The 55,338-nt window shown below is 72.6% G+C and carries 60 protein-coding genes and 3 tRNA genes (1 of these 63 only partly in view); 40 read left to right on the forward strand and 23 right to left on the reverse strand.

What is annotated here, in order from left to right; translation table 11 throughout:
* The first annotated feature begins 176 nt into the window (after positions 1–176).
* Together KPF47_RS32370 and KPF47_RS32375 are read left to right on the forward strand one after the other, a co-directional pair.
* Positions 177–1,217 (forward strand): sigma-70 family RNA polymerase sigma factor, encoded by a 1,041-nt coding sequence (locus tag KPF47_RS32370; protein WP_224392552.1) that lies wholly within the window; start codon positions 177–179, stop codon positions 1,215–1,217.
* 35 nt (positions 1,218–1,252) lie between these two features.
* Positions 1,253–1,927, forward strand: a complete 675-nt coding sequence (locus KPF47_RS32375; RefSeq protein WP_224392625.1) for a phosphotransferase enzyme family protein — start codon at positions 1,253–1,255, stop codon at positions 1,925–1,927.
* An 8-nt stretch (positions 1,928–1,935) separates the two neighbouring features.
* On the opposite strand, the gene KPF47_RS32380 is transcribed toward KPF47_RS32375, so the two are convergent.
* Positions 1,936–2,586, reverse strand: a complete 651-nt coding sequence (locus tag KPF47_RS32380) for an FMN-dependent NADH-azoreductase (RefSeq protein ID WP_224392553.1) — start codon at positions 2,584–2,586, stop codon at positions 1,936–1,938.
* 91 nt (positions 2,587–2,677) lie between these two features.
* Between KPF47_RS32380 and KPF47_RS32385 the strand changes: the two genes are divergently transcribed.
* The 3 genes from KPF47_RS32385 (at position 2,678) to KPF47_RS32395 (ending at position 4,415) form a co-directional block, all read left to right on the forward strand.
* Positions 2,678–3,160 (forward strand): MarR family winged helix-turn-helix transcriptional regulator, encoded by a 483-nt coding sequence (locus KPF47_RS32385; protein WP_224392554.1) that lies wholly within the window; start codon positions 2,678–2,680, stop codon positions 3,158–3,160.
* Between the two features lie 63 nt (positions 3,161–3,223).
* Complete coding sequence (locus tag KPF47_RS32390) at positions 3,224–3,778, forward strand: ATP-dependent Clp protease proteolytic subunit (RefSeq protein ID WP_224392555.1); 555 nt, start codon at positions 3,224–3,226, stop codon at positions 3,776–3,778.
* Positions 3,779–3,788: 10 nt separating this feature from the next.
* Positions 3,789–4,415, forward strand: coding sequence for a MerR family transcriptional regulator (locus KPF47_RS32395; protein WP_224392556.1), 627 nt, complete (start codon positions 3,789–3,791; stop codon positions 4,413–4,415).
* On the opposite strand, the gene KPF47_RS32400 is transcribed toward KPF47_RS32395, so the two are convergent.
* Positions 4,397–5,350, reverse strand: coding sequence for an endonuclease/exonuclease/phosphatase family protein (locus KPF47_RS32400; RefSeq protein ID WP_224392557.1), 954 nt, complete (start codon positions 5,348–5,350; stop codon positions 4,397–4,399). The two genes, KPF47_RS32395 and KPF47_RS32400, sit on opposite strands and share 19 nt — an antisense overlap.
* A gap of 83 nt (positions 5,351–5,433) precedes the next feature.
* Here KPF47_RS32400 and KPF47_RS32405 point away from each other — a divergent pair, with 83 nt between their 5' ends.
* Positions 5,434–6,372 carry a hypothetical protein gene (locus KPF47_RS32405; RefSeq protein ID WP_224392558.1) on the forward strand — a complete coding sequence of 313 codons (939 nt, stop codon included), beginning with the start codon at positions 5,434–5,436 and terminating at the stop codon, positions 6,370–6,372.
* On the opposite strand, the gene KPF47_RS32410 is transcribed toward KPF47_RS32405, so the two are convergent.
* Both KPF47_RS32410 and KPF47_RS32415 read right to left on the reverse strand, forming a co-directional pair.
* A complete protein-coding gene (locus tag KPF47_RS32410; protein WP_224392559.1) occupies positions 6,356–7,300 on the reverse strand; it encodes an MBL fold metallo-hydrolase in 945 nt (314 codons plus the stop codon). The two genes, KPF47_RS32405 and KPF47_RS32410, sit on opposite strands and share 17 nt — an antisense overlap.
* 29 nt (positions 7,301–7,329) lie before the next feature.
* Positions 7,330–8,091, reverse strand: coding sequence for an NAD(P)H-dependent oxidoreductase (locus KPF47_RS32415; RefSeq protein ID WP_224392560.1), 762 nt, complete (start codon positions 8,089–8,091; stop codon positions 7,330–7,332).
* Positions 8,092–8,158: 67 nt separating this feature from the next.
* Between KPF47_RS32415 and KPF47_RS32420 the strand changes: the two genes are divergently transcribed.
* From KPF47_RS32420 to KPF47_RS32440, 5 genes are all read left to right on the forward strand, one after another.
* Positions 8,159–8,515, forward strand: coding sequence for a helix-turn-helix domain-containing protein (locus tag KPF47_RS32420; protein WP_224392561.1), 357 nt, complete (start codon positions 8,159–8,161; stop codon positions 8,513–8,515).
* A 527-nt stretch (positions 8,516–9,042) separates the two neighbouring features.
* Positions 9,043–10,275: an IS110 family transposase gene (locus tag KPF47_RS32425; RefSeq protein ID WP_224386690.1), complete on the forward strand. Its 1,233-nt coding sequence runs from the start codon at positions 9,043–9,045 to the stop codon at positions 10,273–10,275.
* Positions 10,276–10,685: 410 nt separating this feature from the next.
* Positions 10,686–11,774 (forward strand): hypothetical protein, encoded by a 1,089-nt coding sequence (locus KPF47_RS32430; RefSeq protein ID WP_224392562.1) that lies wholly within the window; start codon positions 10,686–10,688, stop codon positions 11,772–11,774.
* Positions 11,775–11,830: 56 nt separating this feature from the next.
* The gene (locus tag KPF47_RS32435) at positions 11,831–13,318 is read left to right on the forward strand and encodes an RNA-directed DNA polymerase (protein ID WP_224392563.1); all 1,488 of its coding nucleotides are present in this window, start codon (positions 11,831–11,833) and stop codon (positions 13,316–13,318) included.
* A 161-nt stretch (positions 13,319–13,479) separates the two neighbouring features.
* Positions 13,480–14,553 carry an IS630 family transposase gene (locus KPF47_RS32440; protein ID WP_255660778.1) on the forward strand — a complete coding sequence of 358 codons (1,074 nt, stop codon included), beginning with the start codon at positions 13,480–13,482 and terminating at the stop codon, positions 14,551–14,553.
* Here KPF47_RS32440 and KPF47_RS41170 read toward each other — a convergent pair.
* Positions 14,503–15,258: a hypothetical protein gene (locus KPF47_RS41170; RefSeq protein WP_374108930.1), complete on the reverse strand. Its 756-nt coding sequence runs from the start codon at positions 15,256–15,258 to the stop codon at positions 14,503–14,505. The two genes, KPF47_RS32440 and KPF47_RS41170, sit on opposite strands and share 51 nt — an antisense overlap.
* A 2-nt stretch (positions 15,259–15,260) precedes the next feature.
* A complete protein-coding gene (locus tag KPF47_RS32450; protein ID WP_224392564.1) occupies positions 15,261–15,701 on the reverse strand; it encodes an NUDIX hydrolase in 441 nt (146 codons plus the stop codon).
* A 65-nt stretch (positions 15,702–15,766) separates the two neighbouring features.
* Between KPF47_RS32450 and KPF47_RS32455 the strand changes: the two genes are divergently transcribed.
* From KPF47_RS32455 to xerC, 7 genes are all read left to right on the forward strand, one after another.
* The gene (locus KPF47_RS32455; RefSeq protein WP_224392565.1) at positions 15,767–16,543 is read left to right on the forward strand and encodes a GntR family transcriptional regulator; all 777 of its coding nucleotides are present in this window, start codon (positions 15,767–15,769) and stop codon (positions 16,541–16,543) included.
* Positions 16,544–16,655: 112 nt separating this feature from the next.
* Positions 16,656–17,042: a hypothetical protein gene (locus KPF47_RS32460; RefSeq protein WP_224392566.1), complete on the forward strand. Its 387-nt coding sequence runs from the start codon at positions 16,656–16,658 to the stop codon at positions 17,040–17,042.
* A complete protein-coding gene (locus KPF47_RS32465) occupies positions 17,042–17,197 on the forward strand; it encodes a hypothetical protein (protein WP_158092328.1) in 156 nt (51 codons plus the stop codon). Before KPF47_RS32460 ends, KPF47_RS32465 begins: the two co-directional genes overlap by 1 nt.
* A gap of 363 nt (positions 17,198–17,560) precedes the next feature.
* Positions 17,561–18,424: an FtsK/SpoIIIE domain-containing protein gene (locus KPF47_RS32470; protein ID WP_224392567.1), complete on the forward strand. Its 864-nt coding sequence runs from the start codon at positions 17,561–17,563 to the stop codon at positions 18,422–18,424.
* 1 nt (position 18,425) lies between these two features.
* Positions 18,426–18,605, forward strand: coding sequence for a helix-turn-helix domain-containing protein (locus tag KPF47_RS32475; RefSeq protein WP_085916174.1), 180 nt, complete (start codon positions 18,426–18,428; stop codon positions 18,603–18,605).
* A complete protein-coding gene (locus KPF47_RS32480; RefSeq protein ID WP_224392568.1) occupies positions 18,602–18,967 on the forward strand; it encodes a hypothetical protein in 366 nt (121 codons plus the stop codon). The genes KPF47_RS32475 and KPF47_RS32480 overlap by 4 nt, the downstream gene beginning before the upstream one ends.
* Before the next feature lie 225 nt (positions 18,968–19,192).
* Positions 19,193–20,221 carry a tyrosine recombinase XerC gene (gene xerC, locus KPF47_RS32485; protein ID WP_224392569.1) on the forward strand — a complete coding sequence of 343 codons (1,029 nt, stop codon included), beginning with the start codon at positions 19,193–19,195 and terminating at the stop codon, positions 20,219–20,221.
* Positions 20,222–20,298: 77 nt separating this feature from the next.
* Here xerC and KPF47_RS32490 read toward each other — a convergent pair.
* The 5 genes from KPF47_RS32490 to KPF47_RS40575 form a co-directional block, all read right to left on the reverse strand.
* A tRNA-Phe gene (locus KPF47_RS32490) sits at positions 20,299–20,372 on the reverse strand.
* 36 nt (positions 20,373–20,408) lie between these two features.
* Positions 20,409–20,482 (reverse strand) — tRNA-Asp (locus KPF47_RS32495).
* Positions 20,483–20,522: 40 nt separating this feature from the next.
* Positions 20,523–20,595, reverse strand: a tRNA-Glu gene (locus tag KPF47_RS32500).
* Between the two features lie 120 nt (positions 20,596–20,715).
* A complete protein-coding gene (locus tag KPF47_RS32505; protein WP_062399816.1) occupies positions 20,716–20,934 on the reverse strand; it encodes a hypothetical protein in 219 nt (72 codons plus the stop codon).
* A gap of 187 nt (positions 20,935–21,121) precedes the next feature.
* Complete coding sequence (locus KPF47_RS40575; RefSeq protein WP_224392570.1) at positions 21,122–22,357, reverse strand: GDSL-type esterase/lipase family protein; 1,236 nt, start codon at positions 22,355–22,357, stop codon at positions 21,122–21,124.
* A gap of 308 nt (positions 22,358–22,665) precedes the next feature.
* Here KPF47_RS40575 and KPF47_RS32515 point away from each other — a divergent pair, with 308 nt between their 5' ends.
* The 7 genes from KPF47_RS32515 to KPF47_RS32545 all read left to right on the forward strand — a co-directional run bounded on the left by KPF47_RS32515 (position 22,666) and on the right by KPF47_RS32545 (position 30,083).
* On the forward strand, positions 22,666–24,555 hold the full coding sequence (locus KPF47_RS32515) for a propionyl-CoA synthetase (protein ID WP_224392571.1): 1,890 nt from the start codon (positions 22,666–22,668) through the stop codon (positions 24,553–24,555).
* A 145-nt stretch (positions 24,556–24,700) separates the two neighbouring features.
* Positions 24,701–24,958, forward strand: a complete 258-nt coding sequence (locus KPF47_RS32520; RefSeq protein WP_224392572.1) for a hypothetical protein — start codon at positions 24,701–24,703, stop codon at positions 24,956–24,958.
* A 95-nt stretch (positions 24,959–25,053) separates the two neighbouring features.
* Positions 25,054–25,245: a ferredoxin gene (locus KPF47_RS32525; RefSeq protein WP_224392573.1), complete on the forward strand. Its 192-nt coding sequence runs from the start codon at positions 25,054–25,056 to the stop codon at positions 25,243–25,245.
* A gap of 161 nt (positions 25,246–25,406) precedes the next feature.
* Positions 25,407–27,023: a long-chain-fatty-acid--CoA ligase gene (locus KPF47_RS32530; RefSeq protein WP_224392574.1), complete on the forward strand. Its 1,617-nt coding sequence runs from the start codon at positions 25,407–25,409 to the stop codon at positions 27,021–27,023.
* Between the two features lie 25 nt (positions 27,024–27,048).
* Positions 27,049–28,233: an MFS transporter gene (locus KPF47_RS32535; RefSeq protein WP_224392575.1), complete on the forward strand. Its 1,185-nt coding sequence runs from the start codon at positions 27,049–27,051 to the stop codon at positions 28,231–28,233.
* Between the two features lie 75 nt (positions 28,234–28,308).
* Positions 28,309–29,268, forward strand: a complete 960-nt coding sequence (locus KPF47_RS32540; RefSeq protein WP_224392576.1) for an ATP-binding cassette domain-containing protein — start codon at positions 28,309–28,311, stop codon at positions 29,266–29,268.
* The gene (locus tag KPF47_RS32545; RefSeq protein ID WP_224392577.1) at positions 29,265–30,083 is read left to right on the forward strand and encodes an ABC transporter permease; all 819 of its coding nucleotides are present in this window, start codon (positions 29,265–29,267) and stop codon (positions 30,081–30,083) included. Before KPF47_RS32540 ends, KPF47_RS32545 begins: the two co-directional genes overlap by 4 nt.
* Positions 30,084–30,090: 7 nt before the next feature.
* On the opposite strand, the gene KPF47_RS32550 is transcribed toward KPF47_RS32545, so the two are convergent.
* The gene (locus KPF47_RS32550; protein ID WP_224392578.1) at positions 30,091–30,759 is read right to left on the reverse strand and encodes an IclR family transcriptional regulator; all 669 of its coding nucleotides are present in this window, start codon (positions 30,757–30,759) and stop codon (positions 30,091–30,093) included.
* A gap of 225 nt (positions 30,760–30,984) precedes the next feature.
* On the opposite strand from KPF47_RS32550, the gene KPF47_RS32555 reads away from it, so the two are divergent.
* Genes KPF47_RS32555 through KPF47_RS32580 form a run of 6 tightly spaced genes read left to right on the forward strand, consistent with a single transcriptional unit; the run spans position 30,985 to position 36,270 of the window.
* Complete coding sequence (locus KPF47_RS32555) at positions 30,985–31,905, forward strand: hydroxymethylglutaryl-CoA lyase (RefSeq protein WP_224392579.1); 921 nt, start codon at positions 30,985–30,987, stop codon at positions 31,903–31,905.
* The gene (locus tag KPF47_RS32560) at positions 31,902–33,113 is read left to right on the forward strand and encodes a CaiB/BaiF CoA-transferase family protein (RefSeq protein WP_224392580.1); all 1,212 of its coding nucleotides are present in this window, start codon (positions 31,902–31,904) and stop codon (positions 33,111–33,113) included. Before KPF47_RS32555 ends, KPF47_RS32560 begins: the two co-directional genes overlap by 4 nt.
* Positions 33,114–33,144: 31 nt before the next feature.
* Positions 33,145–33,441, forward strand: coding sequence for a hypothetical protein (locus tag KPF47_RS32565; protein ID WP_224392581.1), 297 nt, complete (start codon positions 33,145–33,147; stop codon positions 33,439–33,441).
* 2 nt (positions 33,442–33,443) lie between these two features.
* Positions 33,444–34,130 carry a tripartite tricarboxylate transporter substrate binding protein gene (locus KPF47_RS32570; RefSeq protein ID WP_224392582.1) on the forward strand — a complete coding sequence of 229 codons (687 nt, stop codon included), beginning with the start codon at positions 33,444–33,446 and terminating at the stop codon, positions 34,128–34,130.
* On the forward strand, positions 34,127–34,744 hold the full coding sequence (locus tag KPF47_RS32575) for a tripartite tricarboxylate transporter TctB family protein (protein ID WP_224392583.1): 618 nt from the start codon (positions 34,127–34,129) through the stop codon (positions 34,742–34,744). Before KPF47_RS32570 ends, KPF47_RS32575 begins: the two co-directional genes overlap by 4 nt.
* Entirely contained in the window at positions 34,741–36,270 is a 1,530-nt protein-coding gene (locus KPF47_RS32580) for a tripartite tricarboxylate transporter permease (protein ID WP_224392584.1), read from the forward strand. The genes KPF47_RS32575 and KPF47_RS32580 overlap by 4 nt, the downstream gene beginning before the upstream one ends.
* Positions 36,271–36,424: 154 nt before the next feature.
* Here the strand turns inward: KPF47_RS32580 and KPF47_RS40580 are convergent, their stop codons facing one another.
* Complete coding sequence (locus KPF47_RS40580) at positions 36,425–37,462, reverse strand: MmpS family transport accessory protein (protein WP_224392585.1); 1,038 nt, start codon at positions 37,460–37,462, stop codon at positions 36,425–36,427.
* Between the two features lie 119 nt (positions 37,463–37,581).
* On the opposite strand from KPF47_RS40580, the gene KPF47_RS32590 reads away from it, so the two are divergent.
* Positions 37,582–38,427, forward strand: coding sequence for an IS5 family transposase (locus KPF47_RS32590; RefSeq protein WP_224386179.1), 846 nt, complete (start codon positions 37,582–37,584; stop codon positions 38,425–38,427).
* A gap of 31 nt (positions 38,428–38,458) precedes the next feature.
* On the opposite strand, the gene KPF47_RS32595 is transcribed toward KPF47_RS32590, so the two are convergent.
* The 3 genes from KPF47_RS32595 to KPF47_RS32605 all read right to left on the reverse strand — a co-directional run bounded on the left by KPF47_RS32595 (position 38,459) and on the right by KPF47_RS32605 (position 40,915).
* On the reverse strand, positions 38,459–39,052 hold the full coding sequence (locus KPF47_RS32595) for a plasmid pRiA4b ORF-3 family protein (protein WP_224386178.1): 594 nt from the start codon (positions 39,050–39,052) through the stop codon (positions 38,459–38,461).
* 277 nt (positions 39,053–39,329) lie between these two features.
* Positions 39,330–40,148, reverse strand: coding sequence for a DUF72 domain-containing protein (locus tag KPF47_RS32600; RefSeq protein ID WP_224392623.1), 819 nt, complete (start codon positions 40,146–40,148; stop codon positions 39,330–39,332).
* A gap of 5 nt (positions 40,149–40,153) precedes the next feature.
* Positions 40,154–40,915, reverse strand: a complete 762-nt coding sequence (locus tag KPF47_RS32605) for an alpha/beta fold hydrolase (protein ID WP_224392586.1) — start codon at positions 40,913–40,915, stop codon at positions 40,154–40,156.
* Positions 40,916–41,052: 137 nt separating this feature from the next.
* Here KPF47_RS32605 and KPF47_RS32610 point away from each other — a divergent pair, with 137 nt between their 5' ends.
* On the forward strand, positions 41,053–41,883 hold the full coding sequence (locus KPF47_RS32610; RefSeq protein ID WP_224392587.1) for a serine hydrolase: 831 nt from the start codon (positions 41,053–41,055) through the stop codon (positions 41,881–41,883).
* Positions 41,884–41,890: 7 nt separating this feature from the next.
* Here the strand turns inward: KPF47_RS32610 and KPF47_RS32615 are convergent, their stop codons facing one another.
* Genes KPF47_RS32615 through KPF47_RS32630 form a run of 4 tightly spaced genes read right to left on the reverse strand, consistent with a single transcriptional unit; the run spans position 41,891 to position 44,374 of the window.
* On the reverse strand, positions 41,891–42,139 hold the full coding sequence (locus KPF47_RS32615; RefSeq protein ID WP_224392588.1) for a hypothetical protein: 249 nt from the start codon (positions 42,137–42,139) through the stop codon (positions 41,891–41,893).
* Positions 42,136–42,360 carry a non-oxidative hydroxyarylic acid decarboxylases subunit D gene (locus KPF47_RS32620; protein ID WP_224392589.1) on the reverse strand — a complete coding sequence of 75 codons (225 nt, stop codon included), beginning with the start codon at positions 42,358–42,360 and terminating at the stop codon, positions 42,136–42,138. The genes KPF47_RS32615 and KPF47_RS32620 overlap by 4 nt, the downstream gene beginning before the upstream one ends.
* Entirely contained in the window at positions 42,360–43,793 is a 1,434-nt protein-coding gene (locus KPF47_RS32625) for a non-oxidative hydroxyarylic acid decarboxylases subunit C (RefSeq protein ID WP_224392590.1), read from the reverse strand. Before KPF47_RS32625 ends, KPF47_RS32620 begins: the two co-directional genes overlap by 1 nt.
* On the reverse strand, positions 43,793–44,374 hold the full coding sequence (locus tag KPF47_RS32630) for a UbiX family flavin prenyltransferase (RefSeq protein WP_224392591.1): 582 nt from the start codon (positions 44,372–44,374) through the stop codon (positions 43,793–43,795). The genes KPF47_RS32625 and KPF47_RS32630 overlap by 1 nt, the downstream gene beginning before the upstream one ends.
* A 59-nt stretch (positions 44,375–44,433) precedes the next feature.
* Between KPF47_RS32630 and KPF47_RS32635 the strand changes: the two genes are divergently transcribed.
* The 3 genes from KPF47_RS32635 to KPF47_RS32645 all read left to right on the forward strand — a co-directional run bounded on the left by KPF47_RS32635 (position 44,434) and on the right by KPF47_RS32645 (position 49,916).
* A complete protein-coding gene (locus tag KPF47_RS32635) occupies positions 44,434–44,907 on the forward strand; it encodes a MarR family winged helix-turn-helix transcriptional regulator (protein WP_224392592.1) in 474 nt (157 codons plus the stop codon).
* Positions 44,908–45,567: 660 nt separating this feature from the next.
* Positions 45,568–49,497: an ATP-dependent RNA helicase HrpA gene (hrpA, locus tag KPF47_RS32640; RefSeq protein ID WP_374108933.1), complete on the forward strand. Its 3,930-nt coding sequence runs from the start codon at positions 45,568–45,570 to the stop codon at positions 49,495–49,497.
* Between the two features lie 29 nt (positions 49,498–49,526).
* On the forward strand, positions 49,527–49,916 hold the full coding sequence (locus KPF47_RS32645) for a VOC family protein (RefSeq protein WP_224392594.1): 390 nt from the start codon (positions 49,527–49,529) through the stop codon (positions 49,914–49,916).
* Here the strand turns inward: KPF47_RS32645 and KPF47_RS32650 are convergent.
* Positions 49,906–50,850, reverse strand: coding sequence for a LysR family transcriptional regulator (locus KPF47_RS32650; protein ID WP_224392595.1), 945 nt, complete (start codon positions 50,848–50,850; stop codon positions 49,906–49,908). The two genes, KPF47_RS32645 and KPF47_RS32650, sit on opposite strands and share 11 nt — an antisense overlap.
* A gap of 57 nt (positions 50,851–50,907) precedes the next feature.
* Here KPF47_RS32650 and KPF47_RS40585 point away from each other — a divergent pair, with 57 nt between their 5' ends.
* The 3 genes from KPF47_RS40585 (at position 50,908) to KPF47_RS32660 (ending at position 53,038) form a co-directional block, all read left to right on the forward strand.
* The gene (locus tag KPF47_RS40585; protein WP_308015550.1) at positions 50,908–51,147 is read left to right on the forward strand and encodes an SDR family NAD(P)-dependent oxidoreductase; all 240 of its coding nucleotides are present in this window, start codon (positions 50,908–50,910) and stop codon (positions 51,145–51,147) included.
* Positions 51,144–51,716 (forward strand): SDR family NAD(P)-dependent oxidoreductase, encoded by a 573-nt coding sequence (locus tag KPF47_RS32655; RefSeq protein ID WP_308015551.1) that lies wholly within the window; start codon positions 51,144–51,146, stop codon positions 51,714–51,716. Before KPF47_RS40585 ends, KPF47_RS32655 begins: the two co-directional genes overlap by 4 nt.
* Positions 51,717–51,835: 119 nt before the next feature.
* Complete coding sequence (locus KPF47_RS32660; protein WP_224392596.1) at positions 51,836–53,038, forward strand: acyl-CoA dehydrogenase family protein; 1,203 nt, start codon at positions 51,836–51,838, stop codon at positions 53,036–53,038.
* 48 nt (positions 53,039–53,086) lie between these two features.
* Here KPF47_RS32660 and KPF47_RS32665 read toward each other — a convergent pair whose 3' ends face one another.
* Positions 53,087–54,307, reverse strand: a complete 1,221-nt coding sequence (locus KPF47_RS32665) for an oxygenase MpaB family protein (protein WP_224392597.1) — start codon at positions 54,305–54,307, stop codon at positions 53,087–53,089.
* Between the two features lie 56 nt (positions 54,308–54,363).
* On the opposite strand from KPF47_RS32665, the gene KPF47_RS32670 reads away from it, so the two are divergent.
* Entirely contained in the window at positions 54,364–55,023 is a 660-nt protein-coding gene (locus KPF47_RS32670) for a TetR/AcrR family transcriptional regulator (protein ID WP_224392598.1), read from the forward strand.
* Here KPF47_RS32670 and KPF47_RS32675 read toward each other — a convergent pair.
* Positions 54,969–55,338 carry the 3' portion of a rhodanese-like domain-containing protein gene (locus KPF47_RS32675; protein ID WP_224392599.1) on the reverse strand. The gene runs 65 nt beyond the window's last position, so 370 of the gene's 435 nt are visible here — the last part of the coding sequence; its start codon lies off the right edge, out of view — the gene reads right to left on this strand; it ends in the stop codon at positions 54,969–54,971. The genes KPF47_RS32670 and KPF47_RS32675 overlap by 55 nt on opposite strands.

Genomic DNA, 55,338 nt, shown 5'->3' on the forward strand with positions numbered 1-55,338 from the left:
GGGTCGAGCGGAACGCCGTCGGCCCGATCATCCCATGTCGCATCCGGTCCGTCGGTGCACGTCGCCCCTGCCCGGCAGCCGTTCGTCGCGCAAGGACTCCATTTTGTCGGTGTGGCGCGGCACACTCGCGGCAGACGGACCGGGACCCACCCGGACGGGTACGTCGAGGGGGAACCATGAGCGCACCCGCGCGGATCGCCGACACGACCGAGGACGAACGCCCGCCCGAGGAGCGTCTCGAGGACTACCGGCGCGAACTGACCGGCTACTGCTACCGGATGCTCGGCTCGGCGTTCGAGGCCGAGGACGCGGTGCAGGACACGATGGTCCGGGCCTGGCGGGGCGTCGCGAAGTTCGACGGCCGCTCCTCGCTGCGGTCGTGGCTGTACCGGATCGCCACCAACGTCTGCATCGACGCCCTGAACGGGCGCAAGCGCCGTGCCGTCCCGATGGACATCGGCGGTCCCGGTGCCCCGGTCGCCGAGTCGCTGCGCGAGCCGCTGCCCGACGCCGAGTGGCTCGAGCCGATGCCCGACGCCCGGGTGTCGACGCCGGCCGGGGACCCGGCCGACAAGGCCGTGGCGAAGGAGACGATCCGGCTCGCGTTCATCGCGGCGCTGCAGCACCTTCACGCCCGCCAGCGCGCCGTGCTGATCCTGCGCGAGGTCCTGTGCTGGAAGGCCGCCGAGGTCGCCGCACTGCTGGACACCTCGGTCGCCTCGGTCAACAGTGCCCTGCAGCGCGCCCGCGCCACCCTCGGCGAGCAGGGGATCTCCGAGGCCTCGCCGCGGACCTCACCGGCGATGGATCCGGCGCAGACCGAGCTGCTCATGCGCTACATGGCGGCGTTCGAGGCGTTCGACATGGAGGCGCTGACGGCGCTGCTCCACGAGGACGTCGAGCAGAACATGCCCCCGCTGGAGCTGTGGTTCCGCGGCCGGGACGACGTCATCGCCTGGATGGCGTCCGGGCCGGGGCAGGGCTGCCGCGGGTCCCGGGTGGCGCCGGTGGAGATCAACGGCACGGTCGGCTTCGCCCAGTGGAAGCCGTCGGGGCCGAACGGCGAGTTCGAGGCCTGGGGCATCACCGCCCTGCGGATCGAGGACGGGGCCGTCACCGGCCTGAGCATCTTCCTCAACACGGAGCTGTTCGGCTACTTCGGTCTGCCGCTCATGCTCGCCGAGCGCCCGGAGCTGTGGGAACCGAAGGCGGGCTGACACCGCCCGGACTCGCCGCCTGGCCGGGGATCCGTGTGACCGCGGCGCTCGGCGGCGGGCACCGCAGTGCGGTGTGGGCGGCGACCGACGGGCGCCGGCGGCTGGTGGTGCACCGGAGCGGGCGGACCACGGCTGCGCTGGACTGGGAGCTCGACCTGACCGCCGAGCTGCTCGCACACGGCTTCCGGGTGCCCGGGGTCGTCCCGACCGCGGACGGGCGGCGCCGGTGCGGGCCGGTCGTCGTCCGGACCTGGCTCGACGGCGACCCGCCCGGGCCGCGGGACGAGGCGGTGCTCGCCGCCGAGCTGCGCCGGCTGCACGCCCTCACGTCCGGGCGGGCCCAGCGGCCGGGGTTCGTGGGCACGGTCGAGCTGCTCGCGGGCGCCGTCCGGGGCGGGGACGTGGACCTGACCGCGATGCCCCGCGCGGTCGTCGCCCGGTGCAAGGCCGCATGGGCCGTGCTGGACGGTCCGGTCGCCGTCGTCCACGGCGATCCCGGACCGGGCAACGTCCGGATGCTGGGCGGGCGTCCCGGGCTGCTCGACTGGGACGAGTGCCGGGTGGACCGGGTCGCACTCGATCTCGACGGTGCCCCCGGGGCGACGCCCGCGCTCCGCCGCGCCGTCGCCGCGTGGGAGGTCGCGGCCGGTTGGACCGTCGAACCCGGCCACGCCCGGGAACGGCTCGCCGCGCTGCGCGCCGGTCCCTGACCCGTGTCTCAGACCGCCGGGGTCACCGCGGCGGCCCGCTCCCCCGCCGCGCGGGCCTCGGCCCGGGCGCGCTCGCGCTTCTCCGCGGCGAGCGGGCGCAGCTCGCTCATCGCGGGCACCACGTCGGCCAGGGTCAGCTCCGTCTCCACCACGGTCACGTCGCCGCCCCAGACGTCGCGCAGGATGCGGGCGATCCAGCCGGAGCCGTGGTCCCACCCCTCGCGCGGGGTCCCCGGCCCGTAGCCGCCACCCCGGGAGACGACGAGCACGACCGGTCGGCCGGCGAGCGGGCTGGTGCCCGGGGCGAAGCGGGGGTCGGTGATCAACGCGTCGATCCAGGACTTCAGGTGTGCGCCGATGCCGAAGTTGTAGAGCGGGGAGCCGATGACGACGGCGTCCGCGTCCAGCACCTCGTCGGCCAGCTCCGCGATGCGGGACACGGCGGCCCGCTGCTCCGGGGTGCGGTCGGACTCGGACACGTACCCGGCCGCGACCGCGGTCGTCCACAGGTCGGCGGGCAGCGGCGCGGTGCCCAGGTCACGGCGGGTGACCTCGGCGCCCGGCTGTGCGGCGAGGTAGGCGCGCTCGACCTCGTCGGCGATCTCGCGGCTGACGGAGCCCTCGGTGCGGATGCTCGCGTCGAGTCGGAACAGGGACATGGCGACCTCCCGGTCGATCTCGGTACAAGATGTTCTGTTCAACAGAGTATCTGCACAGGAGAACGGCTTGGCAAGCACGTATCCTGTGACGATGTCCGGTCCGTCCGCTCCGCACAGCGTCGAGTGCGATCTGGCCTGGGCGCTGACCCGGGTGGCACGCGACCACGCCACCGCCGTGCAGTGCGTCGTCGGGGCGCTGCCCGGCGGACAGCGCGGCTTCCAGGTGCTCGCCGCCGCGGCCGGGGACGACCCACCCACCCAGCTCGCACTGGCCCGCAAGCTCGGGGTGGACCGCACCGTCATGACTTACCTGCTGGACAAGGTGCAGGAGGCGGGACTGGTCGAACGGCATCCCGATCCGAACGACCGGCGGGCCCGCCGGATCGTGCTGACCGCAGCAGGCCGGGCGCTGCTCTGCGAGACCGAGACACGACTGCGCGCCGCCGAGGCCCACATCCTGGCCCCGCTCTCCCCGGACGAGCAGGCCGCGCTCAGGACCCTGCTGCGCCGGGTCGCGACCGCCGGCACCGACCCGGCCTCCGCCGAGGGCGAACCCCGTCCGCCGTCGGCGTAACCGCAGGTCGCGGGCACCGCGTCGGGCCTAGCGTCGGGCGGGCACCCGAGGAGCGGAGATCCGATGCCTGTCCTGTCCACACCGTCCGAGCTCGCCGACCGTCTGCTCGGCGAGCGGATCGTCGTGCTCTCCCGCGAGCTCGACGACGACGTCGCCACCGAGGTCTGCGCACGCCTGCTGCTGCTCGCCGCGGAGGACCCGCGTCGCGACATCACCCTCCACGTCCTGGCGCCCGGCGGGTCCCCGGTCGCGGCGATGGCGGTACACGACACGATCCGCACGCTCGGTGTCGACGTCGCGACCGTCGCCGCCGGGTCGCTCGCCGGCCCGGTGCCGTTCCTGGTCGCCTCGGGGACGCCGGGGAAGCGGCTCGCCCGCGCGCACGCCGCGTTCCTGCCCACCGCCGACGGTCCGGTCCGCGGGTCGCACCCGGGGGACGTGCGGGTCCGCGCCGACCACCTCGCCGGGCGTCGCCGCGAGATCGAGGCCCTCACCGCGACCTACTGCGGCACCCCGCTCCCCGAGGACGCGCGGGACCGCTGGCTCTCGGCGACGGAGGCGGTGACCTTCGGCATCGTCGACGGACTGTCCCGGCCTCGCGACGAAACGGATAGCTAGAGTCTCCGATGTGCGAGTCTCGGAGCTGTCCCGGTCGTCCGGTGTCCCCGTCGCGACGATCAAGTACTACCTCCGCGAGGGTCTGCTGCCCCGCGGCGAGACGACGTCGCCGAACCAGGCCCGCTACGACGACGCCCACCTGCGCCGGCTGCGCCTGATCCGGGCGCTCGTCGAGGTCGGCGGTCTGCCGATCGCGACCGTCCGGGAGGTGCTGTCGGCCGTCGACGACCCGGACGTCGGGCTGCACGCGATGCTGGGCCGGACGGTGTACGCGATCACCGGTGACGTCGGCGCCTCCGGCTCGCTGGACGAGGCACAGGCCGACCTGGAGCGGGCCGTGTCGCACGTGGGCTGGGAGGTCACACCGGACGCGCCCGCCCTGGCCGGGGCACGGTCGGTGCTGGCCCGGATGCACGAGCTGGGCCACGGCCCCGGCGAGGGGACCCTGCACGCGTGGGCGGAGGCGGCCGACCGCGCCGCCGAGGGCGACCTCGCCGCGATCGGACGGACCGACGACCGCGAGGACGCGGCCGAGACCGCGCTGGTGGGGACCGTTCTCGGTGACGCCCTGCTCGCCGCCCTGCGCCGGATCGCCCAGGAGAGCCGCTCCGCGCAGCTCTACCGCACCGACTCCTGAGTCCCCGGCAGCCGCACCGTCACCAGCACGGCGCGGTGGTCGCTGCCGGGGGTCTCGAGGACCACGTGGCGCCGGGTCACCGACCCGCGCGGCACGAGGACGTGGTCGATGCGGATCCCGGCCCAGCGCGGCAGCGACGACGGGAAGGTGGCGACGAGCCCCCGCCCGGTCCCGTCGGTGGCGTCGACGCAGCCGCCGAGGGCGGCGCGCAGGCGCCGGTGGTCGACGACGGCGTTGAGGTCCCCGGCGACGACGGGCGCGGGGCGACCGCGGGTCCAGCCCGCGACCAGCGCGAGCTCACCCGCCCACAGCTCGGTCCAGCGCGGGTTGGTCGGCGCGGACGTGTGGACCGCGTAGAGCGTGCGGGCGCCGAGCAGCCCACCGGACACCTCCAGGTGCGGCAGCCGCATCCCCGGCCCGGGCCGGACCTCGACGGCCCCGGCCCGCATCGCGACCAGCACGACCGTGCCGCGCTGGTCCGGGACACCGGGAGGGACCGACGACCAGCCGCGGTAGCCGGCGCCGTCGAGCAGTGGGCGGAGCCGGTCGAGGTAGCCGCTGCCCGCCTCGGGCAGCACGACGACGTCCGGCCGCTCCCGGGCCACCGTCGCGGCGAGCGCCCCGGTGTCCGCGCGCCCCAGCAGCACGTTCGCGACGAGCACGGTCAGCTCGGGCCCGTCCGGCAGCGGCCGGGACGGGCGCGGCAGCACCCGGCGCAACGCGGGAGCGGCGGCCGCGGCGCCGGCCAGGCCCGCCACCGCCGACGCGCGGCGCAGCCCGGCGAGTCGCAGGACCGCCGCCACCCCCAGCCCGGCGACGCCGAGGTGCGGACGCACCGCGGTCAGCCCCACCAGTGCGGAGCGACGGTCGGTCCGCCACCGCGGCGGCAACACGGTGACGGCGGAACGCAGGGCTCGGTCGACGATCGCGGACACAGGTGGCCAACGGACACCGGCCGCCCCCGGTTCCATCCGGCCGCATATGGCCAGTGGAACTATCCGATAGTTAGAGTGTCCGCATGCGGAGCATCCTGGCGTGGCACCGCCCGCTGATGGTCGTCGGTCTCGTCTGCGCCGCGGCCGTCCCGCTCGGCGTCCTGGGCACCCTCGTCGACCCGCGCGAGGTGCTCGGTGCCCCGGTGTGGCTCAAACCCACCAAGTTCGCCGCCTCCATCGCGATCTTCTGCGTGACCTGGGCCTGGCTGTACGACCAGCTGCGCCTGCGACGCGGCCGGGCGCGGGGAGCGTCCGTCGCGGGAACGGTCGCGGCGGTCGCCCTGGCGGTGGAGATCGTCGTCATCGCCGTCCAGGCCGGGCGCGGAACGACCAGCCACTTCAACACGACCTCGCGCCTGGACGCGAGCCTGTGGGCCACCATGGGGAGCTCGATCGTCCTCGCCTGGCTGGCGACGCTGTGGATCGCCGCCGGGCTGTTCGCGGTACGCGACCTCGAGCCCGCCCGCAGGGTCGCGATCCGGGCCGGCGCTGTGCTCGCGCTGGTCGGGATGGCCCTGGGATTCCTGATGACCACACCGACCCCGGACCAGCTCGCGGACTTCCGGGGCGTCACCGGGGCACACACCGTCGGCCTCACCGACGGCGGTCCGGGCCTGCCGCTGGTCGGGTGGAGCACCGTGGGGGGCGACCTGCGGGTCCCGCACTTCGTCGGCATGCACGCACTGCAGCTGCTCCCACTGGTCCTGATCGTGGTCGAGGCCGCGGCGGGGCGGGTCGCCCTGCTGGCCGACCCGCGGGTACGCCGCGACCTGATGGTGGCGGCCGCCGGCGGCTACACCGGCGTGCTCGCCCTGCTGACCTGGCAGGCCCTGCGCGGGCAGCCGCTCCTCGCGCCGGACGCCCCCACCGTCGCCGTGGCCGGGGCGCTGGCGGTCCTGGTCGTGGCCGCCGGCGTCGTCGCACTGCGGGGACGACGCCCGGCGCTCACGCCAGGCAGGTGAGCGGGCGCCCGCCGTTGTACTCGACCATCTCGGCCAGCGCCGTCACGGTGTCGACCGGGGCGCCGCGCTCGGCGCCGTCGAGCTCGGCGTGGGCACGGTGCAGGTTCCCGACGATGCGCTCGGCGTCGGGCCAGTCGGCGAACCGGCCGAGGTCGGTGTCGCGGGCGGCCTCCAGCGGGCGGATGCCGGCCGCACGGGACCGCTCGGCCAGGTCGAGAACGAACCGCAGGTACTCCAGCATGTCCCGGACCGGCCCGTCGCCGTGGAACACCGGGCCGTGCCCGGGCACCGTGGTCCGCGCCCCGAGCGGCAGCACCACCGACTCCAGGACCTCGATCGCCCCGGTCACCGATCCCATGAGCAGGAACGGCGTGCCGCCGTGGAAGACGAGGTCGCCGCAATAGAGGACGGACCGGTCGGGCACGTGCACGAGCACGTCGTTGGTGGTGTGCGCGGGCGTCCCGACGTGGACCACATCGACCCGCAGCTCCCCCAGGTGCAGCGCGACCCGCTCGGTGAAGGTCAGGAACGGCGGCTCCAGCGGCAGCGAACCCCAGTCGCCGTGGTCCCAGAACGGCAGGTCCCGGGGCGGGCCGAACGCGATCATCTCCTCGCGTGCCCGCTCGTGTGCGACGACCGTGGCGCCGGAGAACAGCGCGTTGCCCCACGTGTGGTCCCCGTGGTGGTGGGTGTTGACGAGCGTGCGCACCGGCCGGTCGGTGACCTCGCCGATCGCGGCGGCGAAGGCCCGCGTCCGGCGCTCGGTGGAGCAGGAGTCGACGACGACCGCGCCCTGCGGCCCGACGAGCAGCCCGGTGTTGTTGATCCACCAGGTGCCGTCGGGCTGGATGTAGGCGTGGAGCCCGTCGGAGACCTCCTCCAGCCGGGGCGGGCCGGGGACGGTGATGTCGTGGGCGTGGGCGCTCATGCTCCGATCATGGCCCCCGGCGCCCCGGTTCAGCCCGCGATGTGCACGTCCAGCCCCGTCTCCCCCGACCGGATGTGCGGGGCGAGCTCCCAGCCGCCGGTGTACTCCCCGGTGAACTGGGGCCGGTAGCGGATCGGGTCGTCGTCGAAGAGCCCGTCGAGCCGCCGGAACAGGTCGGCCCGGACCGCGGTCAGGTCCTCGACGTGGTCGGCGCTCGGGAGCGCCCAGGGTGGGAGGACCTCCATCCCGGTGTAGGCGAACGTGCCGTGCAGCAGACCGAACAACAGCTGGTGCAGCTCGCCGGACATGCCGCGGGGCCCGATGGCGGCCGGGCGGTCGCCGAGGGTGGTCAGGACCAGCGCACGCCTGCCGGTGAGCCGGCCCTGCTCGAACCGGAGCCGCCGCCCGGTGACGGCGTCGGTCCCGAAGGCGAAGCCGTGGACGAGGACGCGGTCGAACCAGCCCTTGAGGATCGCGGGCATCCCGTACCACCACAGCGGGAACTGCACGACGAGCGCATCGGCCCGGCACAGCTTCTCCTGCTCCCCTGCCACCTCGGGCGCCTGGCGACCCTCGAGGTACGCGGCCCGGGTGTCGGCACCGACGCGGAACGGATCGCGGGCGCCGCCCCCGTCACGCGGCCGCAGCACCGGGTCCCAGCCCATCGCGTAGAGGTCGGACTCCTCGACGTCGTGGCCGCGGGAGCGCAGCCGGTCGACGCCGGCCCGGCGCAGGTCACCGTTCAGGGAGGTGGGTTCGGGGTGGGCACTGAGCCACAGGATCGACGGCATACTGCGAGGGTCGCCCCCACGGGGTCGATGTGGCCAGTACGGACAATTCTGTCGCCTGGGAGGCCCCGTGCGTCTGCCCGTGCTCCGTGCGCTGGAGGTGTGCCCGGTCGAGGTCGCGGTGTCGGTCCTCGGCGGGACGTGGAAGCTGACGCTGGTCAAGCACCTGCTCGACGGACCACGCCGGTTCAACGAGCTCGGCAGGCTCGTGCCGTCGGCGAACACGAAGACGCTGACCCGCCAGCTGCGCGAGCTGGAGAACGACGGCGTCGTGCACCGGACGGTGTTCGCCGAGGTGCCACCGCGGGTGGAGTACCGGCTGACCGGGCTGGGACGGACCCTGGAACCGGTGATCCAGGTGATGGACCGGTGGGGGGCGGGATTCGCCGAGGCCTACATCCGAGGCGGAGCGGCGGAGAACCGCTGAGAGGAAGTGTGGCCAGGGGCGGGGTCGAACCGCCGACCTTCCGCTTTTCAGGCTGTTGCCGGCCCCGGCGCATCCGCCTCCGGGCCGGTCCTGACCTGGTCGGTTCGCCGACAGTCCCCCGTCGTCGCCGTCGCGTTGCCGTCAACGTAGCCGTCACCTGACGGCCCGGCGGCGACGCGTCGTTCCCCGGAACCGCTGCTGAGCACCACACGTGCTCCAGCGGCGGTTCCACATGTCCGCATGCCCTGATCCGGCGTGCGCCGCCTCGGCACCGACGGCCTCTCCCGAGAGGTCGCCGTCTTGTCCACCCCGTTACCTTCTTGATCAAGCCCGCTGAGGGCTTGCAGGCCGCCGGCCGCGGTATGACTGACTGCCCCTGTCGCCCGATGATCTGGGGGGGTGTTGTCGCCGTGGCCGGAGGGCGCCAACGACCGCTGATAGAGACCTGACCCGTGTGGTCTGCTCGTAACGTGGCTGCCGGCGCGGGTGCTCGTGGTCGGCCTGCCGCGACGAGAAGGGAGCGGCGGTTGCCCGATCCTGACCAGCACCCGACCGGGTTCGCGGTGTTCTGCGGCCTGGACGTGGGCAAGTCCGAACACCACGCCTGCGCGGTCGACACCAACGGGAAGCGGGTGCACGACAAGGCCCTGCCCAACGACGAATCGGCGCTGCGCACCGTGCTGTCCGGGCTGGCCGAGCACGGCGCGGTGCTGATGGTCATCGACCAGCCCGCCTCGATCGGAGCGCTGGCCATCGCCGTCGCTCGTGATCTGGGGATCACGGTGGCCTACCTGCCCGGGCTGGCGATGCGCCGCATCGCCGACCTGCATCCCGGGCAGGCCAAGACCGACGCCCGCGACGCCCACGTGATCGCCGAGGCCGCCCGGACGATGCCGCACACCCTGCGCCGGGTCGGCACCGACGACGAGACCCTCGCCGAACTCACTGTGCTCGCCGGTTACGACGATGACCTGGCTGGGCAGAGCACCCGGCTGACGAACCGGCTGCGCGACGCCCTGCTGCATGTTCATCCCGCCCTGGAACGCCTGCTCGGGCCACGCCTGGACCGCGGTGGCGTGCTCGACCTGCTCGCGGCCGCGCCCACCCCGCAAGCCCTGCGAGAGCTCGGCGCTGACGGGATCGCCGAGACGATGCGGGCCCGGTCGCCTCGACTGGCCCGCACCCTTCCCGCCCAGATCCTGACCTCGCTCGACGCCCAGAGCCTGACCGTTCCCGGCACGGCCGCGTTCGCCCGTGTCATCACCGGCGTCGCCGGGCAGCTGCGCCAGGTCCACACCGAACGCGACCAGCTCGCCGACGAGCTCGAAGCCCGCCTGGAGGCCCACCCTCTTGGACCGGTCCTGACCTCGATGCCCGGACTCGGGGTCAGGACCGCCATCAAGATCCTCACCATCGTCGGCGACGGCTCCGGGTTCCCCACCGCCGGGCACCTCGCCGCTTACGCCGGCCTCGCCCCAGTCACCCGCCGCTCCGGCACCTCGATCAAAGGCGAAACCCGATCCCAGCGCGGCAACCACGCCCTGAAATCCGCGCTGTTCCTGTCCGCATTCGCCGCCCTGGCCGACCCCGCCAGCCGCGCCTACTACGACCGCAAACGAGCCGCCGGCAAACGACACAACGCCGCCCTGATCTGCCTCGCCCGACGCCGCACCGACGTCATCTACGCCATGCTCCGCGACCGCCGCCCCTACAACCCGCCCACGGTCAACAACCCCGATCCAGAACTCGCCGCCGCTTGACGAACCCATAGAGACACCCCCCGTACGTCCCGGTCCCCGGCTCCGAGGTGACGGACCCGACCGATCACACATCGACCGACCGCACGCCCGTTCTCCCGTCGGTGGCGGGCGTGGGCGCCGCGGCCGGGCCGCAGGCGCGGGCCGGAGGCAGGAGCGCCGGCGGGCCGGGCGCGAGCGACCCGGCCGCGGCCCCGGCGGCAGCCGCGGGCCGGCCTGGGCTTGTTCTATGTGCCATATCGGGCCGGGCCACCGAGTCGGCCCGGGTCCCGGACACCGTCGACGGGCTGTGGTCCCCGGCGTTCCCCTCGCCCGAGCTCGTCGACGCCGCAGCCGCGCTACTGCCCGCGGTCCGGGAAGAGGCCGGCCGACTCGCCGAGGGGCCGCGCTGGGAACTGACGGTCGGCCCCGGCATGTTTGCCGTCGCCACCCGAGACTGGGCTCGCGCCGAACGCACCGCCGAACGACAGACCGAGGCCCGCCGCAAGGACGTGGACCTGGCCGTCGCCCACCACCTCGCCACCGGCGAGTGGAGCGACCCACCGCCACGGGCACCAATCACCGGGTGGTCGCGCAAGTCCCGCGCCCGCATGGTGCGACGGCTCTGCGAGTTGGACTACACGCCGCTCTACGCCGCCGGCCGACTCCCGGCGATGGTCACGCTGACCTACCCCGGGGACTGGGAGACCGTCGTCCCCACCGGCCCGGTCCTCAAGGCGCACATGAAGGCGCTGCGCAAGCGCTACCTGCGCGCGTGGGGTGAGGACTGGGCGTGCGTGTGGAAGCTGGAGTTCCAGCGCCGCGGTGCCCCGCACGTCCATATGCTCTGCACCCCGCCGCACGGGAAGGGCAGCACTGGGGAGCGGTTCCACGTCTGGTTGTCGCGGGTGTGGGCCGAGGTCGTCGACCACCCCGACCTCGAGCAGCGGCGACGCCACGAGCTGGCCGGGACTGCGCTGGACTACCGGGAGGGCCTGCGCGCGACGGACCCGCGCCGGGTCGCGGCGTACTTCTGCAAGCACGGAATGCTCGCGGCCAAGGAGTACCAGCACCAGGTCCCGGAAGCGTGGCAGGAACCCGGCCGCGGGCCGGGACGGTTCTGGGGCGTCTGGAACCTGGAACGCGTCACCCGCACCCTCGCCGTCACCCCGGCCACCGGTGTGCAGGCCGGCCGGATCGCCCGGCGCTGGTCTCGCGCGCAGGGACGGGCGCAGCAGACCTGGAAGATGCGAGTCGAGCAGTCCACTGGACGCGTCCGGTACCGGCGCTCGCGGTCACGGGTGAAGCTGATGACCAACGGCGGCCGGGGCTGGATCGCGGTCAACGACGGACCGGCGTTCGCCGCCGGCCTCGCCCGCTATCTCGACCAACTTGATCACAGCTCAACAGGAACACGGCTGTCTCCTGTCTCCCCGTCAGCCGCCCGGGGTGTGGGGCGCGGCGAGCGGCCCCACGAGCGGAGCCGCATGTCCATTCCGGCTGCACCATCAGAGCCTGTCTGATCACCGCACTTCTGGAGGCTTTCGCAGCAAAGGCTCCCCCACTACGGTACTAAACCATGAACGGCATGCCGCTAAGCGTTGTCGAGAAGCTTCAGACGCACGACGCAATCGAAGCCGAGACGCAGTGGCAATGGGATCTACTCCCTCGTCCGGTTATCGATGAGTACATCTCGACCGGCGCGCAATCGGCGGCCGCCTACATGGAGCGCATAGCGCAGACCGATTGCATCTCGGGGCCAAGCGACGCGCTACTCGCCAATAAGTGGAGGCACGGCCGCAGAGCGATTGCAATGCTGCCAATTCTTGATCGCGTCCTGTATCGCGCTGTCGTTGCAAGCCTCAAATCGCTTCTCCCGGACCTTTTACGATCCAACGAGGACTTCGCGCGCTTCAAGAACTCGCCACTCGAAGTGGACGGAGCGCAGTCGGTAGTCACCACCGACATCGCAAACTTTTATAGTTCGATCCCGATTGAACTCTTGTCGAATCTATTACTCGATCGAACAGGCCAAGTCGAGGAAGTCCGGTGGCTTACAGGGTTTTGGTACCGGGTTAGTGGGCGCACTACTGGCGTCCCGCAGGTTAACGAGTCAAGCGATGCAATATGCGAGATGTACGCGCTTGAACTGGAGCGCCGAGTAGCAAGTCGAAACATCCGAACATTTCGCTACGCTGACGACTTTCGACTTATTGCCAGAAGCGAGAAGGACGCAGTTACAGCACTCGAGGTGTTCGACGAAGAAGCCCGCGGGCTAGGACTCTTTGTAAACGAGCGCAAGACATATGTGCAGTCAATCGACTCGTACCAGCAGGCACTAAAGGGGGCTTCGGACCCGAATACAATCATCCAAGAGGTTCGGGAGGACCTTCGCGATTTCGATTTGTACAGCTTCGAACCCATCGAGCCAGAAGAAGCGGACGTCCAGCAAGGCGCAGCTCGGCGGATGCTTTCTCTTTGGAAGGAGCATCAGCGACCATGGAAAACGGGTGGTGAGCGCCTCGAAGCCGCCAAGCTCGCAAAGAAGGCCTTCGCGGTGCTCACCCAGCTCCGGGACGACGACGCGGTCTCGGTCTGCCCTGCGGTCATGGACTCCGATCCACAGAATACGCCTGCGGTCGCTCGATATCTTAGAACTCTAATCAGCGATGGAAATGGCGACGCGTGGCGCGAGCTGCAAAAGATTACTGCCGAGCTTCCGCTGTCCAAGTGGCAACGTTACTGGCTTCTAGACACTCTGCGGGACTGCCCTTTTCGTCTCGATGGATCCATGCTGGACTGGACCCTTGGTCAGGCGGGTCGTAATCAAGCGGAGGCGCTGAGAACGTATGCCTGCTGGATCCTTGGTGTCAACGATCGCCTCACGGGCGACGTATGGCGAGCCGCAGTGTCCGGTGGGCTCACTTCGCTAGGAAGCCCCACTATGAGTGGAGCGATAATTTTCTGCCACGATCTATCGTATCGAGAGAAGGCACAACTGATCCCCAACGGCTACTTCGACCAAGGGATGTTCGATTGGGCTAGTGACGACTGCCCGCCTTTCTAGAGAGTCCATTGAGCGATCGGTGGAATAGTGTACGCTTGGGCCTTTCCTGGCTCTGCACCACGACGGCGAATCTGATGGTCAGCTAGTGTTGCGGTAACTAGTGTTGCGGTAACTAGGTTACTTTACTCACGGGCTGGTTTACGGGATCATGAGCTGTGCCGTTGACTGTGACCGTGGACGTTCCGGCCGCCGACCGCGAGGTGCTGGAGTCCTGGCTGCGTTCCTCGTCGGTTTCGGCGGGACTGGCCCGACGGGGCAGGATCGTGTTGCTGGCCGCGGACGGGGTGGCGGTCAAGGACATCGTCACACTGGTCGGGGCGTCGAAGGCGACGGTGATCGGGTGGAAGAAGCGTTACGCCGCTGAGGGGATCGCCGGGCTGGCCGACCGGCCCAAGGCGGGCCGGCCGCCGGTGATCGACGAGGTCGCGGTCGTGCTCGCCACGCTGGAACCGCCGCCTGAGCGGCTCGGAGTCACGCACTGGTCGTCACGGCTGCTCGGTGCCGAGCTCGGGATCTCCCACGTGTGGATCGGCAAGATTTGGCGGCGGTGGGGGCTGCAGCCGTGGAAGTCCGAGACGTTCAAGTTCTCCACCGATCCCGAGCTCGAAGCCAAGGTCCGCGACATCGTCGGGTTGTATCTGAACCCGCCGGACAAGGCCGTCGTGCTCTGCGTCGACGAGAAATCCCAGGTCCAGGCCCTGGACCGGACAGCGCCGATCCTGCCGATCATGCCCGGTATCCCGGAGAAACGGACGCATGACTACGTCCGTCACGGCACCACCACGCTGTTCGCGGCGTTAGAGGTCGCGACCGGGCGGGTCGAGCAGGCGGGCCTGCCGCGGCATCGCCATCAGGAGTTCCTGCGGTTCCTCAAGCAGGTCGCGAAGGCCTACCCGCGGCGCAAGCTGCACCTGGTGGTGGACAACTACGCGACCCACAAGCACCCCGCAGTGAAGGCCTGGCTGGCCCGCAACCCGCGGATCACCCTGCACTTCACCCCGACCTCGGGATCGTGGCTGAACATGGTCGAGGTCTTTTTCGGGGTCATCACCCGCCAGGCCATTCGCCACGGCAGCTTCGGCAGCTTCGGCAGCGTCAGAGAACTGATCGGCGCGATCGGCCGGTTCATCGACGGCTGGAACGAACGCTGCCACCCGTTCATCTGGACCAAACCCGCAGACCACCTACTCAACCACTGCCGACCCGGTCAAAGAACATCGTTTACGCGACACTAGGAGTATCAAATCGGATCCACTGGATGAGTCGACTGCCTCCACGATCCTCCGCTTCTGCGCTTCGCTTGGGTCCAAGCGGTATATGTCGGCGACCAACAGTTCATATGAATCTGCGTACTGACTGAATCGGACTGGATTGATCCGTGTCCTGACATACTCGCTGCGAACATTCCAGAAGTCTTCGAACGCTAAATGCCCCGGCACGATGAGCTCCTCACAGAACTCTCTCCATGGACCGGACTCTCTGTTCATACCAGACTCAAACCAACGGATGAATGGAATTAGGTTCCTGCCCGGGACTCTAACGCGAAGGTCATCGGAGCTAACACTGTCGATCGGGATCAAATCATCATTCTGAACATGCCAACGAGCGAATCGGTCCCGCACCGAGTCTGCGAACTTGTAAACCCCACCGACTGGCTGAAACTGCCCTGGATACCGGTGTCCTCGAACCAGCAAGAACCTTCCGTCAACTTCAATTCGGAAGAGATACGAAACAGAGATGCGGACATGCTTGTTCGCGAGACGCACGCTCCAGTAGGCCAGTCGCATGTACCGGAAGTTTGAAACCGCTGCATCGATCAGAGGAACTAGCAGGCCAGTGGCGACTCCGGTCCACACCCCGACTGCAATGGATCCGGTGACATTCAACAGGATGCCCACTGCAGTCGCAATTCCAATGAGATAGATCCAAAAACGACTCATGCTTACGAATCAACGTCCCCGGAGAGCACTACTCCGTCGTGCGTCCTGACAGCTACAGTCGCTTCGAACGCATCATGCACTCGCACTGCATACGCCTCATCTAAAAGCTTATCGACAGTTTCTCGATCTACCCACTGCGCATTAATTGTCTCGGACGTTGCCGTCTCAACGGAACTGGTACTTGCGAAGCACCGAAAAACCAGCGCCACTACACCCTTCTCGACGTTTTTGTAGACGCCAGTCAGGGTGTCCACCTCTACGTCAAGCCCGGTCTCTTCCTTCACTTCTCGCCGCACACCACTCTGTGGAGACTCGTCAATCTCGAGTACTCCACCTGGCGGCTCCCAATGCCTATTGTCCTTTCGTTGAATGATCAGCACTTGTCGGGCTTCATTCAAGACTACGCCAGCCACGCTGACGGAATGCTTTACAGGTTCAGCCACCGCTTCGCCCTCCTACTCCCGGCCCGAGTACTGTACCGACAGAGGTCCAGTCGTCTGGAGGAGTCTTGAGCCTAGGGTCCCTCGACAGATCCGATGACCGTGCGCCCTACCGCCAGATCGCGGACCACCTGCGCACTGCGATCGACGGCGGTGACCTGGTGGCCGGCGACAAGCTGCCCTCCGAAGCCCAGCTCATGGAGCACTACGAGGTCGCGCGCATGACCGCCCGCCAGGCGATCCAGGAACTCCGCTCCGAGGGCCGGGTAGTCGCCGAGCAGGGTCGAGGCGTCTTCGTCCGCCAGCCCGTCCAGGTCCGCCGCCTCGCCTCCGAACGCTTCGCCCGCCGCCACCGCGAGGCCGGCCTCGCAGCGTTCGGCGTCGAGGCGGAGAAGACCGGCTTCACCCCGCGCGTCGACCAGCTGGAGGTCTCGACCGCCAGCCCACCCGACGAGATCCGCGACCGCCTGCGCCTCGGCGACGGCGAGGACGTCGTCGTCCGGTCCCGCCGCTACCTGGCCGACGGCCAGCCCGTCGAGACGGCCATCTCGTACGTCCCGGCCTCGATCGCGGCCGGCTCCCCCATCGTCGCCGACGACACCGGCCCGGGCGGCATCTACGCGCGCCTGGAGGAACTGGGCCACGAGCTGGACCACTTCACAGAGGAGGTCTCGGCCCGCATGCCCACCGCCGACGAGCGACGCCGCCTCCAGCTCACCGACGGCGTGCCGGTGATGGTCGTCCTGCGGACCGCCTACGACACGACCGGGCGCCCGGTCGAGGTCTGCGACACGCTCAAGGCTGCCCCGGCGTATGTCCTGGAGTACGACATTCCAGCTCGCTGACCTGGGCTGATCGGGTGGACTCCGCTCGTTGACGGCAACTCCTCTAGACACCTAAGCGTCTTGCGCTTACCGTCGAACCTATCTAGAGGACCGACACCACGGGGTGATTCCAGTGCCGCAGATCTACGCCATCGACCAGGCCGCGACGTTCGAGCGCGTGCTGTTCCTGTCCGGCGAGCCGAAGACGCGATTCGGCTCCGACGTGCAGGAGACGTCCAAGGACGGCGTGCCGAAGTGGGAGGTGCAGCTCGTCGCGAGCTTCCGCCAGTTCGGTCGCTCGACCAACGAGATCATCAAGGTGGGCATCACGGCCCACCACCAGCCGGGCGCCGAGCTGGGGCCGGCCGAGCCCGTGCAGCTCGTCGGGTTCGAGATCGGCGTGATGGACAAAAAGAACCGCGAGGGCCAGGTCGTCGGTGCGCAGGTCTGGTACCGCTGCCAGGAGGTCCGCTCGCTGGCCGCCACCGGCCCGCGTGCCAAGCAGGCGGAGGCGAGCTGATGGCCGCCGAGACCGACCCGGGCGTCGTGTTCGTCTGCCGCGGCTGCGAGACCGAGTACCCGCCCGCGCTGGGTGAGTGCCCGGAGTGCGGGGACTGGGCATTCACCGCCGCCCTCTCCCCCGCCCTCCTTCCGGTGCCGCGGAGGGCGTCATGACCGCCACTGCGCTCCTCCCGTTCCCGTCCGACCGATCACGCGGCGGCGGCTGGTTCGGCCGCACACGGCGCCCCTGGGCCGGTCGTCGGGCCGACCGCGAGCACGAGCAGGAGTGCTGGGCGTTCGCCGAGCACCTGCGGTTCGTCTGGCGGGACGCCTGCGAGGGCGTCGGCGTCAGCCGGACCACCGACACCGCCACCGGGCCGACCGTCCGCACGCCCAAGGTCGGCCGGATCGTCGTGGACCGTCCGACGACGATGCTCGTCAAGCTGCTGCCCGGCCAGGAGCCGCAGGACCTGTCCCGGGTCGGCGACCGGCTGGCGCACAGCCTCGGGTTCGAGACGCTCCGCGTGGTGCCGCACAGTGGCCGGTGGGTCCGCCGATCAGGACCCGCTCTCCGAGCCGTTCGCGCTGCCGCGCATCACGGTGCAGACGTGCGAGGACCCGGTCCTGCTCGGACGCGACGAGTTCGGCGACGCGCTCGGACACGCCTTCGCCGACGCCGCGCACGTCGCGCTCCAGGGCCAGAACGGCGCTGGGAAGTCCCAGTTCGCCTACGGCCTGCTCGCCCAGCTCGCCGCGGCCGACGACGTCCGGATCGCGGGCTCGGACATCACCGGCCTACTGCTCGGCCGGCCCTACACGGGCACCGCGCACCGGCGGTGGCAGGCCACCGGCACCGCGGACCTTGAGGAGCATGCGGCGCTCCTGGAACGGCTCGTCAGCGTGATGGACGAGCGCCTGGCCGCGCTGCCGGACCGTGTGGACAAGATCCAGCCGTCCCCGGCCGTGCCGCTGTTCGTGGTCGTCGTCGAGGAGTTCCCCGGCCTGCTCCGGGCCGCCGGCGCCATGCCGAAGCCCGGACGCGGCGAGCGCTCCGTCCTCGACCGGATCCGGGCCGCGAACCTGCGGCTGCTGTCCGAGGGCCGCAAGGTCGGCTTCCGCGTCATCACGCTCGCGCAGCGCGCCGAGACCGAGGCGATGGGCGGCGGATACGCCCGCGACCAGTACGCCCTGCGCCTCTCGTTCCGCGTCCCCGGCGACTCGCTGGAGATGCTGCACGGCCCGGCTGTCCGCGAGCTCGCGCAACGCCACGCGACCGCCAAGCCCGGGGTCGCCGTCCTCTCCGCCCCCGGCCGGAATCTCGTCCGCGTCCGGGTCCCCTACCTCGGCGCCTACGCCGAGTACTGCGACCGCATCGCCACGACCGCACGGAAGGAGCCCTGACATGGACCCGCTGCTGCTGACCGTCAAGGAGGCCGCCGAGGTGCTGAGGATGAGCACGAGCCGCGTCTACGACCTCATGCGGACCCGTCAGCTCCGCTCCCACAAGGTCGGCCGCGCGCGCCTCATCCCGGCCGAGGCGCTGCGGGAGTTCGTCGAGTCGCTCGGGGAGGACGCGGCATGACCGCCCCCGCCCGCAGCGCCCTCTATGTCCGTCGCCGGTCGCTGTTCCTGGACGTCGTCCTGGCCGGCCTCGACCGGACGACCACCGCGCTCTCCGGTCTCCACGCACACCACCCGGCGACGGCCGCCGAGCACGTCGCGCACGCCCGCCGTCTCGTCGAGCTGCACAGCCGTCGGGCCCGCTGGTGGGCGGTGCTCGAACGGTCCGCCTCCGACCGGCTCGACGCCCACCGCGTCCACCGGTTGGCCGTCATCGAGGCTCGGGCCTCCGCGGACGAGCAGGTGCGGTTCTGGCTCGACGCTGCACGCTCCTGGGAGGCCATCGCCGACCGCGAACGGACGGGACGGGGTGCGGTCGCGTGAGCACCGAACCGACGCCCGACGAGCGGTTCCCCGCACCGCGCACCGGCAAGCAGCGCGCCAACGGCGAGGGGACGATCTACAAGCGCCAGGACGGCCGCTACGAGGGCGCCTGCTACGTCCTGATCGCGGACGGCACGATCCGGCGGAAGCGGGTCTGCCCGCACCCGCAAGGAGGTCGTCGAGAAGCTGGCCGCCCTCCAGCGCCAGTCCCGCGACGGCATCCCGATGCCCACCCGGAGCTGGAAGGTCGGCGAGTACCTCGCGTACTGGTTGGAGCACGTCGTCCGACCGAACAGCAAGCCGAAGACCCACCAGGGCTACGAGGTCGTCGTGCGGGTGCACATCGTCCCGGTGCTCGGCACCAGGCGGCTCACCGCGCTCCAGGCGGCCGACGTCCGCCGGCTCCTGGCCCACGTGCAGAACCGCTGCCGATGCTGTGCCGAGGAGATCGACGCGCGACGCCCGGAGAAGCGCCGCCGGTGCTGCGCGGTCGGACGGTGCTGCGAGAGCTTCCCGTCCACCCGGACGCTCCAGCAGGTGCACGCCGTCCTGCGGAACGCCCTGCAGAACGCGGTCCGCGAGGAGCTGATCATGCGCAACGTCGCGCAGCTCGTGCGCGTGCCCTCGCCGAAGTACCGGGTCAACCGGGGCATCAGCGCCGACCAGGCCCACGAGCTGATCGAGGCCAGCCAGGACGACCGGCTGCACGCGCTCTACGTCCTGACGCTCTACCTGGGCATGCGCCGCGCCGAGCTGCTCGGCCTGCGCTGGTCCGCCGTCGACCTGGACACCGGGCACCTGGAGATCGTGCAGACGCTCCAGCGGGTGGACGGCGAGCTGCGCTTCGTCCCGGCCAAGACCGACGCCTCGGAGCGCACGCTCCCGCTCGTCGGGCGCTGCCTCGACGTCCTGCGCAAGCACCGCGCCGCGCAGTCCTGGGAGGCGTCCGAGGCCGGCGACGCGTGGCAGGACCACGGCCTGGTCTTCCCGAGCCGGATCGGTACGCCGATGGAGCCGGACAACCTGCGCCGCTCCTGGTACCCGCTGCGGGCCCGGGTGGGCGCACACCGCGTCCGGTTCCACGACCTCCGGCACACCTGCGTCACGCTGCTGCTCGACCTGGGCGTGCCGCCGCACATCGGCCGGGAGATCGCCGGCCACTCCGACATCGGCGTGACCATGAAGATCTACGCACACGCGTCACTGACCGAGAAGCGGGCCGCGTTGCAGAAGCTCGACGGGAGGATCGGATGACCGCGTTGCCGTCACCGTTGCCGTCAAGCGGAATGATCGGGAAAAAGAAGTGCGGAGAACCCGCTGGTAAGAGAGTGTGGCCAGGGGCGGGGTCGAACCGCCGACCTTCCGCTTTTCAGGCGGACGCTCGTACCAACTGAGCTACCTGGCCCCGGCCTCCGACGAACCGGAGATCCAGAGAGTGGAGCGACCCAGACGGGACTCGAACCCGCGACCTTCGCCGTGACAGGGCGACGCGCTAACCAACTGCGCCACTGGGCCTTGCTCTCGTGAGAAGAATCGTATCCGACACCTCTCCCGGTACCCCCAACGGGATTCGAACCCGCGCTGCCGCCTTGAAAGGGCGGAGTCCTAGGCCGCTAGACGATGGGGGCTGGGACCGGGCCCGAGAGCCCCGTCCTTCCCTCAACGGCTGTCCGTTGGGAGTGAACAAACCTTACGACACCGCCCCGGGGGGTCCTGCAACCACCCCCCGGTTACGGCGTCGCCGCAGGTCACCGAGCCACAGGTGGTGGCTGCTCCGGGTTGCCGGAGATCAGCCCCAGCATGTCCAGCAGCTCGCGCAGGTCCTCGGAGTCGTCCGAGTTCCGGGCGACCACGAGCCGGGCGCGCTGCACCTGGTCGTCGGAGACCTTGAAGGCGTCGGCCGCGTTCCGCGGCGCCGGGATGGAACTGGTGTCGTCGTCGATGCCGCGCTTCGCGCCGATGGTCACGAGGCCTCCCCGTAGGCCGTCAGGACCCGTCCGGGGCCGTCCTGTGGGACGCGCCGCGATGCCGAGGTCCGATCGGTACCGCCACGTGCTGTGGCCGTGACCAAGACGTTACCCATCGTGCGGGGAGGCCGCATGCCCCTTCCCGGGTGACGGGCGGTCACCCAACGCTGCCGTCGACGGGTCCGACTCAGCTCCGGGGCCTGGTGCGGCAGACGCTGCCGGACAGCTCGCCGACCGGCACCGACGCGGCCAGTACCCGGTAGCCGTAGGCGGAGGGGTGCAGTCCGTCACCCGAGTCGAGGTCGGGGCGGAGGCGCCGCCGGTCACCCGGATCACCCAGCGCCGCGGCGGCGTCGATCACCCCGTCGGCCCAGCGCCGGCCGTCCGCGAGGAGCCAGGCGTTGACCTCGTCCCGCGCCGCGACGACCGCAGGGGCGTCCCGGCCGCCGCTCACCGAGGGCGGCACGGTGGTGAGGAACACGCGCAGCCCGGCCGCGCGGGCCCGCTGGGCGAAGGCCTGCAGTCCCTCGACGAGGTCGGCGCCGGACGCGCCCGCGGCGAGGTCGTTGGTACCGACGAGCAGCACGACGTCGCGCACACCGGGAACCGCCGCCACGTCGTCGTCCCAGCGGTTCAGCGGGGCGTCGCCACCGGCGGGCGGGTCGTCCTGCAGCAGGCGGTTGCGGGACAGGCCCGCGTTGAGCACGGTCATCGGCCGGTCCCCGCCGGCCGCGGCGAGCCGGGCCGCGAGCTGGTCGGGGAACCGGTCGTCGCCGTCGGGGGTGCTGCCGACGCCGTCGACCAGGGAGTCGCCGATGACGAGCACCGCGCCGTCCGGGCGGGGCGCGAGGACCTCCAGCCCGGTCAGCACCGGCCAGGACTGCAGGGTCGTGTCGAAGCCCGCCGGGTCCGGCGCCGCGGTCCGGTCCCCGGGCCCGGAGAGCCAGGCCGTGCGCATCGCGACCGGGTGCGAGCCGATCGTGCGGGGTACCTGCGCGAGGAACAGGCTCACCGTCAGCGGCCCGCCGGCGACGCTCGCGACCGGGGCCGGGTCGGTCAGCACCTCCGCACCCGGCGGGAGGTCCGCGACGGGCGCGCCACCGACGGTCAGCGGCACCGGCCGGGTCACCGCAGCGCCGGGGCCCGCGGTCCCGACGGTCATCGCCGCGATCCGCAGCGGGCCGTCGCCGTGCCGGTTGGACAGCCGCAGGCGCAGCTGCTCCCCCGTCGCCCCGGGCCGCACGACCATCCGCAGGGTCCGTCCGGTCAGGCTGTCCCCGGGCACGGCCTGCTGCGCGGCGTGCCAGGCGGCCGTCCAGCCAGGAGCGCAGGTCGCGGCGGCGGCCGCGGCCGGCAGCGGGGTGGGGGCCGGGCCGCAGCCCGCGGCCACGAGTCCGGCGAGCAGGGTCCCGCACACCGCCACGCCCGCGTGGACCCGACGCGCACGCCACCGGACCGCATCCCCGTCGGACCGCACCGGCACCGCCTCCCGTCCGGGCCCGGCCGCGGATCGGACGGGTCCCCCACGCGCTGTGTCGGGTCGTCACCCGATCACGTTACGCGAACGACCGGTCACACTGCGACGATCGGCGTTGCGTGGTCGACGAGCGGCCCGTCCCTCCGGACCGGTCCGTCCGGACGAAGTCTGGGCACTGTCGGTGGCAGCTCCTAGGGTCGTCGGCGACACGACGCGGCCACCGTCGGCCGCCGGCACGCCACGGGAGGACACCGGTGACCACCTACGAGGAGATCTTCCGTTCCAGCGTGGACGACCGCGAGGGTTTCTGGCTGCGCGCGGCGGAGGGGATCGACTGGCACGTCGCGCCGACCCGGGCGCTCGACGAGTCGACACCGCCCTTCTACCGCTGGTTCCCCGACGGCGAGCTGAACGTCGCGCACAACGCGCTGGACCGCCACGTCGACGCCGGCCACGGCGAGCGCACCGCGCTCGTGTACGACTCGCCGGTCACCGGCTCGCGCCGCACCTACACCTACGCGCAGCTGCGCGACGAGGTCGCGTTGTTCGCGGGCGTGCTGCGGGAGCAGGGCGTCGGCCACGGCGACCGGGTCGTGGTCTACATGCCGATGGTCCCCGAGGCCGCGATCGCGATGCTGGCCTGCGCCCGCCTGGGCGCGGTCCACTCCGTGGTGTTCGGCGGGTTCGCCGCCAAGGAGCTCGCCGTCCGGATCGACGACGCCGGTCCGAAGGTCGTCGTCTCGGCGTCCTGCGGCATCGAGGGCACGCGGGTGATCGAGTACAAGCCGCTGCTCGACCGGGCCATCGCGCTGTCGGAGCGCAAGCCCGACTCGACGGTGATCCTGCAGCGCGAGCAGGCCACCGCGTCGCTGGGCCCGACCGACGTCGACTGGGCCGACGCGCTCGCCCACGCCACGCCCGCCGACCCGGTCCCGGTCAGGGCCACCGACCCGCTCTACGTGCTCTACACCTCCGGCACCACCGGCAAGCCGAAGGGCGTCGTCCGCGACAGCGGCGGCTACGCCGTCGCGCTGAACTGGTCGATGCCCAACATCTACGACGTCGGTGCCGGAGAGACGATCTTCACCGCGTCCGACGTCGGCTGGGTCGTCGGCCACTCCTACATCGTCTACGCACCGCTGCTCGCCGGGGCCACGACCGTGCTCTACGAGGGAAAACCGGTCGGGACGCCGGACGCCGGGCAGTTCTGGCGGGTCGTGCAGGACAACGACGTGAAGTCGGTCTTCACCGCGCCCACCGCGTTCCGGGCGATCAAGAAGGAGGATCCGCGGGGCGAGTTCCTCGGGCAGTACGACGTCTCCTCGCTGCGCTACCTGTTCCTCGCCGGCGAACGCCTCGACCCCGAGACCCACCGCTGGGCCTCGGAGCTGCTGGACATCCCGGTGATCGACCACTGGTGGCAGACCGAGACCGGCTGGCCGATCGCGGCCAACCCGGCCGGGATCGAGCTGCTGGAGATCAAGCCCGGCTCGCCGACCCGCCCGATGCCCGGCTGGGACATCCAGGTCCTCGACGAACGGGGCCGCCCCGCCGAACCCGGTGTCGACGGCGCGATCGTGGCCGGGCTGCCGCTGCCGCCCGGTGCCTTCCCCACCCTGTGGAACGACGACGAGCGCTACGTCAGCTCCTACATGTCGGCGTTCGAGGGGTACTACCTCACCGGCGACGGCGGCCACCTCGACGCCGACGGCTACGTGTTCGTGATGGGCCGCACCGACGACGTCATCAACGTCGCCGGGCACCGCCTGTCCACCGGCGGGATGGAGGAGGTCCTCGCCTCGCACCCGGACGTCGCGGAGTGCGCGGTGATCGGCGTCGCGGACACCATGAAGGGGCAGATCCCGCGCGGGTTCGTGGTGCTCAAGTCCGGTGTCGACAGCGACGCCGAGGGCTACGAGGACACCCTGCGCGCCGAGCTCGTGCAGATGGTCCGCGACCAGATCGGGGCGGTCGCCTCCCTCAAGGACGTCGCGATCGTCCCCGCCCTGCCGAAGACCCGCTCCGGCAAGATCCTGCGCAAGACGATGCGCGGGATCGCCGACGGTGCCGAGGAGCCGGTGCCCTCCACCATCGACGACCCGTCGGTGCTGGACACCCTGCGCCCGGTCCTGCGCCGGGAGTGAGCGCTCCCATCGGGTGGTCCGGGCCGGTCCCGCTTGACCGGGCCACCCGATGGCGGTAACGGCGGGCGGTCGCTCCCCGATGGTTGGTCGACGGCCACTGCCGCTCCCCGGCATCCCCGCGTGGTCGTCGACGTGGAGGTGTCCCGTGGACCCGGTGCGACTGCGACTCGCGGCCCTGGCCGCCCCGGTGGCGCTCGGCGCGCTGCTCGGGGTGGCCGCGATGCTCGAACCCGACGAGGTACGCCTGTCGACGGCCGGCAGCCTGCCGGTCACCACGCGTGCGACGACCGCGCTGCTCACCGGGGTACCGCACACCACTCCGTCGCCGACACCCGTGCAGGCCCGCGCGAACCTCGCGCCGCAGCCGTTGCCGACCGCCGCACGGACCCTCGACGGCCACTGACCTGCGACCTTCCCACCCGAGGAAGGGAAGCATAACCGCAGGTCAGGGCGGCCTCAGTCCTGCGGCGTCGCCCGGACGGGGGCACCATGGACTCCATGAAGGTCATCGTGGATTTCGACCGCTGCGAGAGCAACGCGGTCTGCATGGGTGTCGCGCCTGAGGTCTTCGAGGTGCGCGACGACGACTACCTCTACATCCTCGACGAGAACCCGGCCGAGTCGCTGCGGCCGAAGGTCGAGGAGGCGGCGCGCAGCTGCCCCAAGGCCGCCATCACGATCGAGGACTGAGCCCCGGCGGTCGAGGGGCGAAGCAACGGCACCACGCTCCGGCGGTCGAGGAGCGGGGCAACGGACCCGGGGCGGTCGGTGCCGCCGTCGCAGGTTGCCGGGGACTCCTCGCGGCGAGCAGGATCGCCGCGACGAGTGCACCGCCTGCGAAGGAGCCGACCGTGACACAGGGCGCGACGACCGACGTCTGGACCACCCCGCTGGCCTTCCTGGGCCGCTCGGCCGAGGTGTTCGCGGAGTCCACGGCGATCGTCTACGGCGACCGCCGGCACAGCTACGCGGAGTTCGCGGCCGAGGCGACCCGGGTGGCGAACGCGCTCGTCGCGTCCGGTGTCGAGCCCGGTGACCGGGTCGCCTACCTGCTGCCCAACGTGCCCGAGATGCTCGTCGCGCACTTCGCGGTGCCGCTGGCGGGCGCGGTCCTGGTCGCGATCAACACCCGCCTGTCGACCGAGGAGGTCCGCTACATCCTCGACCACTCCGCAGCGACGGTGCTGGTCGTCGACGCCGTCCTGTACGACACGGTCCGCCCGGTCGCCGACGAGCTGGCGACGGTCCGCGAGATCGTCACCGTCGTCGACCCGGCCGCGCCCGGCGACGGCGTCGGGTCCGGTGTCTCCTACGCCGACCTGCTCGCCCGCGGCTCCGACGACCCGCGGCCGTGGGCGGTCGACGACGAGCGCGCGACGATCACGATCAACTACACCTCGGGGACGACCGGGAACCCGAAGGGCGTCGAGTACCACCACCGCGGCGCCTACCTGAACTCCTTCGGCGAGATCGTCCACTCCGGGCACACCGCCGACGCCGTCTACCTGTGGACGTTGCCGATGTTCCACTGCAACGGCTGGTGCACCCCCTGGGCGGTGACCGCGATCGGTGGCACCCACGTGTGCCTGCGCGAGGTCCGCGGTGACCGGATCTGGCAGCTGATCGGTGAGCACCGCGTCACCCATCTCAACGGCGCTCCGACCGTGGTCACGACGATCATGAACGCGCCCGAGGCCGTCACCCTGGACTACCCGTTGGTCATCACCACCGCGGGCGCACCGCCGTCGCCGACGACGATCCTGCAGATGGAGCGGATGGGGTTCCGGATCGTGCACGTCTACGGGCTGACCGAGACCTACGGGCCGTACGCGGTGAACCAGTACCAGCACGCCTGGGACGATCTCGACGCCGAGGAGCGCGCCCGGCTGCAGGCCCGCCAGGGCGTCGGCATGGTGTCGGCCGACCGGGTCCGGGTGGTCGACGAGCAGATGGCCGACGTGCCCCGGGACGGCGCCACGATGGGCGAGATCGTGATGCGCGGCAACAACGTCATGAAGGGCTACCACCGCGACGAGGAGAAGACCGCCGAGGCGTTCCGCGGCGGCTGGTTCCACTCCGGTGACCTGGGCGTCGTGCACCCCGACGGCTACGTCGAGCTCCGCGACCGCGCGAAGGACGTGGTCATCTCCGGTGGCGAGAACATCTCCACCGTCGAGGTCGAGCAGGCCCTCGTGTCCCACGACGCCGTGCTGGAGGCCGCCGTGGTCGGGGTGCCGGACGAGAAGTGGGGCGAGGTCGGCAAGGCCTTCGCGGTGCTCAAGCCGGGCCGCTCCGCCGAGCCGCAGGAGCTGATCGACCACGTGAAGACGAGGATCGCCCGCTACAAGGCGCCCAAGTACGTCGAGCTGGTCGACGAGCTGCCCAAGACCTCCACCGGCAAGGTCCAGAAGTTCGAGCTCCGCGAGAAGGAGTGGGCCGGCCGCGGGGACTCCCGCATCCAGGGATGACGCATATCGGTTAGCGTTGCTGAACGTGAGCATCGCAACCGAACCGGGCACGACGGACACCTCGACGCCGTCCGCCTTCCGCGTCGCCACCGGCGCGGTGGTCGTGACGACGGCGTCGGTGCTCCCGGTGTTCCTCACCGGCGCCCTGTCGGTCCAGCTGTCGCGCGACCTGGCCTTCGACCCGTCCGGGCTGGGACTGGTCGTCGCGCTGTACTTCGGGGTCAGCGCGCTGTGCTCGGTCCCGGTGGGGATGGTCGTCGAGCGGGTCGGGTCGCGGGTGACCAGCCGGGTCGCCGTCGTCGGGGCGGCGGTGCTGATGGCGGCCCTGGCGCTGGGCGCGCGGTCCTACGCCGCACTCGTCGTCCTGCTGCTCTGCGGCGCCTGGTGCAACGTGATGGGCCAGCTGTCGTCGAACCTGACGCTCGCGCGTTCGGTGCCGGCACACCGGATGGGCCTGTCGTTCGGGGTGAAGCAGGCCGCGATTCCGGCGGCGACGCTGCTGGCCGGGTTGTCCGTGCCCGCGGTGGCGCTGACCGTGGGCTGGCGCTGGGCCTACGGGATCGGTGCGGCACTGGCCCTGGCGGCGCTGCTCGCCTGCCCCCGCACCGACGTCCGCCCGGTGGCCCGCGCCGGGAAGGGCGACCGGGCGACGGCCGCGCTCGCGGTGATCGGCGCGGCCTCCGGGCTCGCCGCCGGGACGGCCACCGCGCTCGGCATCTTCCTGGTCGCGTCGGCGGTCGACCGCGGGATCGACCCCGGCCTGGCCGGACTGATGCTGACCCTCGGCAGCGTCGTCGGGCTGTCGGTGCGGATGCTGCACGGATGGCTCGCGGACATGCGCTCGGGCGGCCACGTCGCCGTCGTCGCGGCCAGCCTCGCCGCGGGCGCCGGTGGGTTTCTGCTGCTGGCCGTGCCCGGGACGCCCGCGCTGGTCGTCGGGGTGGTGCTGGCGTTCGGGCTGGGCTGGGCGTGGCCGGGCCTGCTGCAGTTCGCGGTGGTGCGGCTCAACCCGTCCGCGCCGGCCGCGGCGACGTCGATCGTGCAGGTCGGCGTCTACGCCGGCGGTTTCGCCGGGCCGATCGTCTTCGGCTCGCTGGCCACCCACGCCGGCTTCCCGACGGCGTGGACGGTCAACGCCGTGGTGATGCTGGTGGCGGCGGCGTTGATGCTCGTCGGGCGGCGGATGCTGGTGGCGCACGCGCGCCGCTGAGCGGAAACAGGGCCGGATTGTCAGGGTGGTAGGGCACAGTGGCGTCCGCTCAGGCCTTTCGAGGGGGACATCACGATGCCGGACGCGATCCGCGCCACGGGACTGGTCAAGACCTACGGGTCGGTACGGGCACTCGACGGGGTCGACCTGTCGGTGCCGGAGGGGACGGTGCTCGGCCTGCTCGGACCGAACGGCGCCGGCAAGACGACCGTCGTCCGGGTGCTGACCACACTGTTGACGCCGGATGCCGGCGAGGCGACCGTCGCCGGGGTCGACGTGCTGGCCGACCCGGCCGGTGTGCGCAGCCGGATCGGCCTGTCCGGGCAGTACGCGGCGGTGGACGAGTACCTGACCGGCTTCGAGAACCTCGAGATGGTCGGGCGGCCCTACCACCTGGGGCGTCGCCGGGCCCGCGACCGGGCCCGTGAGCTGCTGGCCGACTTCGGCCTGACCGACGCCGCGGACCGTCCGGCACGGACCTACTCCGGCGGGATGCGCCGCCGGCTCGACCTGGCCGGGGCCCTCGTGGCCGACCCGCCGGTGCTGCTGCTCGACGAGCCGACCACGGGGCTGGACCCGCGCAGCCGCAACGACCTGTGGGACGTGATCCGCAGGCTCGTCGCGCGCGGGACGACGCTGCTGCTCACCACGCAGTACCTGGAGGAGGCCGATGCGCTGGCCGACGAGATCGTGGTCATCGACCACGGCCGGGTCATCGCCCGCGGCACCGCCGACGAGCTGAAGTCCCAGGTCGGCGGGGAGCGGCTCGAGGTCACCACCAGCCTGGCCGAGGACCTGGAGACCACCGCGGCCCTGCTCGCCCCGCTCGGGGTCGGCGAGGCCGTGCTCGACCGGCACCGCCGCTCGCTGACGATGCCGGTCAGCGGTGGCGTCGACGTGCTGCGCACCGCGCTGGACCGGCTCGCCGACGCCGGCACCAAGGTCGACGACGCGGGCCTGCGCCGCCCCACCCTCGACGACGTGTTCCTCACCCTGACCGGGCGCCCCACCGAGACCGAGGGGACGGACGCGTGAACGCCGCCGCCACCGTGCTGGCCGACGCGACCGTCGTCGCCAAGCGCAACCTGATCAAGATCAAGCGCGTCCCGGACCTGCTGGTCTTCACGACGCTGTCGCCGATCATGTTCGTGCTGCTGTTCGCCTACGTCTTCGGCGGCGCGATCGACCCGACCGGCGGCGGGGCCGGGTACCGCGAGTTCCTGATGGCCGGCATCTTCGCCCAGACCGTCATCTTCGGGGCCACGAACACCGGGGCCGGGCTCGCCGAGGACGTCAAGAAGGGCATCATCGAGCGGTTCCGCTCGCTGCCGATGTCGTCGTCGGCGGTGCTGACCGGCCGGACCCTGTCCGACGTGGTGAACAACCTGATCGTGCTGGTCGTGATGTCGCTGACCGGGCTGCTGGTCGGATGGCGGATCCACACCTCGGTCGGCGAGGCGCTGGCCGGGTTCGCGGTGCTGATCGTGTTCGCGTACGCGTTCTCGTGGGTGATGGCGTTCGTCGGGCTGCTCGTGCCGAGCCCGGAGGTCGTGAACAACGCGTCGTTCATCGTGATCTTCCCGGTGACGTTCCTGGCGAACACCTTCGTGCCGCTGAACTCGCTGCCCGGCCCGCTGCGGGTGTTCGCCGAGTGGAACCCGGTCTCGGCGGTCACCGCAGCCGCACGGACCCTCTTCGGCAACGACGGGGCGATCCCGGCCGAGGCCTCCGCCTCGGCCGCCTGGCCGCTGCAGCACCCGGTGCTGTACGTGCTGATCTGGTCGGTCGTGATCGTCGCGGTGTTCGCGCCGCTGGCGAGCCGGCAGTACCGGCGGGCGGCGAGCCGCTGACCGCTGCTCAGCGGCCGCCGAGCTGTCGGCCGACCCGCTCAGCGTGCTGCACCAGCAGCTCCGTGATCCGGTCGCGGTGGTCGGCGTCCATCCGGTGCCGGGGCCCGACGACGCCGAGGGCCCCGACGAAGCGGCCGTCCATCCCGAAGACAGGCACCGCGACGGCCCCGGCCTCCGGGCTGCGCTCCCCGTCGGAGACGTAGTACCCCTGCCTCCGGATCTGCTCGGCGTGCTCGTCGTCGCCGCCGGTGTACACGGTCAGGATCCGACCGCCTGCGCCGCGGTCGAGCGGCAACGCCGAGCCCTCCTCGATGTGGTGGCGGGTGGCGCGGTCGCTGTTGACGCGGTAGAGCACCACCCGCTCGTCGCCCTCACGCACGTAGAACGCCGCACTCTCGCCGGTCTCGGCACTGATCTCGGCCAGCGCGGGCCGGATGTAGTCGGCGAGCCGGAAGGCGCGCTGGTACTGCGAACCCAGGCGCCACAGCGTCGGCCCGAGCCGGTAGCCGCCCTCGGCGTCGCGGTGCAGGTAGCCCATCCGCTGCAGTGACGCCGCGAGCCGCAGGATGGTGCTCCGGTAGTACCCGGTCCGCTTGGCCAGCTCGGCCAGCGACAACCGGTCCGCCCCCTCCGCGAACGCCTCCAGCAGCGTCAACGCGCGCTCGACGGCCTCCACGCGCTGCTCTTTCGCCTGCCCCGCCACCTCGGCCCTCCCGTGGTCCCGTCGTGCCGCGACCGATCGGCCACGACGCCCGCGTCATTCTGGCAGACGGAACGACATCCTCCTTGACGCTCGTCCGCGCGGTCGCTTACGTTCTCTCAAACAGACTGACAGTCTGTCCGACAGAACGGAGAGGCCGCGATGGAAGCGACGGCGACGCGGACGTCCCGGACGTCCGAGGTGGACGTCCTGGTCAGCGAGGTCGGGCCACGGGACGGTCTGCAGAGCGTCGACCGGGTGATGTCGACCGAGGTCAAGCACCGGTGGATCGCCGCGCTCGCCGCCGCAGGCCTCCGGGAGATCGAGGTCGGCTCCTTCGTCCCGCCCTCCCGGCTCCCGCAGCTGGCCGACACCGGCGAGGTGGTGGCCCGGGCCCGGTCGATCCCGGACCTGACGGTCCTGGCTCTCGTCCCGAACCTGGTGGGGGCACGCCACGCCGTCGCGGCCGGGGCCCGGTCGTTGACGATGCCGGTCTCGGTCTCGGACTCGCACCGCCGCGCCAACATCGGCATGAGCCCGGCCGAGGCCCTCGAGCAGGTCGCCCAGGTCTGCGCGCTGCGGGACGAGCACCCCGGGCTCACGGTGGAGGTCGGCCTGTCCACCGCGTTCGGCTGCACCATCGAAGGTCCGGTCGACGAGGATCGCGTGATCGAGTACGCGGTCCGGGCCGCGGCCGCCGGAGCGGGCTCGGTCGGACTCTCCGACACCACCGGCTACGCCGACCCCGCCCGGGTACGGCGGCTGTTCACCCGGCTGTCGGCCGAGCTCGGGGACCGGGCCGGTGGCGCGCACCTGCACAACACGCGCGGCCAGGGCCTGGCCAACGTGGTCGCTGCGCTCGACGTCGGGGTGCGGACGTTCGACTCGTCCCTGGCCGGGCTGGGCGGGTGCCCCTATGCCCCCGGCGCCAGCGGCAACATCGTCACCGAGGATCTGGTCTTCCTGCTGGAGTCGATGGGCCTGCGCACCGGCGTCGACATCGAGGCGCTGCTCGCCGCCCGCGACCTGGTCCGGGAGGGCCTCCCGGGCGAGGAACTCCACGGGATGGTCGCCGAGGCCGGCCTCACCAAGGGGTTCCGCTACGCGGCGGTGGCGGCGTGAGCGCCGAGGCCCGTCGCCTGCCGCTCGAGGGCGTGCGGGTCGTGGAGTTCTCGCACATGGTCATGGGACCGTCCTGCGGCCTGGTGCTCGCCGATCTCGGCGCCGACGTCATCAAGATCGAGCCTCCGGGCGCCGGGGACAAGACCCGCGCCCTGCCCGGTTCCGGTGCCGGCTTCTTCCCCATGTTCAACCGCAACAAGCGGTCGGTGTCGGTGGACCTGCGCACGGAGCGGGGCATCGAGTTCGTGCGGCGCCTGGTCCGCACCGCGGACGTGGTCACCGAGAACTTCCGGCCCGGCGGTCTCGAGGCCCTCGGCCTGGGCTACGACGAGCTCCGGGCCGACAACCCCGGACTCGTCTACTGCAGCCTCAAGGGGTTCCTCTCCGGGCCCTACGAGCAGCGCGCCGCCCTCGACGAGGTCGTCCAGATGATGGGCGGGCTGGCCTACATGACCGGCCCGCCCGACCGCCCGCTGCGGGCCGGGGCCTCGGTCAACGACGTCATGGGCGGGATGTTCGCGGCGATGGGCGTGGTGGCCGCGCTCTACGAGCGACGCGGGACCGGGCTCGGCAAGCTCGTGCGCAGCTCGCTGTTCGAGAACAACGTCTTCCTCGTCGGACAGCACATGGCCCAGTACGCGGTCACCGGGGCCGCCGCGGCACCCATGCCCGCACGACTCTCGGCATGGGCCGTCTACGACGTGTTCGACACCGGCGACGGGGAGAAGGTCTTCGTCGGCGTCGTGTCCGACACCCAGTGGCAGGCCTTCTGCGCCGCGTTCGACCTGCCCGACCTGGCCGGCGACCCGGGGCTGGCGACCAACGCCCAGCGGGTCGCCGCCCGTGACCGCGTGATCCCGCGCCTGCGTTCGACGTTCGGCGCGATGAGCCGTGCGGAGGTGGTCCGGCTCTGCGGGGGCGCCCGGCTGCCCTTCGCACCGATCCAGCGGCCCGAGGACCTCTTCGACGACCCGCACCTCGCCGAGCCCGGCGCCCTGACCGAGGTCACGCTGCCCGACGGCCGCCCGGTCCGGCTGCCGTCGCTGCCGCTGGAGCTCGACGGCGCACGCCTGCCACTGCGGCGCGACCTGCCGCGGGCCGGCGAGCACACCGCCGATCTGGCACGGGAGCTCGGCTACTCCGACGACGAGATCTCCACCGCGGGCGCGGACGGCGCCTTCGGCGGAACCACCGTGGCCCACCGCTGACCCGTCCCGAACAGCTCACAAAGGAGTGTCTGTGACCAGGAGAGTGCTGCCGGCGCTGGGCATCGTGGCGACGCTCGTGCTGACCGGCTTCGCCGCGATCGACGCGAGCGGGTCGGCCACCGGCGCCGACCCGCGCTCGTCGCTGACGTTGATGGCACCCGCCGCGCCCGGCGGCGGCTGGGATCTCGCCCTGCGCGAGGCCCAGCAGGTGTTGCGCGCCGAGTCGATCGTCAACAACGTCCAGGTGGTCAACGTCCCCGGGGCGGGCGGCACGATCGGGCTGGCGCGCTTCACCGACATCGGCCCCGACCCGACCCGACCCAGCTGATGATGACCGGGACGGTCATGGAGGGCGCGATCACCGTCAACGGGTCGGCCGCGACCCTGGCCGACACCACCCCGATCGCGCGGCTCGCCGAGGACTATCTCGTCCTGGTCGGGCCGGCGGACTCACCGTTCCGGACCCTGGGCGACTTCCTCGACGCCTGGCGGGCCGACCCGCACGGCCAGGCCGTCGGCGGCGGCGGTCTCGGCGGCGCCGACCACCTGCTCGCCGGGCTGACCGCCCGCGGCGCCGGAGTCGAGCCCGCCGCCGTCAACTACATCGCCTACTCCGGGGGCGGCGAGGCGCTGACCGCGCTGCTCTCGGGCACCGTGACCGTCGGGATCAGCGGCTTCCACGACTTCGCCGACCAGATCGAGGCCGGGAACCTGCGGGCGCTGGCCTACTCCGCACCGGAGCCGGTCGAGGGCATCGAGGTACCCACTCTGGTCGAGCAGGGCGTCCCGGTGACCCTGTCGAACTGGCGCGGCGTCGTGGCCCCGCCCGGGATCACCGACGCCGAGCGCGCCGAGCTCACCTCCCTGGTCACCGAGATGGCCGGAAGTCCCCGCTGGGCGGACACCCTCGCCCGCAACAAGTGGGAGGACTCGTTCCTGGCGGGCGCCGAGTTCGACCGCTTCATCGACGACGACCAGGCCCGCGTAAACGCGATCATCGAGGAGCTCGGACTGTGACCTCCACCCCGACCACCGACCCGGCCCGACCGGTCGCGGAGACCGCCGGCTCCGGCTTCTGGTGCCGCCGGACCGGCCTGCTCGTCCCCGTCGTACTGCTCGGCGGCGGCGTGACGCTGGCCGTCGGGGCGATCACGATGGAGGTCCCCTCCACGGCGACCTTCCCCGGACCCCAGGTCTTCCCGGTCATCGCCGCGATCCTCTGCACCGTGCTCGCCGTCGCACTCGCCGTCGACGTGCTGCGCCGTCCGGAGCCCGCCGACGTGCACCGCCCGGCCACCGACGGTGCCGACCCCGCACCGGCACCCGGTGGCGTCGACGCCGGGACCGGGACCGGTGGCCCCGCCGCCGCACCGACCCGCCCACGGGCCGACCGGCGCGGGCTCGCGGAGGCCGTCGGCGTCGTCGTGCTGTTCATCGCCGTCCTCCAGCCCGTCGGCTGGCTGCTCTCCGGCGCCCTGCTGTTTTGGGGCATGGCCCGCGCGCTGGGCAGCCGCCGGCCGTTGTTCGACCTGTTCCTCGCGCTCGTCGTGTCCTCGGCGGTGCAGCTCGCCTTCTCCGCCGGCCTGGGGCTCGGCCTGCCCCCCGGCGTACTGGCAGGAGTCCTCGGATGAACACCCTGACCCAGCTCGGAGACGGCTTCGCGACCGTCCTCACCCCGATGAACATGCTGTGGGTCCTCGTCGGCGCGCTGCTGGGCACCGCGGTCGGCGTGCTGCCCGGCCTGGGGTCGGCGATGGCCGTGGCCCTGCTGCTCCCGGTGACCTTCTCGCTCGACCCGATCGGCGCGTTCATCATGTTCGCGGGGGTGCTGTTCGGCGGCCTGTTCGGGGACTCGATCTCGGGCATCCTGATGAACACCCCCGGCAACTCCACCGCGATCGCCGGGTCCATCGAGGGGCACGCGATGGCCCGCAGCGGACGGGCCGCCCAGGCACTGGCCGCGTCGGCGATCGCCTCGTTCGTCGGCGGCGTCGTCGCCGCGGTGCTCGTGGTGTTCTTCGCGCCGTCACTGGCCGCGCTGGCCACCGTGTTCGGACCGGCGGAGTACCTGGCCCTGGCGGTGTTCGCCTTCGTCGCGATCGCGGCGGTGGTCACCGACTCGATCGTCCGGGGCCTGTCGGCCCTGGCGCTGGGCCTCGCGATCTCGGTGGTGGGCATCGACGGCATCTCCGGTGCCGCCCGCCTCACCGGGGGCCTGCCCGAGCTGTTCGACGGGGTCGACATCATCGTCATCACGGTCGGGCTGCTCGCGCTGACCGAGGTCTTCCACCAGGCGGCCCGGCGCGGGGTCCCGGACGACCACAGCATCCTCCGCTCCCCCGGGCGTCCGTGGCTGTCCCGCGCCGAGTTCCGCGCGGCCCTGCCTGCGTGGCTGCGCGGCACCGCCACCGGCCTGCCGTTCGGGATCATCCCGGTCGGCGGCTCCGAGGTGCCGACCTTCCTGGCCTACGGCACCGAGCGGCGGCTCGACGCACGGCGTGCGGACCCGATGTTCGGCCGGGGTGCGATCCAGGGCGTCGCCGGGCCGGAGGCGGCCGGGAACGCCACCGCGGGTACCGCCATGGGCGCGCTGCTCGCGCTCGGGCTCCCGACCTCGGCCACGGCGGCGATCCTGCTGGCCGCGTTCCGCCAGTACGGCCTGCAGCCGGAGCCGCTGCTGTTCGAACGGGCACCGGACCTGGTGTGGGCCCTGCTGGCGAGCTTCTTCGTCGGGCTCGTCGTGCTGCTCATCCTCAACCTGCCGTTCGCGCCGCTGTGGGCGAAGCTGCTGCAGGTCCCCAAGCACTATCTCTACGCGGGGATCAGCGTCTTCGCGATGCTCGGCGTGTACGCGACCAGTGCGAAGATCCTCGACCTGGTCCTCGTGCTGCTGATCGGGTTGCTCGGGTTCGCGATGCGTCGTTACGGGATCCCCGTCGCCCCGATGCTGATCGCCGTCATCCTGGGCCCGCTCGCCGAGACCGAGCTGCGCCGCGCGCTCGCGGTCAGCGAGGGCGACCCGGTCGCGCTCGTGGACAGCCCGATCGCCGCGAGCCTGTACGGACTGCTCCTGCTCGTGGTGCTGGCCGTGGTCGTCCGCGCCGTCCGGTCCCGCTCCCGGTCCGGCGACGACCGGCTGGTCGGCGCCGGCCGCTGAGTCCCGGCCCCGCGCCGGGCCGGACACGGACGAGGCCCTCCCCGGGCGTCCCCGGGGAGGGCCTCGTCGTCCGTCGGGACGCTCGTCGTGCGTGACCACGCCAGCGACTGCGGGGGCGCGTCGCTGTCGAGCGTCCCGGCGTACGGGTGGTGGGTCAGCTGCCGTTGCAGCTCACGACCGCGTAGGGACCCGAGCTGGTCGAGGAGGTGATCTCCTCACCGTTGCGCAGGATGCGGCACGTGATCTCACCGTTCCCGCCGGACCCGGACTGGGCCATCAGCGACAGCGGCTGGAAGGTGAGGACGCCGGAGTCGAAGGTGACGTCCTTGGTCCACGGCAGCGAGGTCCCGTTGACCTGCTCCATCCCCATCGTGTCGTCCTTGACGTAGGTGATGTTCCCGGCGGTGCCGGACCCGGTGACCTCGTAGGTGATCACATCACCACCGGCGGCCGCGGGCGCCGACGCGACGGCGTCGGACTCGGGCGCGGACACGGCTGGGGCCGCGGTCGGCACGGTCGTCGGCAGACCCGACACCGCGGCGGCGAACACCGAGGCGTAGAGGACGCAGACCACGAACCCGATCGCCGAGAGCACGGTGCCCGCGATCGCGACGCCGCGGTTGTCCGCCCGGCCCCTGCTCGCCCGGACGACACCGAGCACACCGAACAGGAGGCCCAGCAGCACCAGCGGCCAGGCGATCATCCCGATGATCGGGATGAAGGAGAACAGCAGGCCCACGATCCCGAGCACCAGCGCGGTGACGCCGAAGCCGTTGCGCGGCGCGACGGCGGGGGCCGCGGCGGGGGCCGCGGTGCGCTGCTGCGGGACGCCGGCCCGCTGGGCCGAGCTCGGCCAGGGCTGCGCGCCGGTGGCCTGCTGCCGGGGGCCGCGGGCCTGCTGCTGCGGCAGTCCACCCGGGTTGGTGCGGCCGAAGGGCGGCCCGCCGAAGGGGACCTCGGGGTGGCCGTCGTAGTAGGGGTTCGGGTTTCCGCCGGAGTGCTGCGGCCGGGGCTGGTGGTGCGGCGCCCAGCCCTGCGGCGCGGCACCGCGCGGGTCCTGCGCGTACTGCTGCTGGTGGCGGCCGGGGCCCTGGGGGCCCGGGTACTGCTGCGGGACACGGTGCGGGCCGGACTGCTGCTGCGGCGGGCCGGAGAGGTCCGGGGCGCCGTGGCGGTTCTGCGGAGTGGTCACGACACGGCTGTCGCGGCGACGCCGGCCCGCGTATCAGCCGGCCCGTCCTTAGAGGTCGTTTCAGAAGTCGGCGTGTCGGTCCTGTGTGGATCGGCGCTGGTAGCTGATCATGTCCGGTCGTGGCGCGGCGATCTTGTGTCGAGCGATTGGTGAGCGACGAGCTGTGGGCGCTGGTGGAGCCGCTGCTGCCCAAGCCGCGCAAGCACAAGCGGGGACGGACAGGCCGTCCGCGGGTGCCGGATCGGGCCGCTCTGGCCGGGATCGTGTTCGTGCTCAAGACCGGGATCAGCTGGAACGCGCTGCCCGCCGAGCTCGGCTGTGGGTCCGGAGTGACCTGCTGGCGGCGGCTACGGCAGTGGCAGCAGGCCGGGGTCTGGGCCCAGCTGCACCGGGTGATGCTCGACCGCCTCGCCCAGCAGGGCCTGCTGGACTGGTCGCGGGCGGCGGTGGACAGCGTGAGCGTGCGGGCCAAGCGCCGCGGCGAGGCCACCGGGCCCTCGCCGACCGATCGCGGGAAGGCGGGCAGCAAGTACCACGTGCTCTGCGACCGAGGCGGGCTCCCGCTGCATGCGCTGGTCACCGGGGCGAACACCCACGACAGTCGGATGCTCGCCCCGCTGCTGGACACCAACCCCGGCGTCCGCGAACGGGCGGGACAGCCGGGGCGTCCGCGACGTCGGCCGGACAAGGTGCACGCCGACAAGGGCTACGACTATCCCCGCTGCCGCCGCTACCTGAGTGGGCGTGGGATCGGGGTGCGGATCGCCCGGCGCGGGATCGAGGACTCCACCCGGCTCGGGCGGGTCCGCTGGGTCGTCGAGCGCACCATGTCCTGGCTGCTGGACTTCCGCCGCCTCGCGCTGCGCTACGACCGCGCCGAATCCACGATCACCGCGCTGTTATCGCTGGCCTGCGCCCTGATCTGCCACCGCCGCCTCACCAAGCCGAAGCCGAAGCCGAAGTGATGGTCGACCCAGCCCTCGCTGAGGCACTCGCCTACGAGGTCGGGGCCAGCGGCCGCCAGGCCAGCCACTCCAAGGCCCGGTCGGCCTCGTCAGGGTCGAAGCGGTGCGGGTCGAACGGCCCGCCCGCCCACTCCAGGCGCTCGGCGCGGTCGGGATGGTCAGGGTCGGCGAGCACGGCCTGGAAGTCCTCATACCCCCCGATCCCGCCGACGTCCTCGGGCGGGCACGCCCCCTGCCCGGCGACGCATCGCGGATAGCACACTCCCGGCTCGACGGCCGCGACCGCCTCGACGGTGATCTCGTGGGCCCAGTTGTCACCGAAGTCGTAGACGTAACCGAACCGGTCACCAGCCTTGACCAGCCGAAACAGCTTCTCTTTCGTCTCGTCGGCGACATCCTGTCCGGGCCAGTCCGGGTCTGGGATCCCGTAGCGGCGCCCGACGATCTCGAACTCGTGCAGATGAGAGTTCGTCCAGCCCATCACTGACTGCACCACCTCGTGCAACACCGCCAAGTCGACCTCGCCCGGCACCTGCACCCGACGCCGGACCGCCGGCACCACCTCGGTCAGGACGATCTCCAACTCGAAAATCTTCGTCTTCTCAGACACACGAGGCGCGACCATCAGCCGATGCTGCCAGCCCCGCCGTCACCGGCAGAACCGGGCCCACCACTTCTGAAACGACGTCTTAGAGCGCCCGGCAAATGAGGTCGTGGGGGTGTCGTTGCAGGTAGAGGCACGGACCTGCAAGTGATCATGGGATTGCTGATGTCCTGATGGTCGCCTGGAGGGTCCGTGCCTCTACCTGCAACGACACCCCCACGACCTCATTTGCCGGGCGCTCTTATCAACAAATGTGGGGACAGGTCCGTTCAGACGCGCCGTTAGTCGGCCGAACAGGTCAGTCGAGGCGGTCGATCAGGGCCCGGGCGTCGGTCGGTGCGTGGACCTTCGCGTCGTTGTCGAAGTAGCAGACGACGTCGTGCCCGGCGTCGCGCCAGGCCCGGATGCGCTCCGCCCAGCCGTCGAGGGCCTCGGCGGTGTAGCCGCCGGAGTACAGCTCGCCCTGGCCGTGCAGCCGCAGGTAGACCAGGTCGGCGGTGACCTCGTCGAACACCGGCCAGGTACCCGCGGAGTCCGACAGCACCAGGGCGACGCCGTGCTCGCGCAGCAGCGCGGTGAACGCGGGGTCGCGGAACGACTCGTGCCGCGGCTCGACCGCGTGCCGCAGCGGGCGGTCGGCGTCGGTCTCGACGAGTGCCCGGCCGTCGAGGCGCTCGTCGTGACCGGTGGCGGCGCGGGCGGCGGCCGCGGTCGTCGCGGGGAGCAGGGACAGGAACTCCGCGACCCGGCCGGCGTCGAACCGCATCCGCGGCGGGAGCTGCCACAGCACGGGGCCGAGCGCCGGGCCGAGGCCGAGCACCCCGGAGGCGAGGAAGTTCGCCACCGGGACCGCGACGTCGCGCAGCTGCTTGAGGTGCGTCACGAACCGGGGGCCCTTCACCGCGAACACGAACCCGGGCGGCACCTGCCCGGCCCATGCCCGGTAGCTCTCCGGGCGCTGCAGCGCGTAGAACGAGCCGTTGATCTCGATCGAGGTCACCCGCCGCGACAGGTACTCCAGCTCACGACGCTGCACCAGCCCGGTCGGGTAGAACGTGCCGCGCCACGGCGGGTAGCGCCATCCCGACGTCCCCACCAGGACCGTCCCGGCCCGGATGCCGCTCACGTGCCGCCGACCAGCCCGCGCAGCGCGGCCGCGCCGGCGATCGGGTGCGTGACGGGCCCGTCGTGCCCGCCGGGCAGCTCGACCAGACCGCGCCCGAGCCGGGACGCGAGCACCTCGGCGCAGCGGTGCTCCCAGCGCCCGCGCGACTCGAGCCCACCGGTGGGGACGACCCGGACCCCGCTCGCGGTGAGCGCGTCGGGGTCGATGCGGACGGCCCGCACCGCGGGGACGTCATGGCGCAGGAACCGGCGCAGCGCGGGCTCCGGGTCCCCGGACGGCGGCTCCGGCAGGTAGCCGGGCTCGACGGGGTCGTCGCCCGAGGTCAGCGCGGTCATCAGCCGCAGCGCGCCGCCCAGGTCGTCGCGCGCGGCGAGCTCCTCGACCCGGTCCAGGGCCGCCTCGCGGTCGGCGTCGCGGACGAGATCGGGCAGCGGCGGCTCGTGCGCCACCAGCGTCGTGACCAGTCCCGGGTGGCGGACGGCGAGCAGCAGGCCGATCACGGCGCCGATGCCGACCCCCACGACGGCGGACGGTCCGGTGCCGGCCAGCAGCGCGGCGGCGTCGTCGGCGTGCCCGGCAGGCCCGACCGGGTCCGGCCCGGCCGGGCTGCGACCGACGCCGCGCCGGTCGTAGGTGAGGACCCGGTGGGTGACGGCGAGCTCGCCGACGAGCATCCGGGCCGCGCCGGCCTCCGCCGCGCCGCCCTGGACCAGCAGCAGCGGCGGCCCGGAGCCGGTCGTCTCGTGGTGCAGCGGCACGGTGTCCTCCTCCTCGCGGTGCGCGGCCGGGCGAGGCGCCCGGTGGACGCGGTACGGGCCCGGTCCTCGCCCGGGCGGCTGCGGTCCCGCCCGTTTGCCAGGATGGACGGCATGCGTACCCGACCGCACCTCCCGTCGTGACCGAGCTCGCCCCGGCGGTGCGCCGGGTCCTGGACTGGCCGGTCGACCACGTGGGCGCGGCCGTCGTCGCCGCCGACGGCACCGTGCTCGCCACCGCGGGCGACACCGACCGCGAGTTCGGACTGGCGTCGGTGACCAAGCTGCTCTCGGCCTACGCCGCGCTGGTCGCGGTCGAGGAGGGTGCCGTCGACTGGGACGAGGCGGCCGGCCCGCAGGGCGCGACCGTGCGGCACCTGATCGCGCACACCTCCGGTCTCGCCTTCGACTCCGATGCCGTCAAGGCCGCCCCCGGTGAGCAGCGGATCTACTCCAACACCGGGTTCGCGGTGCTCGCGGACGCCATCGCGGACGCGACCGGCATCGGGTTCGCCGAGTACCTGCACGAGGCCGTCTGTACCCCGCTCGGGATGACGCACACCCGGCTGGCGGGCTCGGCGGGCGCGGGCGCGGTGTCCACCGTCGAGGACCTGGCCCGCTTCGCCGCCGAGCTGCAGGCCCCGCAGCTGCTGGACCCGCGCACCGTCGCCGAGGCGACGACCGTCGCCTACCCCGGGCTCGACGGCCTGCTCCCCGGCTACGGACGGCAGCGGCCGAACGACTGGGGCCTGGGTTTCGAGATCCGCGACGGCAAGTCCCCGCACTGGACGGGGGAACGCTCGTCGCCGCGGACCTTCGGTCACTTCGGACAGTCCGGCACGTTCGTGTGGGTCGACCCGGACGTGCGCACCGCCGCCGTCGTGCTGACCGACCGCGACTTCGGGCCGTGGGCGGTCGAGGCGTGGACACCGTGGACGGACGGGGTGCTCGCGGCGCTCGCGGCCCGCTGAGGACCGGTCAGGGGTCGACCCGGTCGAAGCCCCAGGAGTGCGGCGGCCGGGCCAGCAGCTCGCCGGTCGGCTCGGGCAGCGTCGTCCCGGCCGGCACCCCGACCGCGATCACGACGACCCGCCCGCCGTCGGCGACGAACAGCTCGTGGCGCTCGGCACCGGCCAGCGCGGCGGCGGCCCGCTCGCGGACGTGGTCGAGGAGCTCGTCACGGCGGCCGTCGGCGGCGCGGGCCTCCCACATCAGCGTCGGGGTCACGTCCGGCGCGCCGGGACGGTCGGCACGTCGGCCGCGGCGGCCACGTCCTGCGCGGTGACCCGGAAGCGGTCCGGGTAGTGCGCGGCGTCGCGGACCGTGGGCGGCTCGGTGTCGCGCCAGACGAAGCCGCACAGGCCGCAGCGGTGCACGGTCCACACCCCGGGGACCGGCGAGGTCGCGAGCACGGCGGCACCGTCGGTGGAACAGCGGGGGCAGGTCATCAGCGGTTCTCCTTCCGGTCGCCGGCGACGAGCCGGCCCAGGCGCTCCACCCAGGCCGCGGTGTCGTCGGGCGGCACGACGCCCTGGGAGTAGTGCCCGCGCTCGTCCGGGGCGGTCGGGGTGGTGGCGTCGATGATCAGCTTGTGGGTGATGCCTGCCGGGTCGGACCCGGGGTCCAGCGGCAGCACCGGCATGTCGGGCAGGGTCACCAGGTCGTGCGCGGGGTGCATCTTGGTCGACAGCGCCCACATGACCTGGGGCAGGTCGAACGGGTCCACGGTGTCGTCGACGCAGATCACGACCTTGCAGTAGCCGAGGCCGTGCGGGGTGGTCATGGTCCGCATCCCGACGGCCTTGGCGAAGCCCCCGTAGCGGTTGCGCACCGAGACGATCGCGAGCAGCCCGTGGGTGTACATGGCGTTGACCGCGCGCACCTCGGGGAACTCGGCCTGCAGCTGTTTGAGCAGCGGGACACAGGTGTTCGGCCCGATGAGGTAGTCGCACTCGGTCCACGGCATGCCGAGGTAGAGGTGCTCGAAGTAGGGCGTGGTCCGGTGGGAGACCCGGTCGATGCGGATCTGCGGCATCCGGCGGCCGCCCGAGTAGTGCCCGGTGAACTCGCCGAACGGGCCCTCGAAGTGCCGCTCGCGGCCCAGGACGACGCCCTCCAGCAGGATCTCGCAGCCCCACGGGACGTCGAGCCCGGTCTCCGGGCCGGTGGCGATCGGGCAGGGCGAGCCGCGCAGGGCGCCCGCCATCTCGTACTCGCTGTCGGCGTAGGCGATCGGCATGCCCGCGACCAGCGGGATCGTCGGCTCGTTGCCGAGCGCGATCGCGACCGGCAGATCCTCGCCGCGCTCCTCGGCCCGGCGCAGCTGCAGCGCGATGTCGTGCTGCGGGACGGGCTGCAGCCCGAGCGTGCGCGGGCCCTGGACCTCCATCCGGTAGATGCCCAGGTTCTGCTTGCCGAAGGAGTCCGGGTCGTCGGGGTCGCGGCTGACGACGGCGGCCTTGTCGATGTAGAAGCCGCCGTCGCCGGCGTTGATCCGGAACAGCGGCAGCAGCGCGAACAGGTCGACCGCCTCGCCGGCGACGGTGTTCTCCGCGAACGGCGGGTCGGCGCGCCGTTCGACCGGCACCGGGAAGGCGTCCCAGCGACGGCCGAACTCCTCGACCTGCTCGCGCACCGGGGTCTCCGGCGGCAGCCCGAGCGCGACGGCGTGGTTGGCCCAGGAGCCGTGCGCGTTGAGCACGATGTTCGGGTCGCGGAATCCGGCGACGTCGGTGAACAGCAGCGCGGGGGCGCGGTCGCCGAGCTTCGGCGCGGCGGCACCGGCGGCGCCGAGGTCGGGCTCGGCCTTCACCTCGTCGTCGATGCGCAGGAGCTGGCCGTGCCGCTCGAGCTCGGCCAGGTAGTCGCGGAAGGTGTCCATCAGGCGCTCCTCCTCTGACGGGCGGACCCGCCGGTCCAGCGGCGGGCCCGCGGGGCGGGCAGGTCGAACTGGTCGCAGATGCGTGCGACGACGTGGTCGACGACGTCGTCCAGCCCGGCCGGGTGGTTGTAGAAGGCGGGCATCGGCGGGACGATCCGCACCCCGGTGCGGCGCAGGGCCAGCATGTTCTCGAGGTGGATCTCCGACAGCGGGGTCTCCCGCGGGACGAGGACCAGCTTCCGGTCCTCCTTGATCGTGACGTCCGCGGCACGGGCGACGAGCCCGTCGGCGATGCCGTGCCGGATCTGGGCGAGCGTCTTCATCGAGCAGGGGACGACCACCATCCCGTCGGTCCGGAACGACCCAGACGAGATCGACGCCGCCTGGTCCCCGAACGGGTGCGCGGTCCCGGCCAGCGCCTCGACCTCGGGCACCGTCCAGCCGGTCTCCTCGACGATCGTCGCCCGCGCCCACTTCGAGAGCACGAGGTGCGTGTCGACCTCGGCGGCGCGCAGCGCCTCCAGCAGGCGGATCCCGAGGATCGCGCCGGTCGCGCCGGTGATCCCCACGACGAGTCGCACCGGGCCACCTCCCAACTAGTTCGTATACTAACTGTTTGTATACGCACTATACTCGCGGCATGACCGATCGCAACCCGGGTGCCGACGAGGCGGTCGTCCACCTGCTCCGCCGGGCCCTGCAGTCCCACACCGCGACCTGGCAGCAACGCGTCCCGCAGCTGACCAAGCCGCAGTACGCGATGCTCGACGCGCTGCGCCACCGGCCCGGCATCGACCAGGTCACGCTCGGGTCGCTCGCCGCGACCGACAAGGGCACCACCACCGAGCTGCTGCGCCGGATGGAGCGCCACGGCTGGCTGACCCGTACCCGCTCCGAGGCCGACCAGCGACGACGGCTGGTCCACCTCACCGACGAGGGCGAGCGCCTGGCCGACGGGGCCGCGACCGAGGCCCGCGCGCTGGCCGCCGAGTTCCTCGCCCCGCTCGACGGGGCCGACCGGACCCGGCTGCGCGACCTGCTGGCCCGGCTCGCCGCGGCGGAGCCCGACGTGGACGGGGAGTCATCCGGGACCACTCACCCGGGGCGGGAATGAACCGCGACCCCCGCCCGTTGGAACGACTGTCCGAGCCGGGCGAATCGAGTCCCCGGGCCGCAATAGATAACCGCCGTCGTGGAGTTCCGTTCGGCTGGAGCCACGATGCGCCACTCGCCGCGAGGCGACCGGCGTCCGGTTCGGACCCCATACCTCCCCTTCCCGAAATCCATTCGACGACGCCTGCGAGGCCGGTCACCATGGTCGGCGCACGCCCGGTCCCGGGCGAGCAGGCAGACTGAACGAACGATGTCCAGCGAACCCGTCCCGTCCTCGACCTCCGCACAGCCGTCGTCGCACGACCGCCCGCGCCGCCCCCGCCGCCGTTCCGGCGCCCGGGGCGAGCACCAGCCGCGCGGCGGGAGTTCCGGCACCCCGCAGGACACACCTCCACACGAGACCACCTCATCGGACCTCGCCGCAGCGCAGGCCGCCCCCGGGACGGCGGGCGCCGCGCGCGGCGTCCCGGCCCGCGATCAGCAGCGCCGCCGTGCATCGACGCAGCGCCGCCGCGGGCCGCGGGGCCGGCGCGCTGCCGTCACGGCGCCCGGCCCCGACCAGCCCGGCCGTCGCGGCCCCGACCGCGACGGCCCGGACCCCGCCGGCTCACCCACCGGGGACGACCGCCCCCGTCGCGACGACGGGCCCGCGCTCCCCCCGATGGGCGACGACGAACTGGCCGCGCTGCGCGAGCGCCTCGACGGGCTCGGACCGGCACGGGCCGGGCGGCTGCGCGGCCGCCTCGACCGTGCCCGCGACGGCCGCGCCCAGCAGCGCGTCGCCGAGGCCGTCGACGCGGCGGAGAACCGGATCGCCCGCCGCCGGGCGGCGCTGCCCACGATCAGCTACCCCGCGACGCTGCCGGTGTCGGCGCGCCGCGAGGAGATCGCCGACGCGATCCGCGACCACCAGGTGGTGATCGTCGCCGGGGAGACCGGTTCCGGGAAGACGACACAGCTGCCGAAGATCTGCCTCGAGCTCGGCCGCGGCGTGCACGGCATGATCGGCCACACCCAGCCGCGGCGGCTCGCCGCGCGCACCGTCGCGACCCGGATCGCCGAGGAGCTGGGCGTCGAGCTCGGCGGCGCGGTCGGCTGGAAGGTCCGTTTCACCGACCAGGTCGGCGACGCGACGATGGTCAAGCTGATGACCGACGGGATCCTGCTGGCCGAGCTGGCCGGCGACAAGGACCTGCTCGCCTACGACACGCTGATCATCGACGAGGCGCACGAGCGCAGCCTCAACATCGACTTCATCCTCGGGTACCTGACCCGGCTGCTCCCCCGCCGTCCCGACCTCAAGGTCGTCATCACCTCCGCGACGATCGACCCGGAGCGCTTCGCGCGGCACTTCGGCGGCGACGACACGCCCGCCCCGGTCGTCGAGGTCTCCGGCCGGACCTACCCCGTGGAGGTGCGGTACCGGCCCGTCGTCGACCCCGACGACCCGGACGCCGACCCCGACCGCGAGCTGGACGACGCGATCGGCGACGCCGTCGTCGAGCTCCAGCGCGAGGGCCCCGGCGACGTGCTGGTGTTCCTGCCCGGTGAGCGCGAGATCCGGGAGGCCACCGAGGCCCTGGAGCGGCGCAACCTGCGGAACACCGAGATCCTGCTGCTCTACGCCCGCCTGTCGACCGCCGAGCAGCAGCGCGTGTGGGCCCCGCACGCCGGCAACCGGGTCGTGCTGGCCACCAACGTCGCCGAGACCTCGCTGACCGTCCCCGGTGTGCGCTACGTCGTCGACACCGGCACGGCGCGCATCTCGCGCTACTCGCGCCGGCTCAAGGTGCAGCGGCTGCCGATCGAGAAGATCTCCCAGGCCTCGGCGAACCAGCGCTCCGGGCGCTGCGGCCGCACCTCGGACGGCATCGCGATCCGGCTGTACGCCGAGGACGACTTCGACGCCCGTCCCGAGTTCACCGACCCGGAGATCCTGCGTACCAACCTGGCCTCGGTCGTCCTGCAGATGATCGCGCTGGACCTGGGCGAGATCGCCGAGTTCCCGTTCGTCGAGCCGCCGGACCGGCGCGCCGTCGCCGACGGTCTCGACCTGCTGCACGAGCTGGGTGCACTGCGCCCGGACCGCCGCTCGCTCACCTCCGTGGGACACGCGCTGTCCCGGCTGCCGGTGGACCCGCGGCTCGGCCGGATGCTCGTCGAGGCGCACCGCAACGGCTGCCTGCGCGAGGTCCTGGTGATCGCGGCCGCGCTGAGCGTGCAGGACCCACGCGAGCGGCCGACCGAGCAGCGCCAGGCCGCCGACGAGCGGCACCGCCGGTTCACCGAGGACGGCTCGGACTTCCTGGCCTACCTGCGCCTGTGGGACCACCTGAACGCCCGCCGCGACGAGCTGTCGGGCAGCCGGTTCCGCCGCGAGCTGCGCGAGGACTTCCTGCACTACCTGCGGGTCCGCGAGTGGTGGGACCTGCACGGCCAGCTCCGCCAGGCCGCCCGCAGCTCCGGCATGGATCTGAACGACCACGACCCCGAGTGGCCGCGGCACACCGACCGGATCCACCAGTCCGTCCTGGCCGGGCTGCTGTCGCAGGTCGGCATGCAGGACCCTCTCGCGGAGAAGGGCAAGGACGGCAAGAAGGAGCGGAAGGGTCCGAAGGACTATCTCGGAGCCCGCGGCGCGAAGTTCGCGATCTGGCCCGGCTCGGGTCTGGCGCGCAAGCCCCCGCGCTGGGTGATGGCCGCCGAACTCGTCGAGACGACGAGATTGTGGGCACGGACCGTCGCACCGGTACAGCCGGACTGGATCGAGCCGCTCGCCGAGCATCTCGTCAAGAAGACGTATTCGGAACCGCGCTGGTCCCGCAAGCGCGGGAGCGCCGTGGCGACCGAGCGGGTCACCCTGCACGGGCTGCCACTGGTCGCCGACCGCACCGTCGCCTACGGCCGCATCGACGCCGAGGTGAGCCGCGACCTGTTCCTGCGCCACGCCCTCGTCGAGGGCGACTGGGACACCCGGCACCGGTTCTTCCACGCCAACCGCGCCCTGCTCGACGACGCCGAGGAGCTGGAGCACCGGGCCCGGCGGCGCGACCTCGTCGTCGACGAGGACACCCTGTTCGCCTTCTACGACGAGCGCGTCCCCGCCGACGTCGTGTCCGGCAAGCACTTCGACCGCTGGTGGAAGCAGGCCGGCAAGCGCGACCCGGAGCTGCTCACCTGGACCGAGGAGATGCTCGCCACCGAGGCCGCGAAGCAGCTCGACCGCACCCACTACCCCGACCACGTCGAGGCGGGTGGGCTGACGCTGCCGCTGTCCTACGCGTTCGAGCCCGGTCACCGCGAGGACGGCGTGACCGTCGACGTGCCGGTGGCCGCGCTGAACCAGGTCGACGCGACACCGTTCACCTGGCAGGTGCCCGGCCTGCGCGAGGAGCTCGTGACCGCGTTGATCCGGACCCTGCCGCGCAACCTGCGCCGCAACTTCTCCCCCGCCCCCGACCACGCGAAGGCGGTGCTGGCGCGGCTGCGCGGCGACGACGGCCGCCGGCCGCTGCTGGACGTGCTGGAGGACGAGCTGGGCCGGATGCGGAACGTGGAGATCCGGCGCGAGGACTGGGAGCTGGAGCGGCTGCCCGAGCACCTGACGGTGACCTTCCGGGTGCTCGACGAGAGCGGCGCCGAGCTGGCCCGCGACACCGACCTGGACCGCCTGCGCCGCCGGCTCGCGCCGAAGGTGCGCGAGGAGCTGGCCGCGGCGGGCAGCGGGATCGAGGCGACCGGCCTGACCTCGTGGACGATCGGCGAGCTGCCCCGCGAACTGCCGATCCGGCGCGGCGCGCACACCGTCACCGGGTACCCCGGGCTGCGCGACCGCGGCGACACCGTCGAGGTCCGGGTGTACGCGACGGCCGACGAGCGCGGCCCCGCCCACCACCGCGGCGCGCGGCGGCTGCTGATGCTCACCACCCCGAACCCCGCCAAGCAGGTGCAGCGCGGCCTGGACAACCGGGCGCGGCTCGCCCTGTCGCGCAACCCGCACGGCTCGCTCGACGCACTGCTCGCGGACTGCACGACGGCCGCAGCGGACCACCTGATGGCCCGTGGCGGCGGCGACCCGTTCGACGCGGCGCAGTTCGCGCGGCTCGCGGAGCTGCTGCGGATGCGGCTGCCCGCGACGACCCTGCAGGTCCTCGACGCCGTGCGCGGCGTGCTGGAGGTGTGGCACCGGGTCGGCGCGGCGCTGGGCGAGCTGCGCGGGCCCGCCACCCGCGACGGCGGCGCCGACGTGACGGCGGTCGTGGGCCGGCTGACCGCGCCGGGCTTCGTCACCGCCGCCGGCGCGAACCGGCTCGGCGACGTGAAGCGCTACCTGCAGGGCTGCGAGCTGCGGCTGGACAAGCTGCGGGCCGATCCCGCCCGCGACGCCCGCTGGACCGCCGAGATCGCCCCGGTCGAGGCCGAGTACCGCGCACTGCTCGCCGCGCTGCCCGAGGGCACCGAGCCGTCGCCGGCGTTGCGCGAGATCGGCTGGATGGTCGAGGAGCTGCGCATCTCGCTCTACGCCCACCCGATGAGGACCCGGCATCCGGTGTCGGCGCGGCGGATCGAGCGGGCGATCGACGAGCTGTGACTGTCGGGGGTCGCGGGCACACTGCGGCCATGGCCGATGCACCGATCGCCACGTTCCGACTCTTCGCGCTCGACTGCCCGGACCCGTCGGAGCTCGCCCGGTTCTACTCCGCGATCACCGGCTGGCCCGTGGCCGGCCCCACCGACACCGACCCGGACTGGGTCGAGCTCGACCCGGGCGGGGCCGGCGCCACCCTGGCGTTCCAGCAGATCTCCGAGGGGGAGTTCACCCCGCCGGAGTGGCCGGGGCAGGTGCGCCCGCAGCGCGGGCACGTCGACTTCGCCGTGCCCGACCTCGACGCCGGGGAGGCCGCGGTGCTGGCCCTCGGGGCGCGCAAGCACGACGTCCAGCCCGTGCCGACGAGCTTCCGGGTGTTCCTCGACCCGATCGGGCACCCGTTCTGCCTGGTCAGGGAGTGACGGGCGCACCCAACGCCGCCGCCTCCTCGCGGATCGCCCGCACGAGCGCCGAGGCGGCACCCGACGGCGCGCCGGCGGTGACCGCGAGCAACGCGCGGTCCGGCACGACGGGGTCGCGCACCGGGATCCAGCGCACGTCGCGCGGCACCGAGTCCGCGGCCAGACCGGGCACCACGGTGACGGCGAGCCCGGCGGCGACCAGCCCGAACCGGGTCGCCCAGTGGCGCACCTCGTAGCCGACGTGCGGCTCGGACAGGCCCGGCCACGCGCCGAACTGCGGCTCGCCGGCCGGGCCCGTGCCGGTCACCCAGGTCTCGCCGGCCAGGTCCTCCACGTCGAGCACGTCCCGGTCGGCGAGCCGGTGCGCCCGGCCGACGGCGACTCCCGGGCCACGGGGGACGTGCAGCGTCTCGGCACGCAGCCCGTCGAGGTCCGGTGCGGGGAGCCCGTCACCCACCGCGACCACCGCCACCTCCACCCGTCCGGCGCGCAGGCGTCGCACCTGCACCGGACTCGCCGCCTCCTGCAGGGCGACCCGGAGGCCCGGGTGCCGCGCACGCGTCCTGGCGACGGCCCTCGGCAGCAGCACCGCCGTCGCCGTCGGGAACCCCGACGCCACGAGGCTCCCGGCGAAGCGGTCGCGCACTCCGGCGACCTCCTCCAGTGCGCCGTCGAGCTCGGCGAGCACCCGGCCCGCCCGCCGGACGACGACCTCGCCGACCGCGGTCGGCCGCACCCCGCGCGGCAACCGCTCGAACAGCTCCGAGCCCGCGGCCGCCTCCGTGGCCGCGACCTGCCGGGACACCGCCGACTGCGTGTACCCGAGCACGGTCGCCGCGCCGCTGAACGAGCCCTGCCGGGCGACCTCGAACACGGTCCGCAACCCGGCGACGGTCAGCTCGGCCATGAGCCCGATGGTATGCGTTCTGCTCATGTCTGTCGTGCACAGGTCTCGCTTGTCGCATGTGCCGGTGCGGCGCACGCTGGACCCATGACGAACGACAAGGTGTGGTTCCTGACCGGCGCGTCGCGGGGCTTCGGGCGGCTGTGGGCCGAGGCCGCGCTGCGGCGAGGTGCCCGGGTCGCCGCGACGGGGCGGGACGTGCGCATGCTCGACGGTCTCGTCGCCGCCCACGGCGACGCCGTGCTCCCGATCTCCCTCGACGTCACCGATCGCCGGGCGGTGGCCGCCGGGCCGCCGAGCACTTCGGCCGGCTCGACGTGGTCGTGAACAACGCGGGATACGGGCACTTCGGTGCCGTCGAGGAGCTGGGCGAGGACGAGATCCGTGCGCAGCTGGAGACCAACTTCTTCGGTGCGCTGTGGGTGCTGCAGGCCGCCCTGCCCGTCCTCCGCAGCCAGCGCAGCGGACATCTCGTCACCGTGACGAGCGAGGGGGGCGTGCGCGCGTTCCCCGGGATCGGGGCGTACCACGCGTCGAAGTGGGCGGTGGAGGGGCTCGTGCAGTCCCTCGCCGGCGAGGTCCGCGAGCTGGGTATCCGCGTCACGAACGTCGAGCCCGGCCCGTACGCGACGGGCTGGCTCGAGGCCACCCGGCACAGCGCGCCGCTGCCGGACTACGACCACGTCCGGGACACCGCCGGGGCCTTCGACGTCGGGGCCCCGGCGGCGACGGTCCCCGCGCTGCTCGCCGTCGTCGACGCCGAGGACCCGCCGCTGCGGGTGTTCTTCGGCCGGTCGTTCGAGGCCGTCCGCGCGCAGTACCTGGCACAGATCGCGGAGTGGGAGCGCTGGCAGGACGTGGCGCTGGAGGCGTTCGGCCCGGTCCGGGCCGGGTGACCGGGGGCGGGCCGGCGCCCGCACCGGCGCCGGATCCCGTTCCCCACCGCACGGATCCGGCGGGATCGGCGGATCGGTGTGAGGATCAGGTCTCCGTCGACGGCGAGGGGCACGCGATCATGACCGCACCGACTACCCCGTACACCGAGCTGGGCGAGGCCCTGGGTACCGACTTCTTCTCGGTCCGCGACCAGTTCACCGACGAGCAGTGGCAGCGCTTCGCCGACACCCGCAAGTTCGTCGACGCCGAGGTCCTCCCCGGCATCAACGAGTACTGGGAGCGCGCCGAGCTGCCCTGGCACCTGTTCCGCCGACTGCCCGAGCTGGGCATCGTCGGTGAGGACATCCAGGGCTACGGTGCCGCGGCGATGAGCCCGCTCGCCCTGGGGCTGGTGCACATGGAGCTGCACCGCGGCGACGGCTCGCTCGGCACGTTCCTCGGCGTGCACGCGGGTCTGGCGATGAAGGCGATCGCGATGTGCGGGTCGGAGGAGCAGAAGCAGCGCTGGCTGCCGTCCATGTCCACCATGGACAAGTTGGGCGCGTTCGCGCTGACCGAGCCGATGCACGGGTCGGACTCGGTCGCGCTGGAGACCACCGCCACCCGCGACGGCGACCACTGGGTGCTGCGCGGGTCCAAGCGCTGGATCGGCAACGGCAGTGTCGCCGACCTGGTGGTCGTGTGGGCCCGCGACACCGACTCCGGCGAGGTGCTGGGTTTCGTCGTCGAGACCCCGGCGGAGGGCTACGAGGCCACCGTCATCCCGGGGAAGGTGTCGCTGCGAGCGCTCTGGCAGGCCGACATCGAGCTGGACGGGGTCCGCGTGCCGGAGGAGAACCGGCTGGCGCAGGCCCGGACGTTCGCCGACTGCGCCGCGGTGCTGGCCACCACCCGGGGCACCTGCGCCTGGATGGCGCTGGGCCACGCGACCGCCGGCTACGACGCCGCACTGCGCTACGCCCTGGAGCGCGAGCAGTTCGGCAAGCCGCTCGCGAGCTTCCAGATCGTGCAGCAGCGGCTCGTCGCGATGCTCGCCGACCTCACCGGCATGCAGCTCTACTGCATGCAGTCCGCGCGCCTGGCCGAGGCCGGGAAGCTGTCCCCGACCGTGGCCGGGCTGGCGAAGATGCACAACACCCGGACCGCACGCAAGATCCTCTCCGAGGCGCGGGACCTGCTGGGTGGCAACGGCATCCTGCTGGAACACCACGTCGTGCGGCACTGGGCCGACATCGAGGCCATCCACACCTTCGAGGGCACCGAGACCATCCAGACCCTCATCGTGGGCCGCGACGTGACGGGCATCAGCGCGTTCACCTGATCCGCCGCGCTCCGGCCGGGTCCCCGTCCCGGCCGGAGCCGGGTCTGCTCAGGCCGCCAGATCGCGCGGCCCGGGCGTCTCGCGACCGAAGCGGCGGGTCAGGTCGGCCCGGACACGGCGGTCCGAGCGCCGTTCCAGCCACCGCCGTCCCCGGCGGCTCCGCGCGACGAGCAGCGACTCGACCAGGTTGCGCAGCACCTGCGACGGCCACGCCCACGGCACGCCGACCGGCAGGTCCAGGTCGCGCAGACCCTCGGCACGCAGGAACACCCGCAGCAGCGACAGCAGCCGTCGCCGTTCCCACGCGCCGCGCAGCCGGTCCACCCGCCCGCCGGTCCGCTCGCTGCGCAGCCCCTCGACCAGGGCGCCCGCCAGCTGCGGGCCGGCCGGGGTGACGGCACCCTGGGCGAGCACGACGTGGTGGTTGAAGGCGTTCTGGTCGCGTTCGGAGTCGAACAGCCAGTCGTCGTCGACGCCGATGAGCCACCCCACGTAGCGCCAGAGGTGCATGATCGCGGCGCCGTCGGCGCGCGGGACGTGCCGGCCGAGCAGCCGGCAGCCGAGGATCGCGGTGCTGTTGAACAGCCCGAGGGTCGCGGCGGAGTCGGCCTGGTTGATCGGCAGGCCGTGCGTGTCGACGTCGTACCGGTCGCCGCGCTCGAACCGCTCCGCGACGAGCGCGTGCATCGCCCGCACGTGCAGCGTCGCCGCCCAGCCCTCGCCCCCGGGCAGCATCCCGCCGGGGCGGCTGACGGCGAACGCCCACGCCTGGGTCTCGCCGAGTCGGCGCATCGCACCCGCTCCGGTCAGTCCGCCGGTGCGCACCAGCAGCTCGGTGGGGCCGCCGTAGCGGTAGCCGCCGATCAGCGACAGTCCGAGCAGCACGTCGTCGCGGCTGCGGCCGAGCCTGCGGTAGGCGCGGGCACCGTGGTCGAGCAGGTCCCGGTCGAGCCAGTCCGGGTCCGGGGTGACGGCGGCGAGGAACCCGCGCAGCGCGGGCGGCGCGTCGGCGGGGGCGGCGCCCGCGGCGAGCGCGGCGTGCAGGGCGCGCATGGTCACCCGCTGCGGATCGTCGCGGTCGCGCCCCATCGCGCGGGCCAGGGCGGCTCCGGTCTCGTCCCGGGTCAGCATCCGGCGACCGATCTCGGCGAGCAGCGCGTGGTCGGGCTCGCGTACCCCGGCGACGACGCCGAGCGGGCGCGCGATCCGCGCCGCGCGCTCGGGAGCGCTGCGGAAGCGTCGCGGGGCGAGGGGCGGCTCTGCCAGCATGGACCGATGCTGACACGAGCGAATGCTCGCCTTCAACGCGCGTTCCGGACCGGCCGGTGACCGGGCGCAGCGCCCGGCGGCGGGAGCCGCGTCAGGAACGGTCCCGGGCGATGGTGGAGCGGATCGTCGCCGCGGGCCGGGAGGTGCTGGTCACCCGCGGGTACGACGGCGCGTCCACCAACCGGATCGCGGCGGCCGCCGGGGTGTCCCCCGGGTCGCTCTACCAGTACTTCCCGGACAAGGACGCGGTGCTGACCGAGGTGCTGGACCGCTACCTCGACGCGATGGAGGCTCGCGTCTCGCGCGCGTTCCTCGACTCGGTGGCGGTCGCCGGACCGGGGGCAGGCACGACGACGACGGCGGTGCGCGCGACGCTGGAGGCGCTGCTGGACACCTTCTCCGAGGAGCCGGATCTGCTGCGGGTGATCGTCGAACAGCTGCCGCGCTCCCCCGGCGGGCGCCGGGCCGCGTTCGCCGGCCGGATCGACGACCTGGTCACCACCGTCCTGCTGACCCACGGCGCCGGGAGCACCGATGCGGCCCGCGCCGCCGCGTGGACGGTCGTGCGGACCGTCGAGCACCTGACCACCGGCTACGTGCTGGAACGGCCCGGGTTCGCGCGGGCGGTCGTCGTCGACGAGCTGACCGCGCTCGTCGCGGGCTACCTCGACGCGCGCCTGTCCGGCGGGCGGGTGGCCTCCGACGGGCCGTCCTGACCCGCCTCGACCGGGAGCCCGGCGGCCGCCCAGGCCCGGAACCCGCCGTCGACGTCGGTGGCCCGGCGCAGCCCGATGTCCTGCAGCGACGCCGCGGCCAGACTGGAGCTGTAGCCCTCCGAGCAGAACAGCACCCAGGTGACGTCGTGGTCGACCGCCTCGGGGACGCGGGCGTCGGAGGTCGGGTCCAGGCGCCACTCGAGGTGGTTGCGCTCGATCACCAGGGCGCCGGGGATCTGGCCCTCCTCGCGGCGCTGCCAGCCGGGACGGGTGTCGACCAGGTGTGCCCCGGCGGCGGCCAGCTCGGCGGCGCGC

It is taken from the genome of Pseudonocardia sp. ICBG1293, assembly GCF_020131355.1.
In the GTDB taxonomy this organism is placed as follows: Bacteria; Actinomycetota; Actinomycetes; order Mycobacteriales; family Pseudonocardiaceae; genus Pseudonocardia.

What these genes read in the sequence shown, in the direction of transcription:
- KPF47_RS32370 (WP_224392552.1), top strand. Translation starts at nt 177, where the DNA reads ATGAGCGCACCCGCGCGGATCGCCGACACGACCGAGGACGAACGCCCG.
- KPF47_RS32380 (WP_224392553.1), bottom strand. Translation starts at nt 2,586, where the DNA reads ATGTCCCTGTTCCGACTCGACGCGAGCATCCGCACCGAGGGCTCCGTC.
- KPF47_RS32385 (WP_224392554.1), top strand. Translation starts at nt 2,678, where the DNA reads ATGTCCGGTCCGTCCGCTCCGCACAGCGTCGAGTGCGATCTGGCCTGG.
- KPF47_RS32390 (WP_224392555.1), top strand. Translation starts at nt 3,224, where the DNA reads ATGCCTGTCCTGTCCACACCGTCCGAGCTCGCCGACCGTCTGCTCGGC.
- KPF47_RS32405 (WP_224392558.1), top strand. Translation starts at nt 5,434, where the DNA reads ATGCGGAGCATCCTGGCGTGGCACCGCCCGCTGATGGTCGTCGGTCTC.
- KPF47_RS32410 (WP_224392559.1), bottom strand. Translation starts at nt 7,300, where the DNA reads ATGAGCGCCCACGCCCACGACATCACCGTCCCCGGCCCGCCCCGGCTG.
- KPF47_RS32415 (WP_224392560.1), bottom strand. Translation starts at nt 8,091, where the DNA reads ATGCCGTCGATCCTGTGGCTCAGTGCCCACCCCGAACCCACCTCCCTG.
- KPF47_RS32430 (WP_224392562.1), top strand. Translation starts at nt 10,686, where the DNA reads ATGTTTGCCGTCGCCACCCGAGACTGGGCTCGCGCCGAACGCACCGCC.
- KPF47_RS32435 (WP_224392563.1), top strand. Translation starts at nt 11,831, where the DNA reads ATGAACGGCATGCCGCTAAGCGTTGTCGAGAAGCTTCAGACGCACGAC.
- KPF47_RS41170 (WP_374108930.1), bottom strand. Translation starts at nt 15,258, where the DNA reads ATGAGTCGTTTTTGGATCTATCTCATTGGAATTGCGACTGCAGTGGGC.
- KPF47_RS32465 (WP_158092328.1), top strand. Translation starts at nt 17,042, where the DNA reads ATGGCCGCCGAGACCGACCCGGGCGTCGTGTTCGTCTGCCGCGGCTGC.
- KPF47_RS32475 (WP_085916174.1), top strand. Translation starts at nt 18,426, where the DNA reads ATGGACCCGCTGCTGCTGACCGTCAAGGAGGCCGCCGAGGTGCTGAGG.
- KPF47_RS32480 (WP_224392568.1), top strand. Translation starts at nt 18,602, where the DNA reads ATGACCGCCCCCGCCCGCAGCGCCCTCTATGTCCGTCGCCGGTCGCTG.
- xerC (WP_224392569.1), top strand. Translation starts at nt 19,193, where the DNA reads ATGCCCACCCGGAGCTGGAAGGTCGGCGAGTACCTCGCGTACTGGTTG.
- KPF47_RS32525 (WP_224392573.1), top strand. Translation starts at nt 25,054, where the DNA reads ATGAAGGTCATCGTGGATTTCGACCGCTGCGAGAGCAACGCGGTCTGC.
- KPF47_RS32540 (WP_224392576.1), top strand. Translation starts at nt 28,309, where the DNA reads ATGCCGGACGCGATCCGCGCCACGGGACTGGTCAAGACCTACGGGTCG.
- KPF47_RS32570 (WP_224392582.1), top strand. Translation starts at nt 33,444, where the DNA reads ATGACCGGGACGGTCATGGAGGGCGCGATCACCGTCAACGGGTCGGCC.
- KPF47_RS32580 (WP_224392584.1), top strand. Translation starts at nt 34,741, where the DNA reads ATGAACACCCTGACCCAGCTCGGAGACGGCTTCGCGACCGTCCTCACC.
- KPF47_RS32595 (WP_224386178.1), bottom strand. Translation starts at nt 39,052, where the DNA reads ATGGTCGCGCCTCGTGTGTCTGAGAAGACGAAGATTTTCGAGTTGGAG.
- KPF47_RS32620 (WP_224392589.1), bottom strand. Translation starts at nt 42,360, where the DNA reads ATGACCTGCCCCCGCTGTTCCACCGACGGTGCCGCCGTGCTCGCGACC.
- KPF47_RS32625 (WP_224392590.1), bottom strand. Translation starts at nt 43,793, where the DNA reads ATGGACACCTTCCGCGACTACCTGGCCGAGCTCGAGCGGCACGGCCAG.
- KPF47_RS32635 (WP_224392592.1), top strand. Translation starts at nt 44,434, where the DNA reads ATGACCGATCGCAACCCGGGTGCCGACGAGGCGGTCGTCCACCTGCTC.
- hrpA (WP_374108933.1), top strand. Translation starts at nt 45,568, where the DNA reads ATGGGCGACGACGAACTGGCCGCGCTGCGCGAGCGCCTCGACGGGCTC.
- KPF47_RS32645 (WP_224392594.1), top strand. Translation starts at nt 49,527, where the DNA reads ATGGCCGATGCACCGATCGCCACGTTCCGACTCTTCGCGCTCGACTGC.
- KPF47_RS32650 (WP_224392595.1), bottom strand. Translation starts at nt 50,850, where the DNA reads ATGAGCAGAACGCATACCATCGGGCTCATGGCCGAGCTGACCGTCGCC.
- KPF47_RS40585 (WP_308015550.1), top strand. Translation starts at nt 50,908, where the DNA reads ATGACGAACGACAAGGTGTGGTTCCTGACCGGCGCGTCGCGGGGCTTC.
- KPF47_RS32660 (WP_224392596.1), top strand. Translation starts at nt 51,836, where the DNA reads ATGACCGCACCGACTACCCCGTACACCGAGCTGGGCGAGGCCCTGGGT.
- KPF47_RS32665 (WP_224392597.1), bottom strand. Translation starts at nt 54,307, where the DNA reads ATGCTGGCAGAGCCGCCCCTCGCCCCGCGACGCTTCCGCAGCGCTCCC.